We start from the raw sequence: 57069 nt of genomic DNA, 5'->3' as shown, positions 1-57069 counted from the left end.
CGGCTGATCATGTCCGCACCCCCCTTGTCGTCGGTCGCGCGCGAGCCGGCGGGCGGCGCCTGGCCGGGCTGGTACTTCCCCGACAGCACGCCCTGGGCGATCGGGGACCAGACGATCTGGGAGAGGCCGAGCTCACGGGAGGCGGGGACGACCTCGTCCTCGATGACCCGCCAGAGCATGGAGTACTGCGGCTGGCTCGAGATCAGCTGGAAGCCGAGCTCGCGGGCCAGCGCGGCCCCCTGGCGGATCTGGTCGGCGGTCCACTCGCTGACGCCGATGTAGAGCGCCTTGCCCGAGCGCACCACGTCGGCGAAGGCCTGCATGGTCTCCTCGAGCGGCGTCTCGACGTCGAAGCGGTGCGCCTGGTAGAGGTCGACGTAGTCGGTGCCGAGCCGGGTCAGCGAGCCGTTGATCGACTCCATGATGTGCTTGCGCGAGAGCCCGGAGTCGTTGGGGCCGCCCGGGCCGGTGGTCCAGTAGACCTTGGTGAAGATCTCCAGCGACTCGCGTCGCTGGCCCGCGAGCGCCTCACCGAGCACCGACTCCGCCTTGGTGTTCGCATAGACGTCGGCGGTGTCGAACGTCGTGATGCCGGCGTCCAGGGCGGCGTGCACGCACTGCGTCGCGACGTCGTTCTCGACCTGGGAGCCGTGGGTGAGCCAGTTGCCGTAGGTGATCTCGGAGATCTTGAGACCGCTGTTGCCGAGGTATCGGAAGTCCATTTCCCCGACAATAGCCAGCCGATCTGACAGCCGGTCCGACAGCCCGTCGCCGACACGGCATCCGCCCGGCTGTGGGAGACTCTGCGCCCGTGGCTGAACTCCAATTCTTCACCGGCACCATGGACTCGGGAAAGAGCACGCTGGCGCTCCAGACCAACCACAACCACGCGGCCCGGGGGCGCGTCGGCCGGATCTTCACCGCGCACGACCGGGCGGGCGAGGCCACGCTGTCGAGCCGGCTGGGGCTGACCCACGACGCCATCGAGGTGGGCACGGACTTCGACTTCTGGAGCTACGTGGTCAAGACGCTGACCCAGGGTGGGCGCATCGACTACATCATCTGCGACGAGGTGCAGTTCTACACCGCCACCCAGGTGGACCAGCTGGCCAAGATCGTCGACGAGCTGCAGATCGACGTCTTCACGTTCGGCATCCTCACCGACTTCCGCACCGCGCTCTTCCCGGGCAGCGCCCGGCTGGTCGAGATCGCCGACCGGATGAACGTGCTCCAGGTCGAGGCGCTGTGCTGGTGCGGCAAGCGGGCCACGCACAACGCTCGCACGGAGAACGGCGTGATGGTCACCGAGGGAGAGGTCGTGGTCGTGGGCGACACCGACCGCCACGAGGCCGACGAGATCGAGGTCGCCTACGAGGTGCTCTGCCGCCAGCACCACCGCCGGCGACTCACCGCCGCGAGGGCCAAGGCCGTCTCGCTGGCGCCCGAGCCCCTGCCCTTCGGCTGACCTGTCCTTCGGCTGAGCCGTCAGCAGATCAGGATCGGGATCAGCATCTCGGCCGGCGTCAGGGAGCCGTGCAGCCCGACCAGCGTCTGCTCGTAGGGGAAGTCCCGGCTGCTCATCACGGCCGCGTCTCCCCGGCAGGCGACCATCACGTCGCCGAGCCGCAGCCGGACGTCCGGGTGGACCTCGCCGAACCAGCCGCGGCCGATCACCTCGTCGCGGCTGAGCACCTCGGCCCGGTCACCCAGCATCTCGCGCCAGGCACTGAGCACGTCGTCGACGGCGCCGCTCGCGCAGTAGAGGTGGCGGAAGCGGGCCTCGCCACCGAGCAGCGCCACGCCTGAGCGCAGCTCGGGGTGCTGGTCGACGTCGATCCGGCTCTCGTCGGGGCTGTCGACCATCCCGTGGTCCGCGACCACGACGAGCCGGGTGCCGGCGGGCAGCGCGTCGCGCAGCTGCTCGGCCTCCGAGTCGATCATCGACAGCTGCTGGAGCCACGGGGTCGAAGCGACCCCGAACTTGTGGCCCGTCCAGTCCAGGTCCCCGTCGTAGCAGTAGGTCAGTGAGGGACTCCGCTGCGCCGCCGCCACGACCCCGGCGATCCGCTCCCCGACCCGGTCCGCCCCGACGTACGCCGCACCACGGTGGGCGGCGGTCGTCAGCCCACTGCCCTCGAACTCCCGCTTGTTGACGACGGTCATGCTGACCCCGGCCGCCGCCATCCGGGCGAACGCCGTCGGGTGCGGCTGCCAGGTCAGCGGGTCGACGGACTTGTCCCAGAAGAGCGCGTTGAGCAACTTGTCGGTGCCGGGCACCCGCGAGGTGAAGCCGACCAGTCCGTGGGTCCCCGGCGTCAGGCCGGTGCCGAGCGAGGTCAGGCTGGTCGCGGTGGTCGAGGGTACGCCCGCGGTCCCGTCCTGCTGCTCGTCGAGCAGGGTCGCGAGGAACGGCGCGGCATAGGCATAGCGACGCAGCAGCTCGGCGCCGAGCCCGTCGATCAGGAACACGACGTACGACGAGGCGCCCGGCAGCACCAGCCCGGGGCCCGGCCCGTCGGGCAGCAGGGGTCCCACCCCGAGGGCCTCCGCCACCGCCGGCACCACGTCGCCCAGGGAGCGCTGCTGGTAGGCGGGCTCGACGAACGAGCCGGCCGTCGGCGTGCTCATGGCGGCGGCGCCGTCGCTCACGCGCCGTGGGTCTTGGCGGACAGGTGCTCGGCGAACGCGAGCAGCCCCTCGACGGCGGCGTGGCCGTCCGCGGCCTCGGAGACGCGCAGCGAGAAGTCGTCGGAGGCGAGCACCCCGGTGTAGCCGTGGTCGGCGTCGCACTGGGGGTCGCTGCAGCCCGCGGGCTCGAGGTCGATCCGGCCGACCCCGCCCCAGCCGATGGTCAGCACGGCCTCGGCCGGCGGCGTCGGGCCGCCGGTCGGGTTGGCGATCATCCGGGTCACGACGACCGACTTCACCGACGACAGCGAGATGGCCTCGGTCGAGGTGGAGGTGTAGGGCTCGGGCAGCAGGTCGTCGCCGGCGTGCTCGTCGGTGTGGGCCAGGATCAGCCGCGACGGCGTGAGCACGACCACCGTGATGTGACGCCGCACCTCGTCGCGCTCGATGGTCGGCTCGTGGTGGACGTAGAAGGCCACGACCTGCTCTCCGGCAACGGCGCCGTTCACCCCGTCGGCCACGACCTCGGGGTAGTAGCCGGTACGGTCGATCGCGTCCTTGAGCTCGAACGAGCGATCCTGGTCAGCAGTGCGGCTGCGCATGGCGGCAGTCTGTCACGCCAGGCTCGGGGGACGGGATTCCACCCGGCTCAGAACTCGTAGCCGAACAGCTCCAGGTCGGGCGCGAAGATCTCCGCCACCCGCGACCGGGTCGCCGGCGTGTAGCGCTCGCGCCAGTCCGGCTTGGCCTCCGCGGTGTTCTTGCGCAGCACCTCCTCGGGCTCGGGGAGGCCCAGATGGGCGAAGACGTGACGGATGTCGGCGCTCAGCGACTCGGTGCGCCCGATGAAGTCCACGGTCCGATTCGGCGTCCGCAGATAGTCGATCTGCGGGGTCCGCAGCCGCTCCCACTCGTCGGGGCCGCGCAGCACGAAGTCGTCGAACGTCGGGTAGTCGCGCGCCACCGCCCCCAGGAACGGGTTGGTGGTCAGGTGCCGGATGGAGCCCTTCCAACCGCGGTCTGCCTCCACCATCAGCCGCCGCACCATGTCGTACCAGGACACCAGCCGCGACCACGGGTTGCGCACGAAGCCGAACGACCAGTAGTCGACCACGGCCGGCTCCCGCTCGAGGATCTCCGTCAGCGTCGCGTGCCGGTTCGGCGGCCGCAGCTTGCGCGCGTCCGGCAGGGCCGCCTCCAGCATGTGCTGGATCGACACGCCTCCCGTCTTCTGGACGTGGACGAAGAGCATGCGGTGCGAGTCGGAGATGAGCACCGCCCGATCGTAGGTCACCGCTCAGTCCTTGAGCGTGTCCCCCGGCATCGCCGTGAGCCGGCGCACGAACCAGTCGGAGCGCGGGTCGATCACCGGCTCGACGCGAGCGGCGGCGTTGAGGACCGTCGCTCCCTCGGCGCCGGCCAGCACCAGCGGCAGGTCGAGCGAGCGCAGCTGCGGCAGGTCGTTCTGCAGCTGGGCGACCCGGCGCACCAGCCCCTCCACCGCTGCCACGTCCACGACCTCGCTGCCGCGGTAGCCGAACAGCAGCGGGGACGACTTCACCTCGCGGACCATGTCGGCCGCGTCCCGCTCGCCCAACGGCGGGATCCGGTAGGCCTTGTCGCCCACCAGCTCGGTGAGCGGTCCGGCGATGCTGAACGACACCACCGGCCCGAACAGCGGGTCCTCGATCGTGCCGATCGAGACCGGGACGCCGGGTGGAGCGTTCTTCTGGACGACGAAGTCGGCGTTGGCGGGGTCGGTGATGACGGTGCTGAGGGTGCGCCAGGCGTCGGTCATCTCGTCGGCGTTGTCGATGTTGCGCCACACGTGCGCCTGATCGGGACGCTGACGCAGGTGGACGGCGGTCGCCTTGAGCACGACGTTCCACCCCTGCGCCTCCCCCGCGGCCAGGGCCTCCTCCAGGGAGGCGACGGGCTGGGTGTGCCACATCCTGATGCCGTAGGCCCCGAGCAGCTCGTCGAGCTCCTCGCCCGAGAGATCGCGCCCCTCGGGGTGGCGCGCGAGCACCTCGTTGACCAGCCGCTTGGCGGCGTGAGTGTCGAGGTGCTCCTCGGCGACCGGCGCCCCGTCCGGGGCACGCAGCCAGAGGCTGTACTCCACGACCCGGGCCAGCGCCCGGACCGCGGACTCCACGGCGGGGTACGACGGGACCGAGCCGCGACCGGCCGTGGAGCCGGCGACGTCGGGGACCCGCAGCAGCTCGGGGACGCCCTCGGCCCCGAGGAACGTCGAGACCAACGGCTTGTCGGACTGCTCCCCCACGGCCGCCAGCACGTTGGCGACGTCCTCGCCGGTCGTGTTGAGCGGCGGGAAGTAGACCGCGACCACCGAGTCGACCTCGGGGTCGTCGATCGCCGCGTCGAGGGCGTCCTCGAAGTCCTCGGCCGTGGCCTCGGCTCCCAGCGACACCGACTTGTTGACGACCAGGCCGACCGAGGCGGCGGCGTCGACGGCGAGCAGGCCCAGGGCGTCGGAGTTGCCGACCACGGCCACCCGGCGCCCCTGTGGCAGTGGCTGGTGGGCCAGCAACTGCGCCACGTCGAACATCTCCTCCAGGGTGTCGACCTGGATCACCCCGGCCTGGCGGAACATCGCGTCGACCGCCTCGCGCGGGGCCGCGATCGCGCGGACAGCGTGCCCGCGCGGCACCCCCTGCGTCGTACGCCCCGACCGCACGGCGACGATCGGCTTGCGGCGCGACACCCGACGGGCGATCCGGGAGAACTTGCGCGGGTTACCGATCGACTCCAGGTAGAGCAGCACCACCTCGGTGGAGTCGTCCTCCTCCCAGTACTGCAGCAGGTCGTTGCCGGAGACGTCGGCGCGGTTGCCGGCGCTGACGAACGTCGAGAGGCCCAGGCCGCGGCCGTAGACCTTCTCCAGGATCGCGGTGCCCAGGGCGCCGGACTGGCAGAAGAAGCCGGCCCGGCCGCGCGGCGGCATCAGCGAGGAGAGGGAGGCGTTCAGCGAGACCTCGGGGTCGGTGTTGATGACGCCCAGGCAGTTGGGGCCGATCAGGCGCAGGCCGTAGGAGCGGGCCAGCCCGACCAGACGACGCTGGCGCTGGCGTCCCTCGTCGCCGGTCTCGGCGAAGCCCGAGGAGATCACCACGAGCCCGTGCACGCCCTTGGCGGCGCAGTCGAGCACGACGTCCTGGACGGCCTCGGCGGGTACGGCGACGATCGCGACGTCGACGGGACCGGGGATGTCGCTCACGGTGGCATAGGTGGGCATGCCCGACACCGCGCTGGCGGACGGGTTCACGGCGTAGACCTTGCCCGTGAAGTCGCCGGTGACGAGGTTGCGCACCATCGCCCGGCCGATGCTGTCGGCGCGGCGGCTGGCGCCGACGACGGCGACCGAGCGGGCGTTGAAGAAGGCGTCGATCGAGGCCGACTCGGCCCGGTGCTCACGCTGCTGCATCACGCCGATGGCGGTCTCGGTGGGGTCGATGGGGAACTCGAGCGAGATCACCCCGTCCTCGTAGCCGCTGACCACCTGATAGCCGGCGTCGCGGAAGGTCTGGATCATCCGCTGGTTGTCCGGAAGCACCTCGGCGACGAACTTCTCGACGCCACGCTCGCGACCGGCCTGGGCGAGGTGCTCGAGCAGGACCTGGGCGATGCCTCGCCCCTGGTGCTGGTCCTCGACGAGGAAGGCGACCTCGGCGGCCCCGTCGGAGACCACGTCGAAGCGGCCGATCGCGATCATCCGCCCGCCCACCAGCAGCACGAAGGCGACCCGCTTGTCGTGGTCGACCTGGGTGAAGCGCTTCACGTCGCGCTCGGAGAGCCGCGGCATCGGCGTGAAGAAGCGGTAGTACTTCGACTCGTCGGAGACCCGGGCGTAGAAGTCCACCAGGAGCTCGGCGTCGGAGGCGCGCACCGGCCGGATGTGGGCGGTCCGGCCGTCACGCAACAGGACATCGGCCTCCCAGTGCTGCGGCGGGTCCGGGATGGGGGCGTCCTCGTTGACTGCGGTCACGCTCGAAATCTAGCGCGGATGACGCCGTACGGCGTGCCCGCCGCTCGGGCCGGCGTCCGTCCGGGGAGAATGCTCGCCATGGCAAGGCGCGGCAGCAGTCAACCTCCCCCCGACGACTTCGAGGAGCACATCCTCGACATCGACGTCGGCGACGAGATGCGTTCCTCCTTCCTGGAGTACGCCTACTCGGTGATCTACTCCCGGGCGCTGCCCGACGCACGCGACGGGCTCAAGCCCGTCCAGCGGCGCATCCTCTACACGATGAACCAGATGGGGCTGCGCCCCGACCGCGGTCACGTGAAGAGCGCCCGCGTCGTCGGCGAGGTGATGGGTCGGCTGCACCCGCACGGCGACAGCGCGATCTACGACGCGCTCGTGCGCCAGGCCCAGCCGTGGTCGCTGCGGCTGCCGATGATCGACGGGCACGGCAACTTCGGCTCGCCCGACAACGGCCCCGCCGCCATGCGCTACACCGAGTGCCGGATGGCGCCGCCCGCGGTGGCGATGACGGAGTCGATCGACGAGGACACCGTCGACTTCCGGCCCAACTACGACAGCCGGGAGATGGAGCCGACGGTGCTGCCGGCGGCGATCCCCAACCTCGTCGTCAACGGCACCACCGGCATCGCGGTCGGCATGGCCACCAACATGGCCCCGCACAACCTGGTCGAGGTGGTCCAGGCGCTGCGCCACCTGATCAAGGACCCCCGGGCCACCCTCGACGACATCATGCGCTTCATCCCCGGGCCCGACCTGCCCTCGGGCGGCAAGATCGTGGGCCTCGACGGGCTGCGCGACGCCTACGAGTCCGGCCGCGGCAGCTTCCGAATCCGCGCCACCGCGCGCATCGAGTCGATCACCCCGCGCCGCAAGGGCATCGTGGTCACCGAGCTGCCCTACAACGTCGGCATCGAGAAGATCGTCGAGCGGATCAAGACGCTCGTGCAGGCCAAGAAGATCCAGGGCATCTCCGACGTCAAGGACCTCACGGACATGGCCAACGGCACCCGCCTGGTCATCGAGGTGAAGAACGGCTTCCACCCCGAGGCGCTGCTCGAGCAGCTCTACAAGGCGACCCCGCTGGAGGAGTCCTTCAGCATCAACGCGGTCACGCTGGTCGACGGCCAGCCGCGCACGCTGGGGCTCAAGGAGCTGCTGGAGGTCTTCCTCGGCCACCGCTACGACGTCGTACGGCGCCGCTCGCAGTACCGCCGGCGCAAGGCCGCCGACAAGCTCCACCTCGTGGAGGGGCTGCTCATCGCGATCCTCGACATCGACGAGGTGATCCAGCTGATCCGGGCCAGCGACAACGCGACGATCGCCCGCGAGCGGCTGATGGATGTCTTCGAGCTCTCCGAGATCCAGGCCAACCACATCCTCGACATGGCGCTGCGTCGGCTGACGAAGTTCAGCCGCATCGAGCTCGAGAAGGAGCAGGCCGAGCTGCAGCGCGAGATCGAGGCGCTCGACGCGATCCTGGCCGACGAGAAGCTGCTGCGGAAGGTCGTCTCCGACGAGCTGGGCGAGGTCGCCAAGACCTACGGCACCCCGCGTCGTACGGTCCTGCTCGAGTCCGCGGGGGTCCCTGCCACGGCGGGTGTCCCCCTCGAGGTCGCCGACGATCCGTGCTTCGTGCTGCTCAGCTCCAGCGGGCTGCTGGCCCGCACCACCAGCGTCGAGGCTCCCGGCAGCGGCGAGTCGCGCGCCAAGCACGACGTGGTCGTCTCCGCGGTGCGCACCACCGCGCGCGGCGACGTGGGCCTGGTGACCACCACCGGACGCGTGCTGCGCCTGGGGGTCCTCGACCTGCCGACCCTCCCGGCGACCGCCAACGACCCGCACCTGCAGGGCGGCGCGCCGGTGGCGGAGTTCGTCTCGCTCGACAAGGACGAGAGCGTGCTCGCGCTGATGTCGCTCGAGGAGGGCGGGCCCGGTCTGGCGGTCGGCACCCGCCAGGGCATCGTCAAGCGCGTCAACCACGAGGTGCCCAACCGCGATGACTGGGAGATCATCCGGCTCGCCGACGGCGACCGGCTGGTGGGGGCCCTCGACCTCGTCACCGGCACCGAGGAGCTCTGCTTCGTGAGCTCCGACGCCCAGCTGCTGCACTTCTCCGCCGACCTGGTCCGCCCCCAGGGCCGCGCCGGCGGCGGGGTCGCGGGCATCCGCCTCGGGGCCAAGGCCTCGGCCGTCTGGTTCGGCGCCGTCGATCCCGTGGACGCGGTGGTCGTCACGATCTCCGGCTCCTCGACCGCCCTGCCCGGCACCGAGCCGGGGTCGGTCAAGGTCACGCCGTTCTCGGAGTACCCGCCCAAGGGCCGGGCCACCGGCGGCGTCCGCTGCCACCGGTTCCTGCGCGGCGAGGACACCGTCGTCCTCGCGTGGGCCGGGCACTCCCCTGCCCGCGCCGCGGCCGCCAGCGGCGCCCCGGTGGACCTGCCGGAGGCCAACGGCCGCCGCGACGGGTCCGGAGTGCCGGCCAGCCAGCCTGTGGTGGCAATCGCCTCGCCGCTGGCCACGCGTCTGGGTGGGTCGACGGATGGCGGAACGACGGAGGATGGGGCGACCGACGGTGTGGAAGGCTGATCCCATGCCGCGCAACCATCGAGCCCTCGGGCCCGCCCTCGCCTCCCCCTTCCTCGGACCGGCCCTGGGGGTCGTCCTGCTCAGCGCCGCCCTGACCGGCTGCGCCGGGGGCGACGACGAGAAGTCCGACGACGCCACGCCCGAGCAGGTCCTCGCGCAGGCCAAGGAGACCCTCGACGACACCTCGGGCGTGCGCATCGATCTCTACGCCGACGAGCTGCCCAGCGGCGTCGAGGGCATCACCGCGGCCGAGGGCATCGGCACCCACGCGCCGGCGTTCGAGGGCACGATCAACGTGGCCTACGCCGGGCTCAACCCCGAGGTCCCGATCATCGCGGTCGACGACACCGTCCATGCCCAGGTGCCGTTCACTCCGGGCTGGTCCGACATCGACCCGGCGGAGTACGGCGCACCCGACCCGGCCGACCTGATGAGCACGGACGCGGGCTTCTCCTCGCTGCTGCCGGCCACCGAGGACGTGAAGGAGGGCGAGCAGGAGCGCGGCGGAGCCGACAACGACGAGATCCTGACGACCTACACCGGCACCGTCCCCGGCGAGACGGTCGCCAACGTGATCCCGAGCGCGTCGGGCGACTTCGACGCGACGTACACGATCAGCGACGAGGGTGAGCTGCGCAAGGTCGTGCTGACCGGCGTCTTCTACCCCGACAGCGACCCGATGACCTACACCATCGGCTTCGACGAGTACGGCACCGAGAAGGACATCACCGCCCCATGACCCGGCAGGCCCGGATCCTGCTCGGGCTGGCCGCTGTCGCGGTGGCCTTCGCAGCCGCCGACACCTATGTCGTGGTGCTCGCGCTGCCCGAGATGATGGGCAGCGTCGGCATCCCGCTCGACGAGCTGCAGCGCGCGGCCCCGATCATCTCCGGGTTCCTGCTCGGCTATGTCGCGATGCTGCCGCTGATCGGCCGGATCGCGGACCTGCGCGGCCGGGTGCCGGTGCTGGTGATGGCCCTCGTCGTCTTCGCGCTCGGCTCGCTGGTCACCGCGCTCGCCTACGACATGCCGAGCATGGTCGTGGGCCGCTTCTTCCAGGGGGTGGGCGGCGGGGGGCTGGTGCCGGCGACGCTGGCGCTGGTCGCGGACCTCTACCCGGTGGAGCGGCGCGGCGTGCCGCTCGGTCTGGTCTCAGCGGTCCAGGAGATCGGCTCGGTGCTCGGGCCGCTGCTGGGTGCCGTGATCCTCTCCGTGGCGGACTGGCGCGCGATCTTCGCGCTCAACCTCGCCGTCGGACTGGTGCTGGCCGCCGCGATCCGGGGGCTGGCGCAGGTGGCCGCCGAGGAGCGCCCGGCCACCGAGAGCCCGCCGCCACGGCGGGGCCGGCCCGACGTGCTCGGCGCGCTGCTCGCCCTGGTGGCCGTGGGCGCGGGCCTCCTCGTCTTCGTGCGGCCGGCGCAGATCATGCGCGACATCACGTGGGGTCAGATCTTCGTGCCCTACACCGGCGACGGCCGTTGGCTCACCCCGGTGGGGGTGACCGCGATGGTCGCCGCGCTCGCGTTCGTCGTCCGCTCCGCGACGGCCCGGCGCCCCCTCCTCGACCTGCGGGGCTGGTTCGCCAGCATGCGGGAGGCCGACCTCGTCGGCGCCCTGCTCCTCGCCGTGGCGCTGGGCGGGGTCATCCTCGCCTTCGCCACCGCCGACCCCGAGGTCGCGGTCTTCTCCGACCAGGGACAGTGGTACCTCCTCGGCGCCGCCCTGGGGGCGACCAGCTTCGTGCTGCACCTGCGGCGTGCCCGGCGTCCCCTCGTGCCCACGGGCGCACTGGCGGCCCGGCCCGCCTGGGGCTCGCTGCTGGTCAGCTTCTTCGTCGGCGCCGCCCTGATCGCGGCGCTGATCGACATCCCGCTCTTCGCCCGCACCACCGTGCACTCGGGCTCCCAGCTGATGGCGGCGCTCGTGCTGGTCCGCTTCCTGATCGCGCTGCCCGTCGGGGCGGTGGTCGGCGGCTACCTGCTGCGTCGTGTCGACGCCGGCCCGATCACCGCTGTCGGCATGGCGATGACCGCGGCGGGCTTCTGGTGGATGAGCAGCTGGGGCCTGACCAGCCTCGACGAGCCGTCGTCCAACGTGGCGCTGGTGCTCACGGGGTTCGGCTTCGGGCTGGCCCTGGCGCCGGTCAACGCCGCCGTCCTCGCCACCACCGCCGACGCGGTGCACGGGCTGTCCAGCGCCATGGTGGTCGTGGCACGGATGGTCGGCATGCTGGTCGGCATCTCGGCGCTGACCACGCTCGGCCTGCGGCGCTACTACGCCGAGCAGGCCGACCTGCCCCCGATCCGGGAGGTCTGCGGCGGGAGCAGTCGCTGTGACGAGTTCACGCTGCTGCTTAAGGAGGCCGCGATCGTCCAGGAGCACACGGTCTTCCAGGGCGCCGCGGCGTGCGCGGTGGTCGCCGGTGTGCTGGCCCTGGTGCTCTTCCGAGGCGCTCGGACCCGCACCGCGCAGACGTCAGGGCCACTGGCCGGGCTCACGTCGTCGGCGTGACCTGCTTCTGCAACCACGCCAGCTGCGCGGGAATCATCCGGGTCCAGTACGCCGCGTCGTGTCCCCCGGCGTCGAAGTGCGCCTCGACGTCCTCGCGGTCACAGAAGTCCACCACGTTGCGATAGAACGGATCGCCCGTCCCGCAGTCGACGCGGGTGCGGGTACGGTCGTCGGCCTCGACGAGCTCCATGCAGGAGCGGTAGTCCTCCTCGCCGTCGAAGGCCCGCTCGTTGGCCTGCTCGGCGCTGTCCCAGATCGCCGGGCTGACCGCCAGGACCGGCCCGACCTCCTGCCCAGCGGCCTGGCGCCGAGCCGCCAGCAGCATCGCGCCGAAGCCGCCCATCGACCAGCCCCAGAACGCCGGACGCTCGACGTCGAGCCCCCGCTCGGCGAGCAGCGGGACGAACTCCTCCAGGACCATCGCGCCCACATCGCGCCCGTCGTCGCGCTCGTGCCAGTAGGCCTGGCCGCCGTCGATCGCGGCGACGGCGAAGCGCGCCTGGGCATCGGCCAGGAAGCGGTCCACCCCCAGGTTGGCGAACAGCGTCTCGGCGCGCATGTCGGCGCCGTGCAGGGCGAGCACGACCGGCAGCCGGTCGTCCTCGGCGCTGCCCGGTGGGTAGGCGACCGTCCAGTCCGCACCGCCGGGCACGTGCCTCGACCGGAGGGTGCCGGAGACCCGCGGTCCCGGCTCGACGTCGGGGATCTCCCCCGCCTCCCCGTTGAGCCCCAGCAGCTCGTGGGCGCGCGTGCGGCCCGGCAGCACGTCGTACTCCACGAGGACGCCGGCGCCGGCGCCGGCCGCGAGCACCGCCGTACCGGTGCCGCCGAGCAGGAGTGCGCGTCTGCTGATCGCCATGCGGACAACCCTAGGTGGACACCTGCGAGGGGACGGAGCGGCCTCCGCTAGCGTTCGTTGTCGTGACCGCAGACTTCGATGACTTGATCGCCGCCAACGAGCAGTTCGCCAGCACCTTCCGCCTCGGCGGGTTCGACGGCAAGGCCCATGCGGGCGTCGCCATCGTCACGTGCATGGACTCGCGCATCGATCCCCTGGCGATGTTCGGGCTCCGCCACGGCGACGCCAAGATCTTCCGCAACCCCGGCGGCCGGATCACCGACGCCGCCCTCGAGGCCCTGGTGCTCGGCGCCCACGTGCTGAACGTCGACCGCATCCTGATCGTCCCGCACACCCGCTGCGCGATGGCCAGCAGCACCGAGGCCGAGCTGCACGCCAAGGTCGGCGAGTCCGCCGGGATGGACGTCACCTGGCAGGCCTTCCACGTCATCAGCGACCAGGTGGCGACCCTCGAGGAGGACGTCCACCGCGTCACCTCGCACCCGCTCATTCCCGACACCGTCAAGGTCGGCGGGTTCATCTACGACGTCGACACCGGTCGGGTGGACCAGAAGGTCTGAGTCTGGCTCCCTCCCGGTCGCCGTTTGGTCCCCAACGGCGTGTATTTCGGGAAGAAGCATGTCGTCTCTGACCAATCGAGGGGCCGCGTTGCTTCCGCACGGCCACCCGGCGCGCCGAGTGACGTCGTACGACGGCCGCGCTGCTCGCCGATTGGTCAGAGACGACACGTCCATGCCCGAAAACGCTGCCGTTGGGGACCAAACGGCAGCCTCGACGCCCACCCTGTCAGGCGTCGAGGGCGTCGACGTCCACCTCGTAGGCGCCCTGCACGATGAACTCCTTGCGGGGGGCCACGTCGGAGCCCATCAGCAGCTCGAAGACGTCGGCCGCCGCGTCGGCGTCGTCGATGGTGATCCGGCGCAGCGTGCGGTGGCGCGGGTCCATGGTCGTCTCGGCCAGCTGGTCGGCGTCCATCTCACCGAGCCCCTTGTAGCGCTGGACGGGGTCCTTCCAGCGGACGCCCTTCTTCTTGAGCTCGGCCATCTTGCGCTGGAGCTCGTCGTCGGAGTACGTGTAGATGTACTTGTCCATCCCCTTCTTGGGGTTGGACAGCTCGATGCGGTGCAGTGGCGGGACGGCCGAGTAGACCCGCCCCTGGGTGATCAGGTCGGGCATGTACTTGAAGAACAGCGTCGCCAGCAGGCACCGGATGTGGGAGCCGTCGGAGTCGGCGTCGGCCATGAAGATGATCCGGCCGTAGCGTGCCGCCTCGATGTCGAAGGTCCGCCCCGAGCCCGCCCCGACGACCTGGATGATCGACGCGCACTCGACGTTCTTCAGCATGTCGCCGACCGAGGCCTTCTGCACGTTGAGGATCTTGCCCCGGATCGGCAGCAGCGCCTGGAACTCCGAGTTGCGCGCGAGCTTGGCGGTGCCGAGCGCCGAGTCACCCTCGACGATGAAGAGCTCCGTGCGCTCGTTGTCCGCCGCGCGACAGTCCGCGAGCTTGGCGGGCAGGGCCGAGGACTCCAGGGCGTTCTTGCGGCGCTGGGTCTCCTTGTGCTGGCGCGCGGCGATCCGGGTCTTGGAGGCGCCGATCACCTTCTCCATGACCAGCTTGGCCTGCGCCTTCTCCAGGCGCTTGGAGGAGGTCAGGAAGTCCTTGAGCTCGCCGCTGACCACCTTGCGTACGACGGAGCGCGCGGCCGGCGTGCCGAGGATCTCCTTGGTCTGGCCCTCGAACTGGGGCTCGGCCAGGCGGACCGCCACGACGGCGGTCATCCCCTCCATCACGTCGTCCTTGATGACGTCGAGGTCGTTGACCTTCAGGGCCTTGGTCTGCCGCATGACCTCGTTGAAGGTCTTGGTGATCGCCTGCTCGAAGCCGCTGACGTGCGTGCCCCCCTTGGGCGTGGCGATGACGTTGACGAACGAGCGCAGCTCGGTGTCGTAGCCGGTGTTCCACCGGACCGCGACGTCGACGATCAGGTCCCGCTCCACCTCCTGGGGCGTCATGTGCCCCTTGTCGTCGAGCAGCGGCACGGTCTCGGTGAAGCTGCCCTGACCCTGCAGGCGCAGGACGTCGGTGACCGGCTCGCCGCTGGAGAGGTACTCGGTGAACTCGGCGATGCCGCCGTCGTGGCGGAAGCTCTCCTCGACCGGCTCGTCGCCACGCAGGTCGCGGATGACCAGCTCGAGGCCGGGGACGATGAACGACGTCTGCCGGGCCCGGGTGACCAGCTCGTCGTAGACGAACGTCGCGTCCTTGGTGAAGATCTGGCGGTCCGGCCAGAACCGGATGAGCGTGCCGGACCTGCCCTTGGCGACGCGCTTGCCCTTGCGGGTCAGCCCGGACTGCGGAGTGAACGGCTGCCCCGGGCCCTCTCCGTCGAAGACACCGGGCGCTCCGCGCTGGAAGGACATGCCCTGCTGGGCCGGCGACCGGTCGACGTCCACGTCCAGCCGCGACGAGAGCGCGTTGACCACGGACGCGCCGACGCCGTGCAGACCGCCGGTCGCGACGTACGAGCCGCCGCCGAACTTCCCGCCGGCGTGCAGCTTGGTGAAGATCACCTCGACGCCGGGGAGACCCGTCTTCGGCTCCTTGTCGACGGGGATGCCGCGGCCGTCGTCGTGGACCTCGACGGAGTCGTCCGCGTGCAGCGTGACCTCGATCCGGGTGGCGGCACCGGCCAGCGCCTCGTCCACGCCGTTGTCGATGATCTCCCACAGGCAGTGCATCAGCCCGCGGGTGTCGGTGGAGCCGATGTACATGCCGGGACGCTTGCGCACGGCCTCGAGGCCCTCGAGGACCAGCAGGTGCGCCGCGTTGTAGGTGTTGTCGATCTTCCTGCTCCCGTTGTCAGCGGTCCTGGTCGTGCCTGCCACGTGTTTCCTGTCCGGCTCGTCGTCGTCCGCCCGAATCTACCCGCGCCACGCCGGAGGACCGCGCAGGCACGCCTGCAGGGGCGCCAACCATCGACGTACTACAGTTCCCCACCAACCTCCGGGAACAGGAGTTCGGTCGCGAAGGTTGAGCAAGAACAGACTGGGTACATGTGATCGTGGTTGGATGACGTGTCCCGGAACACTAGCTGCGGGGAATCTTTGGCCCGGACGCTACGTTGACCAGACAACGATGGAGAGAAATGAGGCCGATGTGACCACTGCAGTTGCCCCCAGCACTGCCGCCTTGACTGCGGCTGACCGTTGTGACCGTTGCGGAGCCCAGGCCTACCTCCGTGTAGAGCTTCAGGCCGGCGGCGAGCTCCTGTTCTGCGCCCACCACGCCCGCGAGCACGGCGACAAGCTCCGTGAGGTTGCTGTCGCCGTCGTGGACGAGACGCACAAGCTCGAGAGCAACCCGTCCTGAGGCGCCCGCCTGCCGCCCGACTGATCTAGACCTGACGTGGCCCCGGACCTGCTGGTCCGGGGCCACTGTCATGCCCTGCCCATGGGGCCGGTGAGCCGGGGCCCTATGACAGGCTGCCCCTTGTGAGTCTTCTCGAAGTCGGCGTCGCCCTGGTCATCCTCGTCGGCCTGATCGGCATCATCGTCCCGGTCCTGCCGGGGACCGTCCTGGTGCTGGGCGCCATCCTGGTCTGGGCCATCGACACCGGCGGTCCCACCGCCTGGATCGTCTTCGCGGTCGCGACGGTCCTGCTGGCAGCCGGCACCGTGGTGAAGTACCTCGTCCCGGGACGCCGCCTGAAGACCGCGGGGGTGCCTAGCTCGACCTTGCTCCTGGGCGCGGTCGGCGCCATCGTCGGGTTCTTCGTGATCCCGGTCCTGGGGCTCCTGGTCGGCTTCGTCGTCGGCATCTACCTGGCCGAGCTGCGCCGGGTCGGCTCCACCGACGCCTGGCCGGCGACGATGTCCGCCTTGAAGGCCGTGGGCGTGAGCATCCTCATCGAGCTCACGGCGGCGACGGCCGCGACCCTGGTCTGGGTCGGCGGCGTCGTCGCGACCTGACGCCACCAGCTGCCGGCGCGCAGTCGCTCAGCCGGGCAGGGTGCCTACCCCCGAGCGATCACGCGGGTGAGCTGACGCCGGCGTCCCAGCCAGTCGACGACCGTGTCGCCGTCCGCCTGCGTCCCACCCGTCTTCACCGCGACCCGGATGGCATCCGGGAGATCCAGGCAACGCCGGGCGATGCGGACGTCGGCGGTGTCGGCCGCGTAGTCGAGGCTCAGGTCGTAGGAGCAGCGCATCGGTACGGCGCGCTGCCGCAGACGCCAGCCGTCGGTCGGGACCAGCGCGTAGTCGGAGCCCTGGTAGGTGCCGCCGACGAAGGCGAACTCCGGACCCGCCTGCTGGCTGTCGGTGTCCAGGTAGACCGCCAGGCTGCTGCCGCTGCGCCAGCTGGGCCGCAGGTCGGCGTGGGTGACCCGGACCTTGACCTGACGGTTGTTGACGACACGCACCCGGTGCAGGTCGGCTCCGTGGTCGATGTCGCCGGCGGCGTCGGTGAAGGCCGCGGTGGCCCGCGACGAGCTCACCTCGCTCCCCGGCCGGGCATCGGCCGGGGCCAGCTGGGCGAGCGAGACGACGGCGCCCGCGGCCAGCAGCCCGGTGAGGGCGGTGGCCAGCGATCGGGTGCGCGGGGAACGGGTGGGGACGGTGTTCGTGCTCATGGTGCTTCCTCGATGGTGGAGTGCCTCGGTGGCAGTCGGACGCGTGCTCGACGCGCTTCACCACCATGACGCACGCTCCTCCCCCAAGGTTGCAAACAGCTTTCGCCGCCCCACCCGCCCGGAGACGCGAGCAGGGCCCGGGACCATGAGGTCCCGGGCCCTGCTGTCGCGCTGGCTCTCAGTCGAGGTAGTCGCGCAGGACCTGCGAACGCGACGGGTGACGCAGCTTCGACATCGTCTTCGACTCGATCTGGCGGATCCGCTCGCGGGTGACCCCGTAGACCTTGCCGATCTCGTCGAGGGTCTTCGGCTGTCCGTCGGTGAGCCCGAAGCGCATGCTGACCACGCCCGCCTCGCGCTCGGAGAGCGTGTCGAGGACGGCGTGCAGCTGCTCCTGGAGGAGCGTGAACGAGACGGCGTCGGCCGGCACGATGGCCTCGGAGTCCTCGATGAGGTCACCGAACTCCGAGTCGCCGTCCTCACCCAGGGGGGTGTGCAGCGAGATCGGCTCACGGCCGTACTTCTGGACCTCGATGACCTTCTCCGGGGTCATGTCGAGCTCCTTGGCGAGCTCCTCCGGGGTGGGCTCGCGGCCCAGGTCCTGAAGCATCTGCCGCTGTACGCGCGCCAGCTTGTTGATGACCTCGACCATGTGGACCGGGATGCGGATGGTCCGCGCCTGGTCCGCCATGGCGCGGGTGATCGCCTGGCGGATCCACCACGTGGCGTAGGTGGAGAACTTGTAACCCTTGGTGTAGTCGAACTTCTCGACCGCACGGATCAGGCCCAGGTTGCCCTCCTGGATCAGGTCCAAGAACAGCATGCCGCGGCCGGTGTAGCGCTTGGCCAGCGAGACGACGAGGCGCAGGTTGGCCTCGAGCAGGTGGTTCTTCGCGCGACGACCGTCCTCGGAGATCCACTCGAGCTCCTCGAGGACCTTGGGGGTGATCTTGCCGCCCTTGGCCATCTTCTCCTCCGAGAAGAGGCCGGCCTCGATGCGCTTGGCGAGCTCGACCTCCATCTCCGCGTTGAGGAGGGGGACCTTGCCGATCTGCTTGAGGTAGTCCTTGACCGGGTCGGCGGTCGCGCCGGCGACCATGACCTGCTGCTCGGGCTCGTCGGTCTCGTCCGCGGCCGAGACCACGAAGGTCGCCTGCTTCTCGTCCGCCACGATCGTCGGGTCGGACTTGACGTCCTTCTCGAACTCCTCGTCCGGGATGTCCGGGAGGATCTTCTTGCCGTCCGCGCCCACTGCCACGGGCACCACCACGGCGGGGACCACGGGCTCGGGCTTCGGGGCGGCGGCCTTCTTGGCGGCCGCCTTCTTCGCAGGCGCCTTGGCCGCCGCCTTCGCGGGCGCAGCCGCGTCGGACTTGGTGGCTGCGGCGGTGGTCCTCTTGCGGGCGCTCGCCGCGGCGACCGCCCGTCCGCTGGTCGCGGGGATCTCGACCGAGATACCGAGTCCGCTCAGGTGCCCCAGCAGGGCCTTCAGGTGGCGAGGCTCGACTGCGGCGTCCTCACTGGCCCGTCGGACCTCATCCGGGCTGACTGTGCCGGTGGGGGTCCCTCGCTCGATCAGGGTGGCGACGGCGGGGTGCGACAGCACCTCGGCGGGAAGCGTCTTGCGTGGGTTCGAGGACACGAACACCTCTCGTGAACGACATAGGGGCGCGGCAAGGCCCGGTAACGTCAAGTGCCGCGATTCGTATTCTGCCACGGCCTTGGTGAGTGCCCTCCCCTGCCCCGGTTCCGACACCCGGAGAGCCTCGTCTCAGGGCCGGGGGACGCACTCGAACCCAGGCTACCCAGCAGCCCTGGCGGCGGCCTTCTTCTGCTTCTTGAAGTCGCGCACGCGCAGCAGCGACTCGGGGTCGACCACATCAGCCACCGACCGGTGACCGTCGAGCGCGTAGTCCCCCACGGCCTCCTCCCAGCCGTCTGGCCGCACCCCGCACTGCTTGGCCAGCAGCGCCACGAAGATCTGCGCCTTCTGCTTCCCGAAGCCCGGGAGCTCCATCACCCGCTTGAGCAGGCCCCTGCCCGACGTCGCCTCGGTCCACAGCCGTGCGGTCTCCCCGTCGTACCGCTCCTCCACCAGTGCCGCCAGCGCCTGCAGTCGGGTCGCCATCGACCCGGGGAAGCGGTGTACGGCGGGCGGAGTCGCGCACAACGCGGCGAACTCCTCCGGGTCGGCCGTCGCGATCCGCGAGGGATCGAGGGAGCCGAAGCGCTCGAGCACCTTCGCCGGCCCGCGGAAGGCGTGCTCCATCGAGTAGAGGTTTGAGGGTGTACGGTCGCCCCATGATCGACTCAACGGGCGACACCGGCACTCCCACTCGGGCGCTCATCTACTCCCGAATCTCGTCCGACTCCACGGGCGAGGGTCGGAGTAACGACCGCCAGGAGCAGGAGTGTCAGCGGCTCATCGACTACAAGCGTTGGGAGACTGTAGGCACTGAGCGCGATGTGTCGATCTCTGCCTACTCAGGCAAGGTCCGACCGGGCTGGGAGCGCGTCCTGGAGTTGGTGGCCGCTGGCGAGGTGGACGTGATCGTCGCCTACCACCTGGACCGCCTCACCCGTTCCATGAGCGACCTGGAGCGGCTCATCATCCTGTGTGAGGAGCATGGCGTATCTGTCGCCACGGCCACGGGGGACATCGACCTCACCAACGACACGGGCCGGATGGTCGCTCGCATCCTTGCCGCCGTTGCTCGCCAGGAGGTCGAAAGGAAGGCCGCTCGTCAGAAACTCGCGCACGCGCAGCGGCGCGCGGATGGGAAGACCTGGAGCGCCGTTAAGGCGTTCGGCTACTCCAACCACGGCAACGTCATCGACCTGGAGGCAGGGGCGATCCGGGCTGGCGCACGCGACTTCCTCGCAGGGACTGCCCTCGCGGAGATCGCTCGCCGTTGGACGGACGCGGGACTCACGAACGCCTACAACGCCGAGACGACCAAGCGGGCCGCACGCGCCTGGACTACCTCCGGCGTCAGGAAGGTGCTGAGCAACCCGAGGAATGCGGGATACATGACGTATGAGGATGAGGTAGTCGGGCGAGGCGACTGGACGCCGATCCTGGATGAGACGACCTACACCCTGATTCGAGCCAAGTTGGCCGACCCAGGCCGACGAGCAGGCACGAGCCCAACGGGGCGCAAGGCGAGCAACCTACTGACCGGCATCGCTACCTGTGCCACCTGTGGGGAGACTCTGCGGGCTGGCACGACCAAGGGAGAGGCCGCCTACATCTGCGGCAAGTGGCACGTCACTGTGCCCCGCCACCTGGCCGACTCGCTCGTGTCCGGCGCATTCGCTGCCCATGCCCCCGACGCGGTTGTGACGAGCCCGGCTGATGTTGGCGCGCTTGTGGCCGAGATCGCGGACCGAAACGAGCAACTCACCTCCCTGGCCGTGTCACAGGCCCGTCGTGCGATCACTCGCGATCAACTGGAGGCAGCATCCGCCGTCATCCTGGCCGAGGTGGAGGCCCTGGAGCGACAGATCGAGTCCAGCACCGACGTGGGTCCGGTGTCTGACGCTGAGTGGCGGGAGGGCGTCTTCCGCTTCGCTGAGTCTGACGACCTGGAGGCCAAGCGGACGCTCTTGGCCCGTCACTCGGCGGTCACCGTCTACCCGAAGGGTCGCGGCAAGTCCGCACTTGCCCCCCGCCAGCAGATCGTCGTGAAGACCCGTGGCGACGACGCTCGCACCCTCTACGACGAGCGCGACACCGCTCAGCCCGTTCTAACCACCCCCTCCGACCTGATCGGGCTGCCGAGGGAGCGGGGCAGGCGGACCGCCTAGCACCTCAACCCATCCCCATCGGACCACCACGTCCCGCCACTACCCCACGAAGAGAGATCAACTCACCGTGCACGCCGATGCTCTGACGACCACCCTCACGAGGGCCTCCTACGTCGCCCACCTGTCGCCCGTGACAGGCGTGGGCCTCCTCGTGATACCCCGCCCCGACGACGACCTGGCCCTCGGTGGCCCGTCTCTCCACGAGAGTGACCACGGGCGCATCCTGCGAGACCTAGCGCGAGCGGGGTGGGAGCCTGTGGAGTCTGGCGACGACCGGCACGCTGGGCTGTCGCTCGTGGGAGTCACTGTCGATGACCGGGAGGCGTTCGCCCTCACGCTCGACTCGCTGTCCATCGCCCCACTGGCGTCGGAGTGCGCCGCGGCTCTGGCCGCGCTCGTCGCCGTGGCTGGCGTCGTCTGACGAGCCCCGATCGGACCAATGCTGACCGCGTGAGCCCAACGCCACTCCGACCGAGTGACATGGGCGCTAGAGCAGTAGCCGACCGAGGAGGACCGTTACCTAATCGTTACCTAAGCCGATGGTATACGGATGGCCCCTCGACCGGACACTACTAGTGAACGGTTCTCACTCAGCGTGAGATACCGCCTCGCCGGGGATGCAGCGAACGGCGCTTCTCTCGCCGCCCATCCCCCCGAATGACGCTCCCAGCCCTCCCAGGTTCCTAGCGCCTGGCGCTGGCGCGTCACTCACCCCTGCACCCCCGATCTGCCGCCTTATGCGCGCAGGTCGGGGGTGCTGCCTTTCCCCTAGAAAGTCACGCCCCACTACACACAACGATGAAAGGAAGTAGATCAAGTGATCGAACTAGAAACAGGCTCCCAGTGGCTCACCGGAAGCGAAGCGGCTGCCATTGCCGGGATCTCGCCAGCGGCACTGCGACAGCGGCGGACGCGGGAGGCGTTCGACCGGCACCCTCGTTACATGAGAGTGGGTGCAGCCGCCGTGCTCTACCCTGCCGACGAGTTCGCCGGTTACGCCGCGACATGGCTGGACAAGCGCCAGCAGACACAGGCGAGCCGATGAGCGCCGCCGATGTCCCCGTCATGGGGTCGGCAGACAGCCTCACGGATGGATCAGGAACCCTCAACGACAGGTGCCCACATCATGGCGGGCTCTGTGCCTACGACGCTCTCAGTCCAGCGCGTTGCCCGTGGTGTCACTCCCTATGGTCGCGGATGCTTCGCCCGACTGACTGGCACTCGTGCGAGCAGGCGGTCGCCTGGCCGCGTCTTGACCGCCCGTGGCGAGTAGCGCGAGCGCGTCAGATGCGCCACCAGGCAGCGACAGCGCTGGATCAGGCCCCTACTGGGACGCCGATAGGCACCGGCCCCACTCGTGGTCCAGTCAGCGCTGAGTCCACCCCGGAGCGTTCTGCATGGGCGGTCAGCGCGTGAGCGTCTACACGAACCGGGTCGGGCAGGTCATCGGCTCCCTGGAGGTCGTGGCCGACCACAAGAGAACCAAGGACGGCAAGGTCGTGTGGAGATGCATCGACCGCCGCGACGGATCGGATCGCTTCTACCGAACCGAGAAGATCATCCGACTGGACAGGCTCCACCAGGCCCGCGAGGGCAGCAGCGGCGAAGCATGAGTACCAAGGTCCCGATGCGAGTCGAAGCGATCTTCGCGATTCGCGAGGCACGAGGACTCAACGGAAACCAGAAGTCACTTCTCTACACCGTCGAGAGCCGAGGCGTGTCCTTCGCGAAGTGGCACACCATCGCAGCGGACGCCGGTCTGGGGCGAGATGCGTTCTACAAGGCCAAAGGGCAACTCGTCGCCAGCGGGCTCTTGGTGGAGCAGCGGCGCTGGAACGACACGACCAACTACAGGGTGGACCTTCCTTCGCTGGAGCGGCTGGCCTCGCCTGGCGGTTCCGGGAATCCGGAATCGACTCGTGATGACGTTCCGGGAATCCGACAGACGATTCCGGGAATCCGGAAAGCATCTTCCGGGAATCCGGAATCTAAGGAGACCCCGAAGAAGACCTCTAAGGAGACCACTCCCCCAGAGGCGGCGGCAGAGGCAGAGGTGGAGAAGGTCCCCCAAGAGATCCGGGCTCTCATCGCCATCGCTCCGTCGTTTGATGATGATGGCGACCGTCCTGCCGCCTCTCCACGAACGCCGGGTCTCCCCCAGGACACTGCCGCCGTGGAAGCAGCCCTAGCAGCATCGCGTCCCCAGGTCATCGCCTCAGATCCGTTCCGTTCTTCGCCGCCGAGGCAGCCACACCCCAAGGATCCGATCTACAGCCGCAACTCCATCGAGCGCGAAGGGCGAGAGCAGGGCTACGACCCGATCACCGGGGAGTACGCCGAGCATCGACCGATCCCCCGATCTCGCCGCCGCTAATCCAGCACGACAGTCACAGGACCCCGGACCGAGCAAGCGGCCCGCGCGGTCACCACCACCCCACCGAACGGGGCGCTTCGACGCGCCCAGATCAAGGAGCACACCAGTGACCACCACCAAGAAGACCAGCACCACGCCTCCCGCCCCCGTCCGCGCGGAGCGGGTGAAGGCCAGCAAGCACGAACTCTCGGAGGCAACGGCGGGACTCATCGCCGCCCAGGCAGCCCTGGAAGCCGCTGAGGGTGCCGTGGCGACGATGCGCCAGGGACGACAGGCAGGAGACCAGTCCGTAACGGCGGAAGGTCTCGCCATCGCTCACGCCGAGGTCGTTCTCAGCGGGGATGACCTGACCTTCGCCACTGACCGCCTGAAGCGCGCCGAGCGGAACGTGCTCAACGACGACACGTCTATCGTCGCTGCCGTCGCCTCTGCCCTGGCGGACTACTCCCCACTCAGCGGCATCACCATCGTGCCGACGACGGAGACCCCGAGCATCCCTGCAACCATCGAGCGACCGACGCTCTACCTGGTCCAGACTGCCGCCCCCAAGCACGACACCGTGACGGGCCGGTCTTCTGGTCTCGTGGAGGCATACCTGCACCGCCCGACCTGGGGAATCAGCCTGGACGTGGACGACCTCCCCGACTACCTGGCCCGCACTCAGGTCTACACCGACGCCCGGTCGCTCGGTAGCGCGAAGAGGGGCGAGGTCATGGAGGACCGGGCCAGCCTGTCCGTGCGAGGCATCTGGCAGGAGGTGCCCGTCATCGACAAGCCGAACCGGGCGGACATCTTCGGCCAGACCCTGGCGGGACGAGTCGCGCAGCACCTGAGCCGAGGCCGTCGGGGCAACGTCGCCCAGCCCCATGAGGGCGGCGTGGGCAGCACGACGGCACTCGCTTCCGCCGTCATGGCACAGGGCGAAGGCCGGATCACTGGCACCACCATGAGCGGCGGGAAGCGTCACACGACGGTTGAGGTCACGATGGCGCTCCGCTCGTCGGTGGTGGGCCGCAGCATGATCGCCGAGGAGTCCACCGCCTACCTGATGGATCGAGTCGGGACGTGTGAGTCCGGCCTTGGCCGGGTGGCATCGGTCGAGATGATGCCCACGGATGAGAAGAGCAGCAACCCGCACTCGCCCATGCGCCTCGGGGTGCGGTTCGTCCTCGTCAGCCTCCCCAAGTAGGCGCAGGCATCCCCCAGTCGGTCGGCTAGCCGAATCCTGAGAGCCTGGAAGGCCCCTTGTGCTTGCGCCGACGAGGGGCCTCCCGGCTATCGCCCAGCGAGTGACCTGCGAGGGCGCACCAACTAGCCCTAGCGCCCCCTGTGCTCGTGGAGATGCCAACCGTGGCAGACAGCGAGGTGCTATCTACTGCCGGTGCCCCTCGCTCGCGATAAGGGGTCATACCCCCAGCCTCGTTGGCATCTCCAGGTGCCAGCCTCCAACCACTGTCAGGGACACAGTGGTTGGAGGCGCGACCGGGACGGCAACGCTGCCAGCCACGTGAGGCCCTGGGAGGCTCACCCGACTGGGAGGTTGCTCTGATCGGGGCTGGAGGGGGGCGGGGTGGGGGGCGGGGTGGGGGGCGGGGTGGATTCGCGTGGAGAATCTCCCTCGCCCTCGTTGAACTCCGCTTCATTCTCGGGAAAACCGAACATCGACATCAGTTTGAAGAAGGAGGCTTCGGCCTGCGCGATTAGGCGGGCTGACATAACCGATTGCGCGTCGTCCTTTCGGTGCCAGGCGGGCGACCAGTCGGCGGCGGCTGCCCGCGCACCGCCGCCCAGATCACGCAACAGCCGCTCCGTGTTTTGGATCATGAACACGACAGGCAGGTCGTCGTCGTCTATGTACTCCAGACCCTCTGATTCCTTGCTCCCCTGAAAGTTGTCCCATGGGTCCCATCTAGAACCCTCAGGCACGGACTTACCAACAACCCACGCCAACTCGTCCGCGGGCTCAAGGTGCATCATGAGCCGTCCGAAGTGGTCGAACAGAAACTCTTCGATGCGATGCACGGTGACGACATCTTCATCGATGACTCCAAGCATGAAGTCCCCGTGTGAAGCAAGGTCCTCTCGAGACGGCAAACGGCGGGCTACCTGTAGGGCCAAGAGCCGCAAGAGATAGTTCGCGCTCTCTTCGCGGGCCTCGGCGAGTTCCGCTTCAAGCGCATCGCCCTCCAGTCCCTCCTGAACCTCTTGCCGTCGAATCTCGACCAACCGGTTGACCAAGTCAGTCGTGGCTGCTTGATAGTCAGAATCAACGTCGAAGAGAATCACGCTCACATTCTGGCTTACATATTGGTCGCACCGATAGGCCAAGTGCTGCCGCACAGGGGAAACTCACTGCGCAGAGCATGGCGTCGCCCAGCGGTGCCAAGGTGGTGGTCCCGGCTAACTCGTCTCGGCTCGCGGGCTTCCGGAAGACCGGACTGGGGAGAAGGGACCGCGCCCGACGGTGCAAGGAGGCTCACCCTCCGAGTAGGCGGTGTACGTACATCCAAGTAGTGTCCACGTCATCCGGGATCGGATACAGGCCGGCTGGGACCACTTGCCACGCCACATGGAGAAGCACACAAGCCGAAGGATGCAACGACCATGAGTGACACCACACCCATTGCCATGCTCACCCACGCGGGCAAGCCCGGGCCGGTTGTGCGCGCCGCCGACCAGATCCTCACCAAGAAAGAGGGGGCCTGACTGTGCACACGAGGTTCGAAGTTCGCAGCCGGTCTGGTGACCTGCTCGGGATCTTTCCCGGTCCCATCGAAGACCACGCTGATCAGGTAAGTGCCCTTATGGCTGAGCGGCCTGGCGCGGACGTGCGTCCCGTGGTGACTCTGGACAATCCCTGTGAGGGGCACCCGGCGTATGAGGCTGACAACTGTCCCGGCTGCGGTACCGCATCGATTCTGTGACTGGCTGACTGCGAGACATGGCGAAGGCAGGAAGCGGCGGGCATGGCGTGGGAGTGACCCGCCCACGCAACGTGCGTGTGGATGACGCGCTCTGGCTGGCTGCGCTTGCCAAGGCGGAGGAGAATGGAGAGAGGGTCTCTGACGTGATCCGGCGCGCCCTCATCGAGTACACCGGCGTGAGGGGCACGACTGGCGTCACAGGACGGCGGGACAGAGCAGGGGGTTAGTGGGACCCGTCTGGCTCCTTGGCGGAAGTCTGGCCCCGTCTCGCCTTGAACGCCTCGTATCGCGCCTGAAACACGTACACGTAGTCGATGATGGCTTCCGTCAGATCGTTGGTGTCCTTGGCGTCTACAGGTGACACGCCATCGTGGACCTCGTGCGCAGCGTGGTTGCCCGCGAGACGTAGTTCGTCGGCCCACTCGTAGAGCCGCTGGTCAATCTCCCCCTGCTCCTGCAACTTTTTCAGAGCCTCGGCCAAGTTCCTGACCTTGACGCCACGATCTACGGCGAGGAGTTCCAGAGCGCGGCGATACATGATGACGCTGGCGGTGTAGGCCTTCGCCGATAGGCAAGCCCTCGCCTCTTCCAGGCATCGCCGGAGCGTGTCAGGGACAGCCGCTCCGAGGTGCCTGGGTTGTCGGGGGTAGACGGGCACCTCGTCGTCGTAGAGGTTCTCCTGGATCTCCATGCTGACTAGCAGACTTGCGTCGGAGCACTGCGAGCACTCAACCAAGCGATACCGATAGTCGGGGCCGTGACCGTAGTCGTCCACGACGTCACGGAAGTAGTGGGTAGCCAGCAACTTGCCCTGCGTGTGAGTGCCGCAGTGACGGCACAAGAAGCGGACACGCTCCACGCCCGTGCCCCAAGGATCGTCTGTCACGTTTTGCCCTTTCACTCGTGCGACAGGGTACCTAGCGGTTGCTCCGAGACGTCCGACATGGCCCCGTGTGCGCTGCCAGTGCTACCGAAGGAGGACCCTGCGACATGGCGCACCCAAGGGCGATGCCTAAGCACGGATCCCGTTGTGAGACGTGGGTGATCATGCTGCCAAGGACGAACCGGGTCAGAGCGTCTTGGATCACGACCCAGCACGCACGGCATTGAAGATGCGAGCAGCAGCCACGCCAGGGGACTCGTGCTCCCACACCCTGACGACAGCCCATCCGGCCTCCGTCAGCGCCCTGTCGTGCTCTCGGTCCCGTTCGACGTTGCGGGCGAGTTTCGGCCTCCAATAGTCAGAGTTCACATTCGGCTGAGTCCCGTGGTCCGGGCAGCAGTGCCAGTAGCATCCATCCACGAAGACAGCCACCTTCGCTCTTGTGAACACGATGTCGGGCCTCGGCTTCACGTTGCCCAGGTCAAGCCGGTAGTCCTTGCGGAAGCGGAGTCCAGTGGCGTGCAGTGCGGACCTCAGTGCCATCTCCGGCTTCGTGCCGGTACGTCGGTTGCCGCGCATCGTCGCTCGCACAGCCGGGCTAGACGCCCAAGACTCGTACCCGCTCATGACATCAAGGCTGCCATCTTCGCGATCTGACTCCGGCGCCCAGGGCGGAACTGGTATCAATACCCGCATGGGTTCCGTCGTCGTTGACCAGATCCGGTTCGATGGGGCCTTGGTTCAGGACGTTGATACCACCCTGAACACGCGCGAGAAGAACGACCTACTACTCGCTGCCTTGCCGGGGGCGACGGTCGAGATGTTCGCCGGAGAGCAGGTGGTGCGCTACCGCGATCAGGTGATCCTCAAGAAGCAGGTCACCTATCTCGGCAGACCGTGGGAGCCGTTCAAGAAGCGCATCCAGATCCCGCGTTACTGGCTGGACGTGGAGCGGGAGGGCCGTGCGGACGGTCTGATCGTCCGTTTCGTCGGGGTCTACAACTACCGAGGCGTGACAATCTTCGTTGACTTCGACCCGAGTACCTACATCCGGCGCAAGGCCAACAACTCGGCCGCGCACGTTTCGACCAACGACCTCTTCCAGGCACAGACCCTTGGGCAGTTCTCGCGCGAAGACCGCAACGGTAACCGACTCACTAGTATCCGCTTCGATGAGTTCGCTGCCTTTCTGGACGCGGGCTACGCGCCAGATCCCCGTGTGCAGGTCTTCGAGCACTTCAACGAGGAGTTCCTCACCGGCGACGAGTTCGCCGCCCTCGACGCCATCGGGGAGATGCACTCCGCGTCATGGCCAGACACGTTCCAAGGGGAGTGGCCCGGTTTCTACCTCGAACACAGGCTGGACTCGTTCCTCCGCAGTTACGACTACACCGATCTGGTCCAGTTTCAGAGGGTCAAGAAGCGCGGCATGTTCGACTACGACCTCCTGCTGCTCCGGAGCGGCATCGTGGAGTTCTACGGCGATCTAAAGTCAACCGACATCACTGTGCGCGAGTCGCCAGGCAACGACGCCGAGGACATCAGGCGGTGCGTGGCCGAGTTCGGGCGGTTCTGGTATGTGCTCTATGAGCACGAGACCCACCACGCGCGCGACCACGGTGACCTAGCCACTGTGAGGTGGAACGAGTGGCGCCGATCGGTCGGCTACGAAGCCAGGAAGGGATACGAGCCGCTCTCATACGCCCGGCGCTTCAAGCAGTCCGTCCGGTACGTATCGATGAAGATACTGGAACTCAACGAGGCGAACTTCGGTGTGGTGCTGGGCGACTTCGCTCAGGGCAGACAGCAGAGCGGTGATGCCCGCGCCCTGAAGGTCATGATCGACAAGCGCAACATCGACAACTTCCTGATCTACTCAGAGTCGGTCGAACGCTGAGGCGCTCAGGGCCTCATCGCCTCCAATACAGCGTCGGGACTTAGCGGCGCCGTCCGGACGGCATCGAAGATGCTTCGACCAGCCCGGGTCCGCTTCAGCACGTCCTCATCGCGCAACACGTGCTCCCGGAGCACATGCCAGACGGCTCCGACGTTCACGCCGTTGCCCATCTGCTTATACGTGGCAGCGTGGCGCTGCTCACCGAAGTCGAACCAGTCGGGCAGACCTTGGAGCCGTGCGGTTTCCCGGGGAGACAGGCGACGCTCTCGCGGTCCGATGATGCTTGTCTGCGTGATCGCAACCAGAGCGGGGAGGTACGTCGAACGCTTGGCGCGGATGCCTGAGGGCCGGAAGTGCATCACGGTGTCCCAGAGCCTCGGCGTGTCCTGTGCCTGCCACTCCAACTTCCGACGTGAGGGCGGGAACGCCGCGGTGTAGATGCCCCACTTCTTCGCCCAGCGATCGATCCACGGACGGTGCAGGGCGTACAGGTCGAAGTTCTTCGCCATGTGTCCCGCCTTCCACTGAGGCAGGTCAGGATCGTCCTCCATCAAGTCGCGGTACTCGGGCACGAAGCCGAACCGCTTCACAACCTTGTCGAACTCGGTCCAGGCGTCGGCCCAGATCGGGAAGCCCGGAGGTCTGCGTCCGTTCGTGGCCTCGTACCACGTCTGCACCCACTCATCCCATGCGTCGATCCACCGACGCTCGGAGTCAGTCAGGTCGCAACCGTCGATGTTGTGGGAGTCGTCCAACAGGTCTTCCAGGTGCCACTCCGCCTTCGGCTCCCAGCCATCGATGCGGTCGCTCGGCAGGGCCACGGGAAGCACCGGCAGGTCAGCGCCCACGCCGGTCGGGTCATGGGTAGCCGTGATGAACACACGCTCGCGGACCTGCGGTCGCCCGCCACGCTCAGGCGGGAGTAGGTGCGGGGAGAAGATCGCAGGGGTCTCCGAGACCCGGTAGCCCTCGTCTCGCAGTGTCTCGATGATGACCTGCCACTCGTGAGCGTGGCGCGGTCCAGCGAGGTTGCGGACGTTCTCCAGGAGAACGACCTTCGGCTTCCGCTTTGTGATGATCTGGAGGATGTTCCAGTAGAGCGTGCCTCGGGTCTCGTCCATGCCCCGCTGAGCCCCGGACTTGCTGAACGGTTGGCAAGGGAAGCCTGCGGCCAGCACTTCGTGAGCCGGGACGTTCATCACGTCCTTGTTGGCGTCCTTGGTGAGGTCACCGAGTGCCTTGTGACCCCAGTTGCGCTCGTAGACAGTCGCTGCGGCCTTGTCGATCTCGACCGCATAGACACACTCGCCTCCGTACGACTTCAACGCAGCGTGGAAGCCACCGACACCGGCGAACAGGTCGACAAAGCGGAACGCCGGTGCGGTATTGGCCATGTCAGGAGGTTATCCCGAGCGCGAGGTGACACGTGCGATCCTTCGCGTGTGTCGTTCGCTCACGTGTTCGAACTCACTCATCGGTCGAACCTTCCGGCGCGCCGCCAAGAGCCCACCCTTGGGCGCTCAGCCACGTGGGACAGGCGTGGATGCTGAGCCCGTTGGGCAGCGGATGAGGTCCGTGTCGGTCGGCTCGGGCCTATCTTCCGAGTGCCGAGGGGTCACACCCCCTACTGTGGCGTCTCGTGAGTGCCATGGAACCAGAGTCTTTCGACAACCTGCACGCACGCGCTTTGACGCTCACGGGTCGCTACGTGGGCATGACAGAACTCTTGGACTGGGTGATCTGTCGGGTTCTGCACTCCAAGTCCCCGGAGTTAGGCCGCGCACTGACGAAGCGCAAGTTGCGACGCGTCCAGGACGAAGAACGCATGCACTACTTCGTTGCCGCGGCTGCTGACGTGGGGTACTCGGGCGACCTGTCCAACGCACTGCGCATCTACGAGCGTTTGAAGCAGGCCCGAAACTTGGTCGCGCACAGCGGCAACATCACGGCCGTCCGTCAGCGAGGCCTGACGCCGCACGTCGCGTTCGTTCTGTACCAAGGAACCAAGCGAGACCTACTTCCAGATCCGTTCTTGCCCAGCACCTTCGAACGTCTCAGCAACGACTGTTCTTGGCTGAGCGAGCACGGTGTCCGGGTCCTGCACGAGTCGGGTCTCGCTGAAGTGGCCGATCTAGGCGGAACACCTCTTGAACCGGGGCGACCAGGACCCCTCCCCGACGATGGAGAACCGCTGGCGTAAGCGGCCGTGCATAGTTATGCACCCTTGCTGGCGATCCTGACACCCGCACTCAACCTCGAAGGTGGACCCCTTGTCCATCGGATACTGCTGGTCGAGCATCATGCCCGCCAGGATGGCGAACGGGTGATCGTCCAGGACGGCGTCGCTCTCCGGCTCGCCGGTGATGTGGAATCCCATGGCGCGAGTATCTCGCACATCCGGAAGCGGACGTCGGCCCGACGGATCCTCCCGCAAACCGCTCCGCGGCAGTACGGTGACCCCACCCAGGGTGGTGGAACCGGCCGAGGCTCGAGGTGGTGCCCGTGCAGCGCGTGGAGCAGCTCCGCGGCCCGATGGAGCTCGTGGAGGCCCTGCACGACCTCGACCGCCTCGACCCCCTCGACGGGTTCGGGCTCGTCCTGCGAGATGCGACCGCGGACCTGCTCGCCGCCGAGGTCGACTCCCTCCAGGTCACGCAGGCGGTCGCCGCCGTGAACGACGCCCTGACGCGGCGCCTGCTGGTCCTGGGCGAGGCGCGACTCGGCCCGCCCCCGTGCACCTACTCCTGGTTGGCCCTCGGGTCGCACGGGCGCGGTGAGCAGGTCCTCTCCAGCGACCAGGACAGCGCCCTCGCCTACGGCGGCCCCCGTCGAGGCGACGCCGATCCGGACGTCTACTTCGCAGTGCTCGCGACGACCGTCGTCGACGGGCTGGCCCGCGCCGGGATCCCCCGGTGCAGCGGCGGCTTCATGGCCACCAGCTGGCGTCGTCCGCTGGACGACTACGCCGCCTTCTTCCACCGCTGGGTGGACAGCGCCCTGCCGGCGGAGCTGTTGCGCGCGGAGGTCTTCCTCGACGTACGCCCGGTGCACGGGGACCTCGACGTCAGCCGGCTGGCCGGCATCCTGGAGGCCGGGCGCGGGCACGGGGCCTTCATGCTCCAGATGGCGCGCGCCGCCGTGGCGTTCCGCCCGCCACTGGTCATCGGCAGGCATGTGCGGACCGCGCACGGCAACCTGGACGTGAAGCGTGGCGGGACCGCCGCGATCGTGCTGCTGGCCCGGCTCTACGCCCTGGCCGCGGGCTCGGCCGCCCGGACGACGTCGCTGCGACTCGAGGCCGCGCGGGAGGCCGGCACGCTGAGCGTCTCCGGCGTGGACAGTCTGCTGGACGCCTACCGGCTGCTCACCGGGCTGCGGCTGCGCCATCAGATCGGCCAGGCCGCCGAGGGGACCACCCCCGACAACCTGGTGCCGCTGGCGGCGCTGTCCGCGACGGAACGGCAGCGTCTGCTCGCCGCGCTGCGCACCGTGCGGCGGATGCAGGCGATCACGGAGCGGCGCTACCAGACGCACACCGTGACCTGAGTGGACCTGAGTGGACCCGACTGATCCGAGGCGGCTGCGTGGACGAGGACCGGACCCCCACCCGACTGGTCGTGCTGGCCGTCGTGGGGTTCGCGCTGTTCAACTACCCGCTCCTGCGCGTGGCCGACGTACCGGTGCTGGTCCTCGGGCTCCCCGTGCTCTGGGTCTACATGTTCGTCGTCTGGACCGTGTTGATCGTGCTGGTCGCGCTCACCACGAGGAAGCGCTGAGATGGTCGACACCTGGGTCGTGATCACGGTCTCCGTGGCCTATCTCGCGCTCCTCTTCGCGATCGCCCACTATGGCGACCGACGAGCCGCCGCTGGCCGCAGCATCATCAGCAACGGCTACTTCTACGCGCTCTCGATCGCGGTCTATGCGACGTCCTGGACCTACTACGGCAGTGTCGGCAGCGCCGCGACGGGCGGGGTCGCCTGGCTGCCGATCTACCTGGGCCCGATGGTCGTGGTGACCCTGTGGTGGGTGGTCCTGCGCAAGATCATCCGGATCTGCAAGCGCGATCGGATCACCTCCCTGGCGGACTTCGTGTCCGCCCGCTACGGCAAGAGCCGGATGCTGGGCGGGCTGGTCACCGTCGTGGCCGTGGTCGGGCTGGTGCCCTACATCGCCCTGCAGCTCAAGGCCATCTCCATGTCGTTCGCCATCGTGCGGGGACCGGGGGCCTCGATCTCCGCGACGTCCGGCGTCCCCCTGGTCGAGGACACCGCTCTGTACGCCGCGGTGGCGCTGGCCGCGTTCACGATCGTGTTCGGCACCCGCCACCTCGACGCGACCGAGCGCCACGAGGGCATGGTGGCCGCGATCGCCTTCGAGTCGCTGGTCAAGCTGGTCGCCTTCCTGGCCGTGGGGGCCTGGGTCACCTGGGGCCTGTTCGACGGCTTCTCCGACATCGTGGCGCAGGCGGCCGAGAGGCCGGATCTGGAGCGCCTGCTCACCCTGAGCTCCACCACCGGCTACGGCGAGTTCTTCTGGCTGATGGTGCTGTCGATGCTGGCGTTCCTGCTGCTGCCCCGCCAATGGCAGGTGACGGTGGTGGAGAACGTCGACGAGAACCATCTGCGGACGGCCAGCTGGCTGTTCCCCGTCTATCTGGTGCTGATCAACCTCTTCGTGCTCCCGATCGCCCTCGGCGGACTCCTCGTCTTCGGCGAGGGCACGGCCGACGCCGACACGTTCGTGCTCGCCCTGCCGATGGCCGACGGGCGCGCGGGGCTGGCCCTCGTCGTGTTCCTGGGCGGGCTCTCCGCCGCGACCGGCATGGTCATCGTCGAGACGATCGCCCTGGCCACCATGGTGTCCAACTCGCTGGTGATGCCTCTGCTGCTGCGTCGGCGCGACCCCCTCCGTGGGCCGCACGACCTCGGGCGGCTGGTGCTGCGGGTGCGTCGCGTCACGATCGTCGCTCTGCTGCTGCTGGGGTTCGTCTACTTCCGGGTGGCCACCGACGCAACCGGGCTGGTCCAGATCGGACTCATCTCCTTCGCGGCCGTCGCGCAGTTCGCGCCGGCCGTCCTGCTGGGGCTCTACTGGAAAGGAGCGACCCGGAACGGCGCCGTGGCAGGGCTGCTCGCCGGTGTCGGCACGTGGGCCTACACGTTGCTGCTGCCGTCCTTCTCGGACAACGGCTGGCTGCCCTCGTCGATCCCCGAGGAGGGGCCGTTCGGACTCCGGCTGCTGGCCCCGCACGCGCTGCTGGGCCTGGACGGCATGGACCCGGTGGGCCACGCGATGTTCTGGAGCATGCTGGCCAACCTCGGCGTGCTCGTCGTCGTCTCCCTCACCGCCCGCCCCGGACCCGTGGAGCGCGTCCAGGCAGCGGTGTTCGTCGACGCCCTGCGCGGGCCGCCGGTCTCCGGACGTGACACCGCGCTGCGCCGTGGCACCGCCACCGTCGGCGCGCTGACGGGACTGCTGGAGCGCTTCGTCGGGCCCGAGGGCGCGCGGCGAGCGCTCACGTCGTACGACGCCGGCGGCACCACCACGGCCCCGTCCTCCCCTGCCGACGCGGCCCTGATCCATCATGTGGAGACGCTGCTGGCCGGCGCGGTCGGTTCGGCGTCCGCCCGCGCCCTGGTCGCGACGGTGACCTCGGAGGAGCCGCTGGGGATCGACGAGGTGATGGAGATCCTCGACGAGGCCTCCCAGGTCCGCGCCTACAGCCGAGCCCTGGAGGGCCGGTCCCGGGAGCTGAGGCGGACCACGGCCGAGCTGCGCGCAGCCAACGAGCAGCTGAGGGAGCTCGACCGCCTCAAGGACGACTTCGTCTCGACGGTGACCCACGAGCTGCGCACCCCGCTGACCTCGATCCGGGCCTTCGCGGAGATCCTCCTGGACAACCCCGACCTCGACACCGACGAGCGGCGGCGGTTCCTGCAGCCGCTCGTCGAGGAGACCGAGCGTCTCACCCGCCTGATCAACCAGGTGCTCGACCTGGCCCGACTGGAGGCGCGCGCCGCCGAGTGGAAGGTCCGACCGGTCGACCTCAGGTCGGTGGTCTCCGCCTCGACGACGAGCACCGAGAAGCTGCGCCGCCAACGCGATGTCCGGCTCGAGGTGGACGTCGCCGACGACCTCCCCCGGGTCTCCGCCGACCACGACCGGGTCGTCCAGGTGATGGTGAACCTGCTCGGCAACGCGGTGAAGTTCGCGGACCCGGAGCAGGGCGAGGTGCACGTCCGGGCGACGCGGGCCGGCGACGAGGTCCGCATCGACGTACAGGACAACGGCCCCGGCGTGCCGGACGACGATCTCGCCGTCATCTTCGACAAGTTCCGGCAGGGTGGGGACACGCACCGCGACCGTCCGGCGGGAACCGGGCTCGGGCTGCCGATCAGCCGCGAGATCATCGACCACCTGGGTGGGAGGCTGTGGGTCGAGCCGAGCACCGGGCGCGGAGCCACCTTCTCGTTCACCCTGCCCGTGGCCAGGACGGAGACCCCATGACGCACCGCATCCTGATCGTCGACGACGAGCCGAACATCGTCATCTCGCTGGAGTTCATCCTCAGGCGCAACGGCTTCGAGACCGCGGTCGCCCGCGACGGGGACGAGGCCCTCGCGGAGGTCGAGCGCTTCCGCCCGCACCTCGTGCTGCTGGATGTCATGATGCCCCGGCGCGACGGCTATGAGGTGGCGCAGACGATCCGGGCCGCGGGATGGCGGGACCTGAAGATCGTCATGCTCACGGCGAAGGGTCGCGACGCCGAGATCGCCAAGGGGCTGGCGGTCGGTGCGGACGCCTACGTCACCAAGCCGTTCTCCACCCGCGAGCTCGTCGAGCAGGTCAAGACACTGCTCGAGGAGGGATCGTGAGCGGGCCCGACCTGCGCCCGGCACCGGTCGCGGTCGCCGTCACCGCCTATGCCGTCCTGGCCGCGGTGGGTGCCATCGCCCTCCTCGGGGCCGACACGGATCCCGTCGCCGTCACCGTGCTGGGCCTGCTGGCGGCGGTCGGTCTCGCGACGGCCCTGCTCCTGCTGCTGCGTCGCCGGCGCGACGTCCTGAGCCGCTTCGCGGAGGACGTCGGCGTCATCGTCGCCGCCAACCCCGCCCATCGGCTCCCCTCCGTCGACTCCGGCCCGCTCGCCGCTGTATCGGCGGCGGTGAACAGACTCGCCGACGAGCGCGAGGTGTCGCTGCGCGCCGCCGAGGCGAGCGCCGAGGATCTGCGCCGCGAGGTCGAGTCCGAGCGCAACCGGCTGGCGGACCTGATGGCTCGACTGGGGGTGGCCGTCATCGCGTGCAACGCGGACGGGCGCATCCTGCTCTACAACGACTCGGCCCGGTCACTGGTGGCGGATCCGGCGCTCCTCGGTCTGGGCCGCACCGTCTTCGGCCTGATCGACCGCGGGCTCATCGCCCACGCCCGCCGTCGGCTCGAGGGTGGGAGCTCCGCCCACAGTGCCACCACCCTGCACCGCGGCCGGATGCTGCGCGTGCACGTCGCTCCCGTCCACGATCAGGCCGAGTCCTCCCTGAGCGGCATGGTCCTCGTGCTCGAGGACCTGACCCAGGAGGCCGGCACCGCCGACGAGCGGCGGCGGGGGCTGCGACGGCTCACCGAGGAGATCCGCGGCTCCCTGGGCAGCATCCGCGCCGCGGCCGAGACCGTCCTGGAGTTCCCCGACCTCGCCGACGCGGAGCGGCGCCGCTTCCTCGAGGTGATCGGCGAGGAGTCCGAGCGGCTCGGCAGGGGCCTGGACCAGGCCGACCTCGACCTGCACCCCCGCGACGATCGCGGGCTCGACGACATCTCCGGCGACGACCTCCTCTCCGTGATCGGCGACCGTCTGGGACGCGCCGGCGTGGCCTGTCGCGACGAGGACGCCCACGACACGGGGCCGGTGTGGCTGCACGCGGATCCGCACGCCCTGGCCGCCGTGCTGGCGTTCGTGGCCGATCGACTGGGCGCGGCCGAGTTGGGTGGGACCGAGCGGGGAGACGTCGAGCTCGCACTCTCTCTGGTCCCGGATCACGTCCGGCTCGACCTGCGGTGGGCGGGAGCCCCGCCCCAGCCGGCCACGCTCGCGGGCTGGCTCGACGAGCCCCTGGGGCAGGAGGGCACGACGACGGGAGGTCAGGTCGTCGAGCGGCACGCGGCGGAGGTCTGGGCCTCCTCGGCAGGGCCCGGCATCGCCCAGCTGAGCCTGCTGCTCCCGCGCTACGGCGACGAGGACGCTCCCCCAGGCACCGCCAGTCGAGTGGCGCCCTCCTCCGAGGGGGTCGACCTGGCGGCCTCTCCCGGCAGCCGACCTGAGTTCTACGACTTCGACCTGTTCACGTCAGTGGGTGCCGAGCAGCAGGCGACGACGTCCCTGGCTGACCTCACCTTCACCGTGCTCGACACCGAGACGACCGGTCTGGACCCTGCGGGAGGAGATCGGATCGTCTCGCTGGGCGCGGTGCGGGTGGTGAACGGCCGGGTCCTGCGTCAGGAGACGTTCGAGCAGCTGGTGAACCCGGGTCGTCGTGTCCCTGCCGCCTCGACCGCCATCCACGGCCTGACCGACGCGATGCTGGTGGACGCTCCACGGATCGAGGAGGCCCTGCCTGAGCTCGTGCGCTTCGCCGAGGACACCGTCCTGGTCGGCCACGACATCGGCTTCGACCTGCGCTTCCTGGAGGCCGCCGCCCGCTCCGCGAGCCTGGAGCTGCCGCAGCCGGCCCTCGACACGCTGCTCCTCGACACGACCCTCTTCCCCGGGCAGGGCGACCACACCCTCGAGGCGATCGCGGAGCGTCTCGGCGTCAGCGTCGTGGGACGCCACACCGCGCTCGGCGACGCACTCGTGACCGCCGACGTCCTGGTCGCGCTGCTGGGCCCCCTGCGGGAGGCCGGAGTCACTTCCCTGGATGACGCTCTGGCCGCGAGCCGACGCGCCTTCCGCACCCGGGCGAGCGGTCAGACACCCGACGCGTGAGGCTGCTCAGACGGTGGGCGAGCCGGCCGGTGACCCCTGAAGCCACAGGGTCCGAGCCACGGTCGCGGCGAGCACGCCGCCGCCGAGGGTGAGCACCAGCCCCGGACCGGGCATCCAACCGTCGAAGCCGACCAGCGACAGCAGGTGCACGATCTGCCACCCACCCAGCCCGACAGCCGCGGCCGCCAGGATCGCCGCGTGCACGGCGGACCAGCGCGGACGAGGGATCATCGCCCCAGCGATGCCGAACACCGCGGCATACATCGTCCACAGCCCAGCACCGCGGACCCCGGTCACCGAGCCCATGCCGGTGTAGATCCACGGCAGCCACGCGCCGAGGAGAACCATCAGGGCGGCGCCGAGCAGACGCTTGCCACCCGTGCCACGTCGGCGGGGCACGGCGGTCCGCACAGTGCTTGAGGTCGTCACGCGGCCCACCATAGACGGCCGCCGCCTCCTTGCCGAGAGCCTGAAGCCGGCGGACGCTGAGCGGCCATCAGCGCGCGACGAGCGGTCAGTGGCCCTCTCGGCGCCGCGAGGACCGACCGTTGGGCGACCGATTCCGACCGCCGATCCCATGAGAGTGACCGCTCACCGATTGCTGTGACCGGGGTCACTCTGTTGCCTTGACGCTCGTTCCGCGGCTCTGGTCTTCTCGTCGAAATCTCAACGATCAGGGAGCCCCCATGGATAAAGACCAGCGCCGGGCCTACTGGCGCCGCAACCTACGGCTCATGGCGATACTGCTGAGCATCTGGGCACTCGTGTCCTTCGGTGCCGGCATCATCTTCGTCGAGCCCTTGAACGAGATCAGCTTCATCGGGTATCCGCTCGGGTTCTGGTTCGCCCAACAGGGCTCGATCATCATCTTCGTGATCCTGATCGCCATCTACGTGTGGCGGATGGACAAGCTCGACGCGGAGTTCGGCGTCGACGAGTTCGAGCAGGAGGTCAACCACCCGTGAGCGACATCCAAGCCTGGACACTCGTCTTCGTCGTCCTGACCTTCAGCCTCTACATCTACATCGCCTACGCGAGCCGGGTCAGCACCACCTCCGGCTTCTATGTCGCCGGTGGCGGGATCCCCGCGCCTGCCAACGGCGCCGCCATCGCCGCAGACTGGATGAGCGCGGCGTCGTTCATCTCCATGGCCGGCATCGTCGCCTTCGCCGGCAACGGCTACGGCGGCTCGGTCTACCTCATGGGATGGACCGGCGGCTACGTCCTGCTGGCCATGCTGCTCGCGCCGTACCTGCGCAAGTTCGGCAAGTACACGATCCCCGACTTCGTCGGTGACCGCTACTCGGAGTCGGCCCGCCTGATCGCCGTCGTCTGTGCCCTGGTCGTGTCGTTCGTCTATGTCGCCGGCCAGATGGCCGGTGTCGGCGTCGTCTTCACCCGCTTCCTCGGTGTCGACCCGACGGTCGGCGTGCTCATCGGCATGGGCATCGTGTTCTTCTACGCCGTGCTCGGCGGGATGAAGGGCATCACCTGGACGCAGGTCGCGCAGTACTCCGTGCTCATCGTCGCCTACCTGATCCCGGTCGTCGCGGTGTCCGCCAAGGTGGCGGACATCCCCCTGCCGCAGATCGGCTTCGGCAAGATCCTCGACGAGCTCAACGCGCTGCAGGCCGACCTGGGCCTCGGCGAGTACACCGGCGCCTTCGCGAGCACCAACATGCTCAACATGGTGCTGATCACGGCCTCGCTGATGTTCGGCACCGCCGGGCTGCCGCACGTGATCGTCCGCTTCTACACCGCCAAGAGCGTGCGCGCGGCGCGGTTCTCCGCCCTCTGGGCGCTCTTCTTCATCTCCCTGCTCTACACGACGGCCCCCGCGGTCGCCGCGTTCAGCAAGCTCCAGATCATCAAGGACGTCGACGGGACGGCCGTCTCCGACGCGCCCTCGTGGTTCACCACCTGGGCCGACGTCGGACTGATCACCCAGGCGGACGGGAGCAAGATCTCGGAGCTGAGCGGGGACACGACGCTCAGGTTCACCGACGTGATGATCAACAACGACATCATCGTGCTGGCCTCGCCGGAGATCGGCGGCCTGCCGGCACCGATCGTGGGACTGGTGGCCGCCGGAGCTCTGGCAGCCGCTCTGTCCACGGCATCGGGCCTGCTGCTGGTCATCTCGTCGTCCGTCGCGAACGACGTCTACTACAAGAAGATCAACCCCCAGGCGACCGAGGCGAAGCAGCTGCTCGTCGGCCGCATCGCCATGGTCGGCGCGATCATCGTGGCCGGCTACCTCGGCATCAACCCGCCCGGCTTCGTCGCCCAGGTCGTGGCCCTCGCCTTCGGGCTCGCCTGTGCCAGCTTCTTCCCGGTGCTGGTCCTGGGCATCTTCTGGAAGAACTGCACCGCGGCGGGAGCCACGGCCGGCATGGTCGCCGGACTGGGCAGCACGGTGGCCTACATGGCCTGGACGATCGACATCTACGGCAACGGCGATGGTGTCTTCGGCATCGCCGAGACCGGCTTCGGGGCGATCGGCATGCTGATCAACTTCGCCGTGATGATCATCGTGTCGCAGTTCACGACCAAGCCGTCGCCCGTGATGCAGGAGCTGGTCGAGGAGATCCGCTACCCCGGCCGCTCCCAGCTGGTGGCTGCCCACGCCGAGGGTCACCTCGAGGACGTGGTGGACCCGGAGACCGGGAGACCTCGCGGCGCCGGTCACTGAGTCGACCTGCTGAACGGGCCGACCTGCTGACGGTCGACCTGCTGAACCAGAGCCCGAGTCCGACGCGATCGCTCGCGTTGGGCTCGGGCTCTGTCATGGCTACCCTCGGGCGGTGCCCCGTACCTCGCTCCGTCTCATGCTCGCCGCGTCGACCGCTGTCCTCGTGACGGCGTGCTCCACCTCCGCGCCCACCTCGACCCCGGATCCCGAGGGGGCCGAGAGCCCCAAGGCCGGTGCGCCGGGCCCGAGCGGGGACCCGGCGCTGGCATGGGGTCCCCTCGAGAGCGAGATGGAGGAGGCGCGCGCGCTCGTCGCGGACTGGACGCCCGAGCAGCTGGCCGGGCAGGTCATCGTGGGCCGCTACTTCGGCACCGACCCCGCCGAGGCCGGCCGGCTCGTGCGCCAGCTGCACCTCGCGGGCGTCTCCGTGACCGGCGAGAACGTCCTGGACGCCGACCAGGTGCGCGCGACCACACGCGCCGTCACCCGCGCCGTGGCCGCGAGCGGTCGAGACTTCCCCGCCGTCATCGGAGTCGACCAGGAGGGAGGCGTGGTCTCGCACCTGGACGGCGTGGCCACCGAGTTCCCGTCGTTCCAGACCGCCGGGGACGCGCTCGAGGTCTCCGGTCGCGCCGGCGCTCGGGCCGTGCAGGCAGCGGCCAGGACGACGTCCCTGGAGCTGCGCTCGCTCGGGTTCACCTGGGCGTTCGCCCCCGTCGCCGACGTCACCGTGGGCTCAGCCGACGTCACCATCGGGAGCCGCTCCCCCTCCTCCGACCCCCAGGTCGCGGCCCGGACGGTGACAGCCGCCGTCACGGGGTACGTCGAGGCAGGCGTCGTGTCGACCACCAAGCACTTCCCGGGCCACGGGGCCGCCGGCGAGGACAGTCATGAGACGCTGCCGCAGCTCGACGCGAGCACGGCCGAGCTGCGTGCCCAGGACCTCGTCCCCTTCGAGGCGGCGGTGCGCGCCGGGGCCCCGGCCATCATGATCGGGCACCTCGACGTACGCGCGCTGGCGCCGGGGGTGCCGTCCAGCATGGCTCCGGAGATCTACGACTGGCTGCGCGAGGACACCGGCTTCGAGGGAGTCACGATCACCGACTCCCTCGGCATGGGCGCTGTCGCGGGGCGCGAGAGGCCCGCGGTCACGGCGCTCGCCGCAGGCGCGGATCTGCTCCTCATGCCCGCCGACACCCGTCGTACCCATGCCACCGTCGTCGACGCCATCCGCAGCGGGGACGTCAGCCGCGAACGGGCCGAGGAGGCTGCGGCCAGGGTGGTCGCGCTGCAGCGCTGGCAGCAGCGCGTTGCCACCGACACGCCGCTGCCGGCCGACCCGAGCGCCCTGGCAGCCGAGGCGGCGCAGGCCCTCGTGGACGCGGCCGCCGGTCGCTAGAGCGACGGACGGGTCAGTCGTCGGCCTTGACCGCCAGCACCGGGCAGTGCGAGTCCAGCAGCACGCGCTGGGCGTTGCTGCCGAGGATCAGCTTGCCGATCGGAGAACGCCGGCGCAGGCCGATCACGATGAGCTGGGCCTCGTTGGCCTCGGCGATGCTGATCAGGTCCTCGGCCGGCTCGAAGCCGCGCACCAGCTGGCGCACGTCGTACTCGACGCCGGAGGCGTCCAGGCGGGTGCGGACCGACTCGAGCTCGGTCTCCACCTCCTGGGCGGCCTCACGGTCGAAGTCATGCCCACCCCGGTGTGAGTTGACCACCACGAGCTTGAGACCACGCAGCTGCGCCTCGCTGATCGCCCTGTCCAGTGCGGCTTCACCCTCGGGCTTGGGCACGTAACCCACGACCACGGTTCCCATGAACCCTCCTCCTACGAGACAGCCGGCGTCTCGAAGCGGACGCCGTGGGCACCGTAGCCGATCCTGGCCCGCTGCGGGATGGTTGTGGACGACTCTGGGCAGCGCGCACGGAATTCCGGCAGGCTTCCCGGGTGGACACGCCGCTTCTCCCCCACGCAGCAGGCTCGAGCCTCGGCGCCCGCCGCGCGGACGCCGTCCTGCGCGAGCCGGTGTCCCGACAGGACTGTGCCCGGTGGCGCACAGCGGTGCTCGACCTCACCGTGGCGACCCGCGGCCTGCGCCGGTTCCCCTCCGCTGTGCACGCCGGGGTCCCGGGCGCACACGAGGACGCGTTCGTCGCACCGGCGACCGCGGATCTCGACGCGGCGCTGCAAACCGATCTGGTGGTGGCCCTGCTCGACCGCGCGCTGCTCCACACGCCGACGCCCGGGCTGTGGCTCACACGCCCTGGGGAGCTGGCACTGCACGACGAGGACGTCGCCTGGCTGACCGCGACGCAGAGTGCGGCCCGCGAGTGCCACCTGGCGCTCTCCTTCGTCATCGTCACGCGGCGCGGCTGGCGCGACCCCCGCAGCGGCGTACGACGGGAGTGGCTCCGCCTGCGCCAGCGGTGACCTAGGTCCAGGTGTGCACCGGCTCGTTGGTGTGCATCAGCTCCCGGTAGTCGCACAGCGTGGCGCGCAGCGCGTCGTAGCGATCAACACCCGCGCCCTGGGCGCGCATCCGCTGCACGAACCACTCCGCACCGTTGGTGGTGAGCAGGCATCGCTGCTCGATGATCCCGAGCAGCCGGTCCCGCTCGGACGCCTCCACGCCCCACGACTCGAGACCCTGGTGCGCCATCGGCAGCAGCCGACGCAGGGTCAGCTCGGTGGCACTGACCTGCCCGACGCCCGGCCAGTACACCTGGGCATCGATGCCCTGCCGCGCCGCGACGTGGAAGTTCTCCTCGGCCGCACTGAAGGACATCTGCGACCACAAAGGCCGCTCCCCCTCGGCGAGAGCACGCACCAAGCCGAAGTAGAAGGCCGCGTTGGCGATCGTGTCCACGATCGTCGGTCCTGCTGCCAGCACCCTGTTCTCCACCCGCAGGTGCGGGACACCGTTCGCGACGTCGTAGACCGGCCGGTTCCACCGATAGACCGTGCCGTTGTGGAGCCGCAGCTCGGACAGCTGGGGGGTGCCGCCCTCCTCCAGGACCTGCAGCGGGTCCTCCTCGGCGGTGACCGGGAGCAGCGCCGGGAAGAACCGGACGTTCTCCTCGAACAGGTCGAAGACCGACGTGATCCAGCGCTCGCCGAACCACACCCGCGGACGCACCCCCTGGGCCTTGAGCTCCTCGCTGCGCGTCTCCGTGGCCTGCTCGAACAACGGGATCCGCGTCTCGCGCCACAGCTCCTTGCCCAGGAGATAGGGCGAGTTGGCGCCGATCGCGAGCTGGACGGAGGCGATCGCCTGGGAGGCGTTCCAGTAGGCCGCGAACTGGTCAGGTGAGGTCTGCACATGGAACTGGGTGCTGGTGCAGGCGGCCTCCGGCATGATCGTCTCCGATGTGGTGCGCAGCCGCTCCGTCCCGGCGATCGAGATCTCGATGTCCTCTCCCCGAGCGTCCAGGATCTGGTCGCTGAGCAGACGGTAGCGGGGGTTCGCACTCAGCGAGGCCGGCCCCATGTGCCCCTCGGCGAGGGTCGGCAGGATGCCGATCATCACGAGGTGCGCGCCGACGGACGCCGACCGACTCTCCGCCGCGTTGAGGCTGGTGCGCAGATGCGTCTCGAGGGCCGCGAGCCCGCCCTCCCTGAGCCGAGCCGGGGGCACGTTGATCTCGACGTTGAACTGGCCGAGCTCGGTCTGGAACTCAGGATCCGCGATCGCCTCGAGCGCCTCCGCGTTCTTCAGGGCCGGGTCGCCTGCCTCGTCGACGAGGTTCAGCTCCACCTCGAGCCCGGTCATCGGGTCGTCGGTGTCGAACCGCTCCTCGCGCAGCATCCGGGCGAACACATCCAGACAGCGCCGGACCTTCGCCCGGTGCCGGGTGCGGTCGGTGCGGGAGAACTCCTGCGCTTCCACCTCTTCGCCCATGACGAGACTCTAGTCAGACCACGACGACTCGGTGCGCCACACCAGGTCGTCGACGACGGCTGACAGGTCTCCTCCGCGCTCGAACGCGGACCGTTGCCGCACAGCTCCACCCGCGACCAGCACGCGCTCGACGCCGGCTTCGACGGTCGCGACGTCCCCTGCCTCCTCCAGTGCCGGCCGGACTGTCCGGACCAACGACTCGAGGACCTCGCGAGCGGGCCGCAACTCGCGCTCCAGCGGGTGCACGAGGGCCTCGGCCAGCCCGTGCTTCGACGCCCGCCAGTGCGCGGCGCGGAGCAGGTCGCTGCGCCACTGCGGAGGTGTCTGCCCCTCGCGCCACTCCCGAGCCGCCGTCTCCACGAGCGCCCGGGTGAGACCAGCGACCAGGACGGTGTCCTGCGGATCCGTGCACACGTCTGCCACCCGGATCTCGACGGTGGGGTGGGCAGCGCTGAGCCGGGCGTCGAAGTAGAGCATCCCGGCGTCGAGCGCGGCCCCGAACTCCTGGAGGGTGGCCGCGACCTCCCGGTAGCGGTCCACGCTGCCGAAGGGCTCGGCGGCTCCGGCCGTCGGCCAGCGCCCCCAGACCTGGGCGCGCCACGAGGCGTAGCCGCTGTCCGTGCCGTCCGCATAGGGCGAGTTCGCGCTCACTGCCAGCAGCACCGGGAGCCAGGGGCGGATCCGGTCGATGACCGCCACGCCCTCCTCGTCGGACTCCACCGCCACGTGGACGTGCATGCCGCAGGTGCCGCCGGTGCGGCCCACTCCCCCGAAGGTGTCCACGATCGACCGGTAGCGGTCGTCGGGGGTCACGCGGGCCGGTCCGTCGTTGAACGGGAGCGTCGCGGCCGCCACCGCGGCAGCGCCCGCAGCACGCGCGGCCTCGCCGGCCGTCCGACGCGCGACGACCACCTGCCGCAGGCCCTCGTCGAGGTCGATGACCGGATCGGTGTGCGTCTCGAGCATGTGCAGGAAGAGCTCCTGGTCGAGCTCGGCCGACGCGTCGAGGCTCCCGGGCGTGGGCTGGCCGCCTCGCTGCTCCCGGCGGTGCTTCATCACCTGGTGCGACCGCGACGTGATCTCCCGCGTCTGCGGGTCGACCAGAAGAAGCTCCTCCTCGATGCCCAGGGTGCGTGTCATGGGCAGCCCGTACCCACGTGGGGAGCCGGCAAGCGCGGGTCTCAGGCTGGATCGAAGGACGCCGGCTCGTCGCGGTCGGGCGGCTCCCATGACGACGGCGAGATGGCGTGCGTCAGTGCGGAGGCGACGTAGTCGGCCAGCACGTAGTCGGGCTCCACCTCGACGCACCGGTCCACGGCACACCAGGCCAGGGCGCCGTTCCCCGCCAGCCAGGCCGCGAACGCCAGCAGCGCAGCGGGGGCCGCGACGAGCGCCTCGGGCGCCCGCCGCAGCAGGTCCCTCCAGAGCTCGACGTGCGCCACGGCGTCCTCTCGCGTGATCAGGCCCCAGGCGATGTCGCGCAGCTCGATCTCGCGCACGGCGGCGAGGATGCGCGCCGCCTCACGGTCGTCGGGGCGCGGCTGGAGGTCGGGCTGACGGACGGGCTGGCGGTCGAGGTGGCGGTCGATATGGCGGAGCAGCGTGGCCTGCAGCCAGGCGCCCTCGGCGGCCAGCTGGCCGGGCTCGCCGAGACGCTCGATCCCGGCCAGAGCCGCCATCAGCGGGGCGCTGCTCACCACCCGACCGGGGGCGAGCGTCGCGGCCAGCTCCTCGCGAGAGCCATGGGTCACCTGGCCGTCGAGCACCGAGCGAGCACGGAAGGGGTGGGCCGAGACGTCGTAGGGGATGCCGTCATAGGTCATCGCCGGCCGGCCGGGCAGCAGGGGAAACCAGCACCGCCCGTCGGCGCGGAGCACGTCGAGCACCTCGATGCCCGCCCGGGTGAACCGTCGACACAGCAGCTGGGTGGTCCTGGCCGCGACGGAGGCATCCTCGGTGTACAGGACGAACACCACGCGCGGCAGACCGTGCTGACGGACCGGCTGGAGCAGCGCCGCGACGACCTGCTCCAGCTCCTGGGGCCTGCCGGCGGGCGGGAGATCCACCCGGGCGTGGAAGGGACGCGGTGCGGGATCGCTGGGCTGCCGGGGCGCTCCCGCGAAGGTCATCATCACGACTGACTGCCGGGGCACGAAGCCGAGGACGACGGGGACCAGCGCGAGCAGGTCGTCGGGTGTGCGGGCGGTGTAGCGGGTCGGTGTGGTCATGAGGGAGCCCTGCCCGCGCCAGGACCCGTCCCACCTGCCGATCGCTCGGCTGTGGAGAACCCGGGTGCACCGCCGGCCTGTGGACGCTGGTGGGGCCATTCGCTGCTGTCGGAGGCTCCGGGTAGTTTGCGCCCATGGCTGGTGTGCGGAGTTCGTGATGCGTCGGGAGGCCTCTGTCCTGCACCTCGACCTCGACGCGTTCTTCGCCTCGGTCGAGCAGCGCGACAAGCCCTCGCTGCGGGGCAAGCCCGTCGTCGTGGGCGGTGTGGGTGGCCGTGGGGTGGTGGCCACTGCCTCCTACGAAGCCCGGCGCTTCGGGGTCCGCTCGGCGATGAGCACGCGCGAGGCCCGGTCCCGCTGTCCACACGCGGCCTACCTGAGCGGGCGCTTCCACGCCTACCGGGCGACCAGCGAGACCGTGATGAGCCTGCTGCGCTCGGTCTCGCCCCTGGTCGAGCCGCTGTCGCTCGACGAGGCGTTCGTCGACCTCGCGCGAGCCGACCTGCGCGACTGCGACGTCGCGACGGTCACCGCACTCGGCGAGGAGCTGCGCGAACGGGTCCGCGAGGCCACGGGCGGCGTCACCGCGTCGGTGGGGATCGCCAGCTCCAAGCTCGTCGCGAAGATCGCGAGCGACCTGGACAAGCCCGACGGGCTCGTGGTCGTGCCCCCCGGCACCGAGCAGGAGCTGCTGCGTCCGATGCACGTCCGGGTGATCCCGGGTGTCGGCCCCGCGACCGTGGAGCGACTGCGCCGCATCGGCGTCCACACCGTCGCCGACCTCGAGCAGCTCCCCCTCGACGAGCTGGTCCGGGTCCTCGGCAACGCCCACGGCCACGGGCTCTTCGCGATGGCCCGGGCCCGCGACGATCGTCCGGTGACCGCCGACCGCGAGGCCAAGTCGGTCAGCGTCGAGGGCACCTACGACACCGATCTCACCGACCGCCGGCTGATGGAGGGCCTGATCACCCGCCAGGCCGGTGACGTGGCCACCCGGCTGCGCAAGCACGGACTCTCGGGCCGCACGGTCTCGATCAAGGTGCGCCTGCACGACTTCACGACGCTGAGCCGGTCCTCGACGCTCGCGTCCCCCACGGACAGCGCTGTGGTCGTCGCCCGCACCGCCCGGGGGCTGCTGGCGGACCTCGACGTCTCGGACGGCGTGCGGCTGCTCGGAGTCGGCGTCTCCGGCCTCGCCGACTGGGTGCAGGAGGACCTCTTCGCAGACACCGAGGAGGACGAGGACCAGGTCGACGAGATCGTGCTGCCCGACACCTCCCGCCAGCAGCAGACCTGGGCCCCGGGGATGGACGTGGTGCACGCCGTCCACGGCGCGGGCTGGGTCTGGGGCTCGGGGCGGGGCGTCGTGACCGTGCGCTTCGAGAGCGCCGACACGGGGCCGGGACCGGTCCGGTCCTTCCGCGCCGACGACCCCGAGCTCGTCGTCTGGCGTCCGCCGGAGCCGGGCGAGGCCGCCCCCTCCCCCGGCGAGGTGGCCGAGGTGGCCAAGGTGGCCGACGGCGAGTGAGCCGGACGGGGCACACGTCGTTATCGTCTCGGGCATGGAGTCCAACCCCACCGACCAGCTCACCGACGCGGCACCCGTCGCCGACCGACGCCCGGTCGAGACCACCCATCACGGAGAGACGCGCGTCGACGACTACGAGTGGCTGCGCGACAAGGACTCCCCGGAGGTCACGGCCCACCTCGAGGCCGAGAACGCCTGGACCGAGCGTCGTACCGCCCACCTCGCGGACCTGCGCCAGTCGATCTTCGAGGAGATCCGCTCCCGGACCCTCGAGACCGACCTCTCGGTCCCGACCCGCAAGCGCGGCTACTGGTACTACGGCCGCTCCTTCGAGGGCAAGGAGTACGGCGCGAGCTGCCGGGTGCCGGTCGGCGCCGACGACGAGTGGACCCCGCCGCGGCCGGTGGAGGACTGCGCGCCCGACCAGCCTGCCCTCCCGGGCGAGGAGCGGCTGCTGGACCTCAACGAGCTGGCCGAGGGACATGAGTTCTTCTCCCTCGGAGGCTCCGCGATCAGCCCCGACGCCACCCTGATCGCCTGGTCGACCGACACCGTCGGGGATGAGCGCTACACGGTGCGGGTCAAGGAGATCGCCACCGGCGAGCTGCTGCCCGACCAGATCGACGGCGTCCTGGGTGGCGTCACCTGGTCGCGCGACGGGCAGGACCTCTACTACACGACGATCGACGACTCCTGGCGCGCCGACAAGATCTGGCGCCACCGGCTCGGCAGCACGCAGGCCGAGGACGAGCTGGTCCACCACGAGACGGACGGCCGGTTCTGGGTCGGCATCGGCCGCACCCGCACCGATCGCTTCCTGATGATCGCGTCGGGATCGAAGACCACCTCGGAGTACCGCTACCTCGACACCGAGCAGCCGGAGCTGGGCTTCCAGGTCTTCGCGGAGCGTCGGGAGGGGCTGGAGTACTCCCTGGAGCACGCCGTGATCGCCGGTGAGGACGTCTTCCTGGTGACGCACAACCTGACCGGCCCCGACTTCGAGCTCGGCCTCGCCCCGGTGCGTCCGACGGCGCCCGAGGCGTGGACTCCGCTCATCCCCCACGACGCGGCCACCCGGCTCGAGGACGTCGACGCCTTCGCCGGGCACCTGGTCGTCCACCAGCGCAGCGAGGGGCTCACCCAGCTGCGCATCATCGAGCTCGACGACGCCGCGCCCCAGGGGCTGGGCGAGGACTACCTCATCGAGTTCGACGAGCCCGTCTACACCGTCGGGTCGGGCGGCAACCCCAACTTCGAGCAGCCGACGGTGCGCCTGGGCTACACGACGATGGCCGTGCCTCCCTCGGTCTACGACTACGACGTGCGCGACCGCAGCCTCAACCTGCTGCGCCGTACGCCGGTGCTCGGGGGCTACGACCCGGCCGACTACGAGGAGCACCGGCTCTGGGCCGAGGCCGAGGACGGCGCCCGGGTGCCGATCTCCCTGGTCTGCCGGCGCGGCGCGCGCGAGCAGGGACCGGTCCCGGTGCTGCTCTACGGCTACGGCGCCTACGAGCACTCCATCGACCCGTACTTCTCGATCGGCCGGCTGTCCCTGCTCGACCGGGGCGCGGCCTTCGCCATCGCGCACGTGCGCGGCGGCGGCGAGATGGGCCGCGGCTGGTACGACGACGGCAAGATGCTGCGCAAGCAGAACACCTTCGGTGACTTCATCGCCTGCGCGCGCCACCTGGTCGACACCGGGTGGACCACGCCCGAGCGGATGATCGCCGAGGGCGGCAGCGCCGGCGGCCTGCTGATGGGCGCGGTGGCCAACCAGGCGCCGGAGCTCTTCGGCGGCATCGTCGCCAGCGTCCCCTTCGTCGACGCGCTCACGAGCATGCTCGACTCGGCGCTCCCCCTCACCGTCACGGAGTACGACGAGTGGGGCAACCCGGAGGCCGACGCGGAGACCTACGCCTACATGCGCGGCTACGCGCCGTACGACAACGTGGCGGCGATCGACTATCCGCCGATCCTCGCGGAGACCTCGATCAACGACACCCGGGTGCTCTACGTCGAGCCGGCCAAGTGGATCGCGCGGCTGCGGGCGACCGCGACGGGCCGGCGCGACTTCCTGCTGCGCACCGAGATGAGCGCGGGTCACGGCGGCGTCTCGGGCCGCTACAAGTCCTGGCACGACCGGGCGTTCTCGCTGGCCTGGATCCTCGACCGGATGGGGCTGGCCGAGCGCTGAGAGGCGTTCGCACCCCTGCTCGAAACCCGCGCGGGCCCTGAGAAGTCCCTGAGAACCAGGCGTGCAGGCAACTCTCGGGCAAACCCACTCGTCAATACCGGGTGTAGGCAGCACCAATCCGGGAATCGACCCGGTGACGGATGAGTTGCAGAGAGTGTGAGTTTCCCGCGGCGCGGGTACTCACCCGACGAGGAGGCTCCCATGGCAACCAGCACTGCAACACGGGCAACCGGAGCGCGCGAGATCGAGGGTCGCGACAGCGTCGGTCTGTACCTGGACGAGATCGCCCGCACCCCCCTGCTCGACGCGGTCACCGAGGTCGACCTGTCCAAGACGATCGAGGCCGGTCTGCTCGCCGAGCACCTCCTGAAGGAGGGCCGAGTGGGTCGTCGCAAGGGCGGCGCGCCGATGTCGGCCACCCAGGAGGAGCTCGAGTGGATCGCGGAGGAGGGCCGCAAGGCCGTCCAGACGTTCATCACCGCCAACCTGCGGCTCGTGGTGTCGATCGCCCGCAAGTACGGCCGGGCCCAGATGCCGATGCTCGACCTGATCCAGGAGGGCAACACCGGCCTGATCCGCGCGGTCGAGAAGTTCGACTACGCCAAGGGCTACAAGTTCTCCACCTATGCCACCTGGTGGGTGCGTCAGGCGATCACCCGCGGCATCGCCCAGCAGGCGCGCGTGGTCCGGCTGCCCGTCCACGTGGTCGAGGAGCTCAACCAGGTGGGCGGTGCCCGCCGCACGCTGGAGCGCCAGCTCGGCCGCGACCCGGAGCCCCACGAGATCGCCGAGGAGCTCGGCATGGAGGTGGACCGCGTCCTCGACCTGATGGCCTGGGGTCGCGAGCACGTCAGCCTCGACACACCCGTCGACGAGGACGGCGACACCTCGCTCGGTGACCTGATGGCGCAGGAGACCACGCCGAGCCCCGACCTCGAGGTGCTCGACACCGAGGCCCGCGACCGGCTGAACCGGCTGGTGGAGCTGCTCGACGAGCGCGCCGCCGACATCATCCGCTCGCGCTACGGCCTGGTCGACGGACGCCAGCACAAGCTGGCCGACATCGGCGCCCGGCACGGCATCTCCGCCGAGCGGGTCCGTCAGCTCGAGCGCGAGGCCCTGCAGAAGCTGCGCGGTTTCGCCGACCCGGACCTCGCTGCCTGAGCCTCGCTCAGCTCGTCCGTCGCAGACTCTCGAAGACCTCCGTCACACGCTGACGGAGGTCTTCGAGCGTCCCGGTGTTGTCGATGAGGTACGTCGCGACCGCGCGCCGCTGCTCACGCGTCGCCTGAGCCGCGATCCGAGCGCGCGCGTCCGCCTCCGGCATCTCGCGCAGCTCCACCATCCGGTCCACCTGCACCTGCTCGGGGACGTCGACGACCACGACCGCGTCGAAGGTGGCGGCCATCCCGCTCTCGGCGAGCAGCGGGATGTCGTGCACGACCACGGCGTCCGGTGGGGCGCTCGCCTCGATCTCGGCGCTGAGGTCACGCACCCGAGGATGGATGATCCCCTCCAGGACGCGTCGCTGCTGCTCGTCGGCGAAGACGATGGCGCCGACGGCGGGACGGTCGAGCGCGCCGTCCGCGGTGAGGACGCCCTCGCCGAAGGCCGCCACGACCTCGGCCAGGCCGTCGCTGCCCGGGGCGACCGCCTCCCGGGCCAGCTGGTCGGCGTCGATCACCACCGCGCCCAGCGCGCGCAGGATCTGCGACACCGTGCTCTTGCCCGACGCGATGCCGCCGGTGAGTCCCACTCGAATCGTCATGCCCGGCAGTATCCCAACCCGGCCCCGGCCCCGGAGACCCGGTTGAGAGGATGTCGCCATGGATGAACAGGCCTCCCCGCAGATGCTCGCGCCGGGCGACCGGGTGGCGCTGCTGCTGCCGGGGTCGGTGGAGTACGTCGAGCTGGTGATCGCCCTGCTGGCGGTCGGCGTGTTTTCGGTCCCGCTCGACCCCAAGCTCACGACGTACGAGCGGGAGCGGGTGCTGGCCGATCTGCGTCCGCGCCTGATCGTCGACACCCCCGACCTGCTGGCCTCGCTGCTGGTGGCGACCCACGACGCGGCTCCGGCGGCACGGCTGCCCCTGGGCCGCCCGATGCACGTCACGAGCGGCACCACCGGCACGCCGAAGGCGGTCGACTCGGGGCTCCTGAGCGAGGACGCGGCACGCGCCCTGGTGGCCGAGGAGCGCGAGCTGTGGGGGTTCGGCGCCGACGACGTCAATCTCGTGCTCAGCCCGCTGCACCACTCCGCTCCGCTGCGCTTCGCGATGGGCACCCTTCTGGCCGGTGGACGCGTGGTGGTGCCGGGACCGTTCGACGCGGTCCGGATCACCGAGTCCATCGCGACCGAGCGGCCGACGACGATGTTCTGCGTCCCGGCCCACCTGCAGCGGCTCTTCGCACACTGGGACGAGGCCGGCGTGCCCGACCTGTCCTGCTTCCGGCTGGTCGCGCACGCCGGGGCGCCCTGCCCGCCGGCGATCAAGCGGCGCCTGATCGAACTCTTCCCCGACGACACCACGTGGGAGTTCTACGGATCGACCGAGGGTCAGTTCACCGCCTGCCGCAGCGAGGAGTGGATCGAGCGACCCGGCACCGTCGGCCGCGCCCGACCGGGCCGGGCCCTCACCCTCGACGACGACGGCACGATCTGGTGCGTGGTCCCCGAACACGCCCGCTTCAGCTATCTCGACGCTCCGGAGAAGACCGCCGCCGCCTGGCGCACCACTGCCGAGGGCGCGGCCTTCTCGGTCGGGGACCTGGGCCGGCTGGACGACGACGGCTACCTCTGGCTCGACGGGCGCCGCGAGGACCTGATCATCACCGGTGGCGTCAACGTCTACCCCCTCGAGGTGGAGAACGCCCTGCGCGAGCTCGCCGGGGTCGACGACGTCGCCGTGTACGGCGTACCCGACGAGGTCTGGGGCCACCGCGTCTGCGCCGCCGTCGTCGGCGCTGTCACGCCAGCCGAGCTCGACGCCTGGGCGCGCGAGCGGCTGGCCCCCGCCAAGCGGCCGAAGGAGTTCCACCTCATCGGCGACCTGCCGCGCACCGCCACCGGCAAGGTGCGCCGGCTCGAGCTGGCCGACACGGTGGGTGGGGCCTGACCCGGGTGTCCGCTCCCCGGTCGACCGGAGCGCGCCCGGCTCAGCCCACCACGAACCGCGCGTCCACGGCGGCGGAGACCGCGATGTCCTGGGGGGTGAAGTCGAGCTCCGTCCCGCCACCGGCCGAGCCACGCGTGCTCATCGCGGCGCTCGCCCCCGAGCTCGGATGCAGCCCCTCTCCGAGCATGCCGGCGTCGGCGATGGCCACCACCGCCACCCGACCGAGATCCAGCGCGTCGGCATAGGACTGCGCCTTGGCGGCCGCGTCCCGCACAGCGGCGGTCCGCGCCCGGCCGCCCAGCTCGACGCGCCGCGCCTCCGTGAGCGCCCAGTCGATGCCCTCGACGCTCACCCCCGTGATCTCGACCATCGCGCCCACCCACCGACCGAGCGCGGCGAAGTCCTTGAACTTGGCCTCGAAGCCGGTCTGCGCATGGTGCACGATCGGCAGCTGCTTGCCGTCCTGGTTCCAAGGTCGCCGGGCCCAGGTCCGCACCTGGTCGCTGGCCCACCAGGTGACGGGCCCCGCCTCCGGGTCGTTCAGCGGGGCGAGCGCGGCGGACACGGCGGCGGAGGCCTCTGCCACCCCCTGGAAGACCTGCTGCGCGGACGCCCCTTCGAGGCCGACGCGCAGGCGGACCGTGGCCCGCTCGGGGGATCGGTGGGAGGTGTGGCTTCCGCGGACCGTGATGACGGTGTCGGGCATGGGTTCCTCTCGGGGCGGCTCCCCCGACCTCGTCGGCGGGACCCGGTTTCGTCAGGCGGGGCTCTGGAAGGACCGACGATAGTGCTGCGGGCTCACCCCGCGGACCCGGGAGAAGTGGTGGCGCAGTGCGGCCGCGTTGCCGAAGCCCACCTCGCCCGCCACCCACTCGACGGGGTGGTCGGTGGCCTCGAGCAGCTCCTCCGCGGCCTGGACCCGCTGCGCGACGACCCAGCTGTGCGGCGTGGTGCCGGTCTCGGCGCGGAACCGTCGCGCGAACGTGCGCGCCGACATGTGGGTGCGCCGGGCCAGCGCCTCCACGCTGAGATCGTCGGTGAGGTTCTCCACCATCCAGGTCAGCAGGGGACCGAGGGTCTCGGCGTCACAGTCCGGCACGGCACGGGCGATGAACTGCGCCTGTCCCCCGTCGCGGTGCGGCGGCACCACCATCCTGCGCGCCGTCGTGGCCGCGGTCCGGGCCCCGAACTGCTGGCGCATCAGGTGCAGCGCCGCATCCAGGCCCGCCGCTGACCCGGCACCCGTCACGACGCGGCCGTCCTGGACGTAGAGGACGTCCTCGTCGACGTGGGCCAGCGGATAGCGCTCCACGAGCGCGGGGACGTGGCGCCAGTGCGTGGTGCAGCGGCGGCCGTCGAGGAGCCCCGCCTCACCGAGCACGAAGGCGCCCGTGCAGTGCGCCAGCACCAGCGCGCCGCGCGCATGGGCGGCTTGCAGCAGCTCGACGACCCCGGGCGAGGGCTCCAGGAAGTCGCGCTTGGGCGAGACACAGACCAGGTCGGCGTCGGCCGCGGCCTCCAGGCCGTTCTCGACGTGCAGGTCGAACCCCGAGGCCCCCCGCACCCGCCCCGGTCGGGGCGTGGCGACCACGAAGTCGAAGACCGGGTTGTCGTCGTCGGGGTGGTAGGGCTCGGCCCACACCTCGCACATGGTCCCCAGACCGAAGGGCTCCGCCCCGTCCTGCACCACCACCGCCACCTTGCGCACGTGCGGAGTCTGCCCCGTCGATGGCAGGAAATCAACGAACCCTGGCATCACTGCCACTCGTGGCAGGATTCAGATGGGCGCAGTATTTCTGCCATGATCCTCCTACTGCTCCTGCTGACCCTGTCCCTCCTCACCGCGATCGCCGTGCTCGCCGCCGCGCACGTCGTACGACGCGACAGCCGCGGGTGGCAGCAACCGCCCGGGTCCCATCCCCTCGAGAGCCGGCGGGACGCGCTGGCACGGCGGTGAGACCTCAGCGTGCGCCCGGCGCCAGCATCCGGCGCAGCTCGCGCTTGAGGACCTTGTGGCTCGGCCCCAGCGGCAGCTCGTCGACCACCTCGACCAGGCGCGGGTACTTGTGGCCGGCGAGACGCTCCTTGGCCCACGCCCGCAGCTCGTCCGCGTCGATGCTCGTGCCGGGCAGCGGCACGACGACGGCGCAGACCTCCTCGCCGCGCTCGGGGTCGGGCAGCCCGATCACCGCCACCTGCGCCACGTCGGGATGGCGCGCGAGCACCTCCTCGACCTCTCGGGGGTAGACGTTGAACCCGCCGCGGATGATCAGGTCCTTCTTGCGGTCCACGATCTCGACGAACCCGTCGGCGTCCTTGCGGCCGATGTCACCGGTGCGGAACCAGCCGTCGATCACGGCCGCGGCGGTGGCGCTCGGATCGTCCAGATAGCCCGCGAACACGTTGTGACCGCGGACGACGATCTCCCCCAGCTCGCCGGTCTCCAGCAGCTCGATGCGATCGTCGACGTCCGCCTCGGCGATCTCGACCTCGACGCCCCAGATCGGATGTCCGACGGTGCCCGCGCGGGTGCCGAACCACGGCTGGTTGACGGTGGCCGTCGGCGAGGTCTCCGACAGCCCGTACCCCTCGAAGACCCGGGTCGCGAACACCTTCTCGAACTCCTCGAGGACCGCGACCGGCAGCGAGGCGCCCCCGGACACGCAGTCGCGCAGCCGTGGCAGCTCGCCGGTCGCGTCGCGCGCGGCCTGCAGCAGCTGGACGTACATCGTCGGCACTCCGAAGAACAGCGTCGCCTGCTCGCGCACCATCAGCTCGATGGCCGTCGCCGCGTCGAAGCGCGGCTGCAGCAGCAGCGTCGCCCCCACCCGGAAGGTCGAGTTCATCGACACCGACTGGCCGAAGGTGTGGAACAGCGGCAGGCAGCCCATCACCACGTCGTCGCGCAGGAACGGGTTGGCGTCGAATGCGTTGGCGGTCGCGTTGAGCACCAGATTGAGGTGGGTGAGCACCGCGCCCTTGGCTCGGCCGGTGGTCCCGGAGGTGTAGAAGATCACCGCCGGGTCCTCGGCCTCGCGCGGCGCGGCGGCCCGCAGCGGCTCGTGCGCGTCGCCCAGCCCCTCGACGCCGAGCGCGGGCACCCCCGCCGAGGTCGCCGCCGCGGCGGCGACCTCGGCGAAGGTGCCGTGGTGCAGGACCAGCGTGGCCTGGGAGTGCCCCACCAGGTACGCCGCCTCCTCGGCGCCGAGCAGCGTCGGGATCGGGACGACCACTCCCCCGGCCGCGAGGATGCCGTAGTAGGCCCGCACGAAGTCCACGACGTTCGGCGCCATCAGCGCGACCCGGGCACCCGG

At 69.9% G+C, this 57069-nt stretch carries 50 protein-coding genes and 1 pseudogene (2 of these 51 only partly in view); 28 read left to right on the top strand and 23 right to left on the bottom strand.

Going from position 1 to position 57069, the window contains the following annotated elements:
• Positions 1 to 722, bottom strand: the 5' portion of a protein-coding gene (locus ACYU7L_RS16375; RefSeq protein WP_460798735.1) for an aldo/keto reductase family protein. Its footprint begins 289 nt before the window's first position; the window shows 722 of its 1011 coding nt (coding positions 1-722); the start codon lies at positions 720 to 722; its stop codon lies beyond the left edge, outside the window.
• Positions 723 to 811: 89 nt separating this feature from the next.
• On the opposite strand from ACYU7L_RS16375, the gene ACYU7L_RS16370 reads away from it, so the two are divergent.
• The gene (locus ACYU7L_RS16370; RefSeq protein ID WP_460798732.1) at positions 812 to 1465 is read left to right on the top strand and encodes a thymidine kinase; all 654 of its coding nucleotides are present in this window, start codon (positions 812 to 814) and stop codon (positions 1463 to 1465) included.
• 20 nt (positions 1466 to 1485) lie between these two features.
• On the opposite strand, the gene ACYU7L_RS16365 is transcribed toward ACYU7L_RS16370, so the two are convergent.
• Genes ACYU7L_RS16365 through ACYU7L_RS16350 form a run of 4 tightly spaced genes read right to left on the bottom strand, consistent with a single transcriptional unit; the run spans position 1486 to position 6634 of the window.
• Positions 1486 to 2649 carry an alkaline phosphatase family protein gene (locus tag ACYU7L_RS16365; protein WP_460798730.1) on the bottom strand — a complete coding sequence of 388 codons (1164 nt, stop codon included), beginning with the start codon at positions 2647 to 2649 and terminating at the stop codon, positions 1486 to 1488.
• The gene (locus ACYU7L_RS16360; RefSeq protein ID WP_460798728.1) at positions 2646 to 3230 is read right to left on the bottom strand and encodes a DUF5998 family protein; all 585 of its coding nucleotides are present in this window, start codon (positions 3228 to 3230) and stop codon (positions 2646 to 2648) included. The genes ACYU7L_RS16365 and ACYU7L_RS16360 overlap by 4 nt, the downstream gene beginning before the upstream one ends.
• 47 nt (positions 3231 to 3277) lie before the next feature.
• Positions 3278 to 3922: a sulfotransferase family 2 domain-containing protein gene (locus ACYU7L_RS16355; protein ID WP_460798726.1), complete on the bottom strand. Its 645-nt coding sequence runs from the start codon at positions 3920 to 3922 to the stop codon at positions 3278 to 3280.
• A gap of 3 nt (positions 3923 to 3925) precedes the next feature.
• Positions 3926 to 6634: a bifunctional acetate--CoA ligase family protein/GNAT family N-acetyltransferase gene (locus ACYU7L_RS16350; protein WP_460798724.1), complete on the bottom strand. Its 2709-nt coding sequence runs from the start codon at positions 6632 to 6634 to the stop codon at positions 3926 to 3928.
• A gap of 78 nt (positions 6635 to 6712) precedes the next feature.
• Here ACYU7L_RS16350 and ACYU7L_RS16345 point away from each other — a divergent pair.
• The 3 genes and pseudogenes from ACYU7L_RS16345 to ACYU7L_RS16335 all read left to right on the top strand — a co-directional run.
• Positions 6713 to 9266, top strand: a pseudogene (locus ACYU7L_RS16345) (DNA gyrase/topoisomerase IV subunit A); the annotation flags it as partial.
• An 18-nt stretch (positions 9267 to 9284) separates the two neighbouring features.
• The gene (locus tag ACYU7L_RS16340) at positions 9285 to 9959 is read left to right on the top strand and encodes an LppX_LprAFG lipoprotein (RefSeq protein ID WP_460798844.1); all 675 of its coding nucleotides are present in this window, start codon (positions 9285 to 9287) and stop codon (positions 9957 to 9959) included.
• Positions 9956 to 11731 carry an MFS transporter gene (locus ACYU7L_RS16335; protein ID WP_460798721.1) on the top strand — a complete coding sequence of 592 codons (1776 nt, stop codon included), beginning with the start codon at positions 9956 to 9958 and terminating at the stop codon, positions 11729 to 11731. The genes ACYU7L_RS16340 and ACYU7L_RS16335 overlap by 4 nt, the downstream gene beginning before the upstream one ends.
• Here ACYU7L_RS16335 and ACYU7L_RS16330 read toward each other — a convergent pair.
• A complete protein-coding gene (locus ACYU7L_RS16330; RefSeq protein WP_460798719.1) occupies positions 11715 to 12590 on the bottom strand; it encodes an alpha/beta hydrolase in 876 nt (291 codons plus the stop codon). The two genes, ACYU7L_RS16335 and ACYU7L_RS16330, sit on opposite strands and share 17 nt — an antisense overlap.
• A 62-nt stretch (positions 12591 to 12652) precedes the next feature.
• Between ACYU7L_RS16330 and ACYU7L_RS16325 the strand changes: the two genes are divergently transcribed.
• Positions 12653 to 13150: a beta-class carbonic anhydrase gene (locus ACYU7L_RS16325; protein WP_460798717.1), complete on the top strand. Its 498-nt coding sequence runs from the start codon at positions 12653 to 12655 to the stop codon at positions 13148 to 13150.
• A gap of 226 nt (positions 13151 to 13376) precedes the next feature.
• Here ACYU7L_RS16325 and ACYU7L_RS16320 read toward each other — a convergent pair whose 3' ends face one another.
• Entirely contained in the window at positions 13377 to 15479 is a 2103-nt protein-coding gene (locus ACYU7L_RS16320; protein WP_460798715.1) for a DNA gyrase/topoisomerase IV subunit B, read from the bottom strand.
• Between the two features lie 250 nt (positions 15480 to 15729).
• Here ACYU7L_RS16320 and ACYU7L_RS16315 point away from each other — a divergent pair, with 250 nt between their 5' ends.
• Both ACYU7L_RS16315 and ACYU7L_RS16310 read left to right on the top strand, forming a co-directional pair.
• Positions 15730 to 15963 (top strand): DUF7455 domain-containing protein, encoded by a 234-nt coding sequence (locus tag ACYU7L_RS16315; protein ID WP_460798842.1) that lies wholly within the window; start codon positions 15730 to 15732, stop codon positions 15961 to 15963.
• A 122-nt stretch (positions 15964 to 16085) separates the two neighbouring features.
• Entirely contained in the window at positions 16086 to 16562 is a 477-nt protein-coding gene (locus ACYU7L_RS16310) for a DUF456 domain-containing protein (protein WP_460798712.1), read from the top strand.
• A 44-nt stretch (positions 16563 to 16606) separates the two neighbouring features.
• Here ACYU7L_RS16310 and ACYU7L_RS16305 read toward each other — a convergent pair whose 3' ends face one another.
• From ACYU7L_RS16305 to ACYU7L_RS16295, 3 genes are all read right to left on the bottom strand, one after another.
• Positions 16607 to 17224, bottom strand: a complete 618-nt coding sequence (locus tag ACYU7L_RS16305; RefSeq protein WP_460798709.1) for a hypothetical protein — start codon at positions 17222 to 17224, stop codon at positions 16607 to 16609.
• Between the two features lie 178 nt (positions 17225 to 17402).
• A complete protein-coding gene (locus ACYU7L_RS16300; RefSeq protein WP_460798840.1) occupies positions 17403 to 18830 on the bottom strand; it encodes an RNA polymerase sigma factor in 1428 nt (475 codons plus the stop codon).
• A gap of 195 nt (positions 18831 to 19025) precedes the next feature.
• Complete coding sequence (locus ACYU7L_RS16295; RefSeq protein WP_460798707.1) at positions 19026 to 19493, bottom strand: HhH-GPD-type base excision DNA repair protein; 468 nt, start codon at positions 19491 to 19493, stop codon at positions 19026 to 19028.
• A 32-nt stretch (positions 19494 to 19525) separates the two neighbouring features.
• Between ACYU7L_RS16295 and ACYU7L_RS16290 the strand changes: the two genes are divergently transcribed.
• From ACYU7L_RS16290 to ACYU7L_RS16270, 5 genes are all read left to right on the top strand, one after another.
• Positions 19526 to 21031 (top strand): recombinase family protein, encoded by a 1506-nt coding sequence (locus ACYU7L_RS16290; protein ID WP_460798705.1) that lies wholly within the window; start codon positions 19526 to 19528, stop codon positions 21029 to 21031.
• 295 nt (positions 21032 to 21326) lie between these two features.
• A complete protein-coding gene (locus ACYU7L_RS16285) occupies positions 21327 to 21452 on the top strand; it encodes a hypothetical protein (protein WP_460798702.1) in 126 nt (41 codons plus the stop codon).
• Between the two features lie 991 nt (positions 21453 to 22443).
• On the top strand, positions 22444 to 22644 hold the full coding sequence (locus ACYU7L_RS16280; protein ID WP_460798700.1) for a hypothetical protein: 201 nt from the start codon (positions 22444 to 22446) through the stop codon (positions 22642 to 22644).
• Positions 22641 to 23405 (top strand): hypothetical protein, encoded by a 765-nt coding sequence (locus ACYU7L_RS16275; RefSeq protein ID WP_460798698.1) that lies wholly within the window; start codon positions 22641 to 22643, stop codon positions 23403 to 23405. Before ACYU7L_RS16280 ends, ACYU7L_RS16275 begins: the two co-directional genes overlap by 4 nt.
• A 106-nt stretch (positions 23406 to 23511) precedes the next feature.
• Positions 23512 to 24594 carry a hypothetical protein gene (locus ACYU7L_RS16270; protein ID WP_460798696.1) on the top strand — a complete coding sequence of 361 codons (1083 nt, stop codon included), beginning with the start codon at positions 23512 to 23514 and terminating at the stop codon, positions 24592 to 24594.
• A gap of 335 nt (positions 24595 to 24929) precedes the next feature.
• Here the strand turns inward: ACYU7L_RS16270 and ACYU7L_RS16265 are convergent, their stop codons facing one another.
• The 3 genes from ACYU7L_RS16265 to ACYU7L_RS16255 form a co-directional block, all read right to left on the bottom strand.
• Positions 24930 to 25691, bottom strand: a complete 762-nt coding sequence (locus ACYU7L_RS16265; RefSeq protein WP_460798693.1) for a hypothetical protein — start codon at positions 25689 to 25691, stop codon at positions 24930 to 24932.
• An 861-nt stretch (positions 25692 to 26552) separates the two neighbouring features.
• A complete protein-coding gene (locus tag ACYU7L_RS16260; protein ID WP_460798691.1) occupies positions 26553 to 27020 on the bottom strand; it encodes a DUF4145 domain-containing protein in 468 nt (155 codons plus the stop codon).
• Positions 27021 to 27413: 393 nt separating this feature from the next.
• Entirely contained in the window at positions 27414 to 27839 is a 426-nt protein-coding gene (locus tag ACYU7L_RS16255) for a very short patch repair endonuclease (RefSeq protein ID WP_460798689.1), read from the bottom strand.
• A gap of 67 nt (positions 27840 to 27906) precedes the next feature.
• On the opposite strand from ACYU7L_RS16255, the gene ACYU7L_RS16250 reads away from it, so the two are divergent.
• Entirely contained in the window at positions 27907 to 29109 is a 1203-nt protein-coding gene (locus ACYU7L_RS16250; RefSeq protein WP_460798686.1) for a hypothetical protein, read from the top strand.
• 5 nt (positions 29110 to 29114) lie between these two features.
• Here the strand turns inward: ACYU7L_RS16250 and ACYU7L_RS16245 are convergent, their stop codons facing one another.
• Positions 29115 to 30503, bottom strand: coding sequence for a DNA cytosine methyltransferase (locus ACYU7L_RS16245; RefSeq protein WP_460798684.1), 1389 nt, complete (start codon positions 30501 to 30503; stop codon positions 29115 to 29117).
• Positions 30504 to 30748: 245 nt separating this feature from the next.
• Here ACYU7L_RS16245 and ACYU7L_RS16240 point away from each other — a divergent pair, with 245 nt between their 5' ends.
• The 6 genes from ACYU7L_RS16240 to ACYU7L_RS16215 all read left to right on the top strand — a co-directional run bounded on the left by ACYU7L_RS16240 (position 30749) and on the right by ACYU7L_RS16215 (position 38095).
• The gene (locus ACYU7L_RS16240) at positions 30749 to 31309 is read left to right on the top strand and encodes a hypothetical protein (RefSeq protein WP_460798681.1); all 561 of its coding nucleotides are present in this window, start codon (positions 30749 to 30751) and stop codon (positions 31307 to 31309) included.
• A 296-nt stretch (positions 31310 to 31605) separates the two neighbouring features.
• Entirely contained in the window at positions 31606 to 32655 is a 1050-nt protein-coding gene (locus ACYU7L_RS16235) for a putative nucleotidyltransferase substrate binding domain-containing protein (RefSeq protein ID WP_460798677.1), read from the top strand.
• A 38-nt stretch (positions 32656 to 32693) separates the two neighbouring features.
• Positions 32694 to 32885, top strand: coding sequence for a hypothetical protein (locus ACYU7L_RS16230; RefSeq protein ID WP_460798675.1), 192 nt, complete (start codon positions 32694 to 32696; stop codon positions 32883 to 32885).
• Position 32886: 1 nt separating this feature from the next.
• Positions 32887 to 35619, top strand: coding sequence for an ATP-binding protein (locus tag ACYU7L_RS16225; RefSeq protein ID WP_460798673.1), 2733 nt, complete (start codon positions 32887 to 32889; stop codon positions 35617 to 35619).
• Positions 35616 to 35987 (top strand): response regulator transcription factor, encoded by a 372-nt coding sequence (locus tag ACYU7L_RS16220; RefSeq protein WP_460798671.1) that lies wholly within the window; start codon positions 35616 to 35618, stop codon positions 35985 to 35987. The genes ACYU7L_RS16225 and ACYU7L_RS16220 overlap by 4 nt, the downstream gene beginning before the upstream one ends.
• Positions 35984 to 38095 (top strand): 3'-5' exonuclease, encoded by a 2112-nt coding sequence (locus ACYU7L_RS16215; RefSeq protein WP_460798670.1) that lies wholly within the window; start codon positions 35984 to 35986, stop codon positions 38093 to 38095. The genes ACYU7L_RS16220 and ACYU7L_RS16215 overlap by 4 nt, the downstream gene beginning before the upstream one ends.
• A gap of 6 nt (positions 38096 to 38101) precedes the next feature.
• On the opposite strand, the gene ACYU7L_RS16210 is transcribed toward ACYU7L_RS16215, so the two are convergent.
• On the bottom strand, positions 38102 to 38524 hold the full coding sequence (locus ACYU7L_RS16210) for a hypothetical protein (protein WP_460798666.1): 423 nt from the start codon (positions 38522 to 38524) through the stop codon (positions 38102 to 38104).
• Between the two features lie 257 nt (positions 38525 to 38781).
• Between ACYU7L_RS16210 and ACYU7L_RS16205 the strand changes: the two genes are divergently transcribed.
• The 3 genes from ACYU7L_RS16205 (at position 38782) to ACYU7L_RS16195 (ending at position 42186) form a co-directional block, all read left to right on the top strand.
• Positions 38782 to 39060, top strand: a complete 279-nt coding sequence (locus ACYU7L_RS16205; RefSeq protein ID WP_460798663.1) for a DUF4212 domain-containing protein — start codon at positions 38782 to 38784, stop codon at positions 39058 to 39060.
• On the top strand, positions 39057 to 40787 hold the full coding sequence (locus ACYU7L_RS16200) for a sodium:solute symporter family protein (RefSeq protein WP_460798661.1): 1731 nt from the start codon (positions 39057 to 39059) through the stop codon (positions 40785 to 40787). The genes ACYU7L_RS16205 and ACYU7L_RS16200 overlap by 4 nt, the downstream gene beginning before the upstream one ends.
• 112 nt (positions 40788 to 40899) lie before the next feature.
• The gene (locus ACYU7L_RS16195; RefSeq protein WP_460798658.1) at positions 40900 to 42186 is read left to right on the top strand and encodes a glycoside hydrolase family 3 N-terminal domain-containing protein; all 1287 of its coding nucleotides are present in this window, start codon (positions 40900 to 40902) and stop codon (positions 42184 to 42186) included.
• Positions 42187 to 42199: 13 nt separating this feature from the next.
• Here the strand turns inward: ACYU7L_RS16195 and ACYU7L_RS16190 are convergent, their stop codons facing one another.
• Positions 42200 to 42604 carry a universal stress protein gene (locus tag ACYU7L_RS16190; protein WP_460798655.1) on the bottom strand — a complete coding sequence of 135 codons (405 nt, stop codon included), beginning with the start codon at positions 42602 to 42604 and terminating at the stop codon, positions 42200 to 42202.
• Positions 42605 to 42735: 131 nt separating this feature from the next.
• On the opposite strand from ACYU7L_RS16190, the gene ACYU7L_RS16185 reads away from it, so the two are divergent.
• Complete coding sequence (locus tag ACYU7L_RS16185) at positions 42736 to 43218, top strand: hypothetical protein (protein WP_460798653.1); 483 nt, start codon at positions 42736 to 42738, stop codon at positions 43216 to 43218.
• 1 nt (position 43219) lies between these two features.
• Here ACYU7L_RS16185 and ACYU7L_RS16180 read toward each other — a convergent pair whose 3' ends face one another.
• The 3 genes from ACYU7L_RS16180 to ACYU7L_RS16170 are packed head-to-tail and all read right to left on the bottom strand — an operon-like array spanning position 43220 to position 46914.
• Positions 43220 to 44686 (bottom strand): glutamate--cysteine ligase, encoded by a 1467-nt coding sequence (locus ACYU7L_RS16180; protein WP_460798650.1) that lies wholly within the window; start codon positions 44684 to 44686, stop codon positions 43220 to 43222.
• Between the two features lie 9 nt (positions 44687 to 44695).
• A complete protein-coding gene (locus tag ACYU7L_RS16175; RefSeq protein WP_460798647.1) occupies positions 44696 to 45826 on the bottom strand; it encodes a carboxylate-amine ligase in 1131 nt (376 codons plus the stop codon).
• A gap of 41 nt (positions 45827 to 45867) precedes the next feature.
• Positions 45868 to 46914: a DUF4192 domain-containing protein gene (locus ACYU7L_RS16170; RefSeq protein WP_460798644.1), complete on the bottom strand. Its 1047-nt coding sequence runs from the start codon at positions 46912 to 46914 to the stop codon at positions 45868 to 45870.
• A gap of 157 nt (positions 46915 to 47071) precedes the next feature.
• Between ACYU7L_RS16170 and ACYU7L_RS16165 the strand changes: the two genes are divergently transcribed.
• From ACYU7L_RS16165 to ACYU7L_RS16155, 3 genes are all read left to right on the top strand, one after another.
• On the top strand, positions 47072 to 48442 hold the full coding sequence (locus tag ACYU7L_RS16165) for a DNA polymerase IV (protein ID WP_460798642.1): 1371 nt from the start codon (positions 47072 to 47074) through the stop codon (positions 48440 to 48442).
• A gap of 34 nt (positions 48443 to 48476) precedes the next feature.
• A complete protein-coding gene (locus ACYU7L_RS16160; RefSeq protein ID WP_460798639.1) occupies positions 48477 to 50639 on the top strand; it encodes a S9 family peptidase in 2163 nt (720 codons plus the stop codon).
• A 201-nt stretch (positions 50640 to 50840) separates the two neighbouring features.
• The gene (locus tag ACYU7L_RS16155) at positions 50841 to 51803 is read left to right on the top strand and encodes a sigma-70 family RNA polymerase sigma factor (RefSeq protein ID WP_460798637.1); all 963 of its coding nucleotides are present in this window, start codon (positions 50841 to 50843) and stop codon (positions 51801 to 51803) included.
• Between the two features lie 7 nt (positions 51804 to 51810).
• On the opposite strand, the gene coaE is transcribed toward ACYU7L_RS16155, so the two are convergent.
• Positions 51811 to 52407 (bottom strand): dephospho-CoA kinase, encoded by a 597-nt coding sequence (coaE, locus tag ACYU7L_RS16150; RefSeq protein ID WP_460798634.1) that lies wholly within the window; start codon positions 52405 to 52407, stop codon positions 51811 to 51813.
• 58 nt (positions 52408 to 52465) lie between these two features.
• On the opposite strand from coaE, the gene ACYU7L_RS16145 reads away from it, so the two are divergent.
• Positions 52466 to 53755, top strand: coding sequence for a class I adenylate-forming enzyme family protein (locus tag ACYU7L_RS16145; protein WP_460798631.1), 1290 nt, complete (start codon positions 52466 to 52468; stop codon positions 53753 to 53755).
• A 40-nt stretch (positions 53756 to 53795) separates the two neighbouring features.
• On the opposite strand, the gene ACYU7L_RS16140 is transcribed toward ACYU7L_RS16145, so the two are convergent.
• Both ACYU7L_RS16140 and ACYU7L_RS16135 read right to left on the bottom strand, forming a co-directional pair.
• Entirely contained in the window at positions 53796 to 54461 is a 666-nt protein-coding gene (locus tag ACYU7L_RS16140) for an SIMPL domain-containing protein (RefSeq protein WP_460798629.1), read from the bottom strand.
• A gap of 51 nt (positions 54462 to 54512) precedes the next feature.
• Positions 54513 to 55463: a GlxA family transcriptional regulator gene (locus tag ACYU7L_RS16135; RefSeq protein WP_460798626.1), complete on the bottom strand. Its 951-nt coding sequence runs from the start codon at positions 55461 to 55463 to the stop codon at positions 54513 to 54515.
• A 93-nt stretch (positions 55464 to 55556) separates the two neighbouring features.
• On the opposite strand from ACYU7L_RS16135, the gene ACYU7L_RS16130 reads away from it, so the two are divergent.
• Complete coding sequence (locus tag ACYU7L_RS16130; RefSeq protein ID WP_460798623.1) at positions 55557 to 55712, top strand: hypothetical protein; 156 nt, start codon at positions 55557 to 55559, stop codon at positions 55710 to 55712.
• 4 nt (positions 55713 to 55716) lie between these two features.
• On the opposite strand, the gene ACYU7L_RS16125 is transcribed toward ACYU7L_RS16130, so the two are convergent.
• Positions 55717 to 57069, bottom strand: the 3' portion of a protein-coding gene (locus tag ACYU7L_RS16125; RefSeq protein ID WP_460798621.1) for a long-chain-fatty-acid--CoA ligase. It continues 156 nt past the right edge of the window; only the last 1353 of its 1509 coding nucleotides appear in the window; the start codon falls outside the window, past its right edge; its stop codon occupies positions 55717 to 55719.

The sequence above is a fragment of the Nocardioides pacificus genome (genome assembly GCF_054775955.1).
This window is presented reverse-complemented; position numbering and strand designations above follow the sequence as displayed.

Bases quoted from the DNA above. Each gene is read 5' to 3' on its own strand.
- ACYU7L_RS16175 (WP_460798647.1), bottom strand. From the start codon at position 45,826: ATGACACGCACCCTGGGCATCGAGGAGGAGCTTCTTCTGGTCGACCCG.
- coaE (WP_460798634.1), bottom strand. From the start codon at position 52,407: ATGACGATTCGAGTGGGACTCACCGGCGGCATCGCGTCGGGCAAGAGC.
- ACYU7L_RS16190 (WP_460798655.1), bottom strand. From the start codon at position 42,604: ATGGGAACCGTGGTCGTGGGTTACGTGCCCAAGCCCGAGGGTGAAGCC.
- ACYU7L_RS16250 (WP_460798686.1), top strand. From the start codon at position 27,907: ATGGGTTCCGTCGTCGTTGACCAGATCCGGTTCGATGGGGCCTTGGTT.
- ACYU7L_RS16295 (WP_460798707.1), bottom strand. From the start codon at position 19,493: ATGGAGCACGCCTTCCGCGGGCCGGCGAAGGTGCTCGAGCGCTTCGGC.
- ACYU7L_RS16140 (WP_460798629.1), bottom strand. From the start codon at position 54,461: ATGCCCGACACCGTCATCACGGTCCGCGGAAGCCACACCTCCCACCGA.
- ACYU7L_RS16360 (WP_460798728.1), bottom strand. From the start codon at position 3,230: ATGCGCAGCCGCACTGCTGACCAGGATCGCTCGTTCGAGCTCAAGGAC.
- ACYU7L_RS16260 (WP_460798691.1), bottom strand. From the start codon at position 27,020: ATGGAGATCCAGGAGAACCTCTACGACGACGAGGTGCCCGTCTACCCC.
- ACYU7L_RS16275 (WP_460798698.1), top strand. From the start codon at position 22,641: ATGAGTACCAAGGTCCCGATGCGAGTCGAAGCGATCTTCGCGATTCGC.
- ACYU7L_RS16130 (WP_460798623.1), top strand. From the start codon at position 55,557: ATGATCCTCCTACTGCTCCTGCTGACCCTGTCCCTCCTCACCGCGATC.
- ACYU7L_RS16255 (WP_460798689.1), bottom strand. From the start codon at position 27,839: ATGAGCGGGTACGAGTCTTGGGCGTCTAGCCCGGCTGTGCGAGCGACG.
- ACYU7L_RS16335 (WP_460798721.1), top strand. From the start codon at position 9,956: ATGACCCGGCAGGCCCGGATCCTGCTCGGGCTGGCCGCTGTCGCGGTG.
- ACYU7L_RS16145 (WP_460798631.1), top strand. From the start codon at position 52,466: ATGGATGAACAGGCCTCCCCGCAGATGCTCGCGCCGGGCGACCGGGTG.
- ACYU7L_RS16155 (WP_460798637.1), top strand. From the start codon at position 50,841: ATGGCAACCAGCACTGCAACACGGGCAACCGGAGCGCGCGAGATCGAG.
- ACYU7L_RS16290 (WP_460798705.1), top strand. From the start codon at position 19,526: ATGATCGACTCAACGGGCGACACCGGCACTCCCACTCGGGCGCTCATC.
- ACYU7L_RS16160 (WP_460798639.1), top strand. From the start codon at position 48,477: ATGGAGTCCAACCCCACCGACCAGCTCACCGACGCGGCACCCGTCGCC.
- ACYU7L_RS16305 (WP_460798709.1), bottom strand. From the start codon at position 17,224: ATGAGCACGAACACCGTCCCCACCCGTTCCCCGCGCACCCGATCGCTG.
- ACYU7L_RS16205 (WP_460798663.1), top strand. From the start codon at position 38,782: ATGGATAAAGACCAGCGCCGGGCCTACTGGCGCCGCAACCTACGGCTC.
- ACYU7L_RS16225 (WP_460798673.1), top strand. From the start codon at position 32,887: ATGGTCGACACCTGGGTCGTGATCACGGTCTCCGTGGCCTATCTCGCG.
- ACYU7L_RS16245 (WP_460798684.1), bottom strand. From the start codon at position 30,503: ATGGCCAATACCGCACCGGCGTTCCGCTTTGTCGACCTGTTCGCCGGT.
- ACYU7L_RS16220 (WP_460798671.1), top strand. From the start codon at position 35,616: ATGACGCACCGCATCCTGATCGTCGACGACGAGCCGAACATCGTCATC.
- ACYU7L_RS16180 (WP_460798650.1), bottom strand. From the start codon at position 44,686: ATGGGCGAAGAGGTGGAAGCGCAGGAGTTCTCCCGCACCGACCGCACC.
- ACYU7L_RS16330 (WP_460798719.1), bottom strand. From the start codon at position 12,590: ATGGCGATCAGCAGACGCGCACTCCTGCTCGGCGGCACCGGTACGGCG.
- ACYU7L_RS16315 (WP_460798842.1), top strand. From the start codon at position 15,730: ATGGAGAGAAATGAGGCCGATGTGACCACTGCAGTTGCCCCCAGCACT.
- ACYU7L_RS16170 (WP_460798644.1), bottom strand. From the start codon at position 46,914: ATGACCACACCGACCCGCTACACCGCCCGCACACCCGACGACCTGCTC.
- ACYU7L_RS16165 (WP_460798642.1), top strand. From the start codon at position 47,072: ATGCGTCGGGAGGCCTCTGTCCTGCACCTCGACCTCGACGCGTTCTTC.